Source organism: Kitasatospora sp. NPDC029367, assembly GCF_055569135.1.
Map to the genome: position 1 here is coordinate 1 of NZ_JBVHYH010000036.1, position 56,143 is coordinate 56,143.

Genomic DNA, 56,143 nt, shown 5'->3' on the forward strand with positions numbered 1-56,143 from the left:
TGGGGAGGAATTCGTGGAGGAGGGTGGTCGTGTTCGGGTGGTGGTTGTGACGGGGGAGGGGGGTGGCGTGCCGGGCCCGGGGAGGACAAGGCACCCGCGGCGGGCTCAGCCCGTGAGGGAGGGGAAGGCGGGGACCAGGCCGCCGTCGATGACGAGGTCCTGGCCGGTGATGTAGGAGGAGCGGTCGGAGAGCAGGAAGGCGACGGTCTCGGCGACGTCCTCGGGGCGGCCCAGGCGGCCGAGCGGGACGTGGGCGCGGATCGGCTCGTGGTCGGCGGGGTCGGGGACGGCCGCGTGGAACATCTCGGTGACGATGTAGCCGGGGCTGACGGAGTTGACCCGGATGCCGCGCCCTGCGAGTTCGGTGCCGAGGGTGCGGGCGAGGCTGAGGACGCCCGCCTTGGCGGCGGCGTAGACGGCGGCGCCGGGGAGGCCGCGGTGCGGGGTCCAGGAGGCGTTGAGGACGACGGAGCCGCCGCCGGCCGCGTCCAGCAGCGGCAGGGCGTGCTGGACGGTGTACAGCACACCCTTGAGGTTGGTGCCGATGACCTGGTCGACCTCGGCCTCGGTGAGTTCGGCGGCGGGCCGGAAGATGCCGACGCCCGCGTTGGCAAAGACGCCGTCGAGCCTGCCGAAGCGGGCCCGGACGGTGTCGGCGAGGCGGGCCAGGTCGGCCGGGACGGAGACGTCGGCGCGGACGGTGAGCAGGCGGTCGCCGCCGTCGAGCCGTTCGGCGGCGCGGGCGAGGCGGCCGTCGTCGCGGCCGGTGACCACGACCCGGGCGCCGGTGCTGAGGAGGTGGCGGGCGGTGGCGAGGCCCATGCCGCTGGTGCCGCCGGTGACGAGGACGGTGGTGTCGTTCATGGGCCCCACCTTCACGGCGTGCGGCCGGGCGGTACCAGACCCGCGTCAACCCGGGGTTCCGGAGGACCACCCTGGGGTGGGGAACAGATCCGATCACCGCCTGGTTGGGGCAGGACGACGGCCAAGTACGGCACTCACGAAGGGGCTTACCCATGAAGATCGGCATCATCGGCGCGGGCAACATCGGCGGCAACCTGACGCGCCGTCTGACGGCGCTCGGGCACGAGGTCTCGGTGGCGAACTCGCGCGGGCCGGAGTCGTTGAAGGCCCTGGTCGAGGAGACGGGCGCGAAGGCGGTGACGGCCACGGAGGCGGCGAACGGCGCCCAGGTCGTGGTGGTGACGGTGCCGTTGAAGAACGTTCCGGACCTCCCCGCGGGCCTGTTCGACGGCGCCGCCGAGGGGGTGGCGGTGATCGACACCGGCAACTACTACCCGAAGGAGCGCGACGGCCGGATCGACGCGATCGAGGACGGCGGGCTGACGGAGAGCCGCTGGACGGAGCAGCACCTGGGCCACCGGGTGGTGAAGGTGTTCAACGGCACCTACGCGCAGGACCTGCTGGACCGCCCCCGCCCGGCGGGCGACCCGGAGCGCCTCGCCGTGCCGGTCGCGTCGGACGACGAGGCGGCGAAGGCCGTGGTGCGGGCGCTGGTCGACGAGTTGGGCTTCGACACCGTGGACGCGGGCGGCATCGACGACTCCTGGCGCCAGCAGCCGGCCGCGCCGGTGTACGGGCTGCGCGCCGGGGTGGAGGCGGTCACCCGGGCGCTCGCGGAGGCGTCCCCGGAGCGCCCGGAGGCGCACCGGGCCTGAGTCACCGCGGCGGGGCCGCCGGTCAGGCCGAACTCGCCCGCACGACCAGCTCGGTGGGCAGTTCCAGGCCGCCCGTCGGCGCGGCCTCGCCGTGCACCTGGTCCAGCAGCCGGACGACCAGCCCGGCCGCCAGGGCCCGCAGCGGCAGCCGGACCGAGGTCAGCGGCGGGTGCAGGTGCCGGCACAGCGGCGAGTCGTAGAACCCGGTGACGGCCACCCCGGCGGGCCCGACCGCCAGCCCCTCGGCCCGGATCGCCTCGTACGCGTCCAGCGCCAGCAGGTCGCTGCCCGCGGCGACGGCCGTCGGCCGGTCGGGCCCGCGCAGCAGCTCCCGCACGGCCGCCACCGGGCCGTCGGCCGGGGCCGAACCAGCCCTGGCCCCGGCCCCGGCCGACGGAGCGGCCGACGGAGCGGCCGACGGCCCGGTCGTCGTCACCGACCGGGCCGTCGTCACCGCCGACAGGCCCAGCCGGCGCGTCTCGGCGAGGAAGCCCGCCCGCCGGGCCGCCATCCAGGGCAGCTCCTCGGCGGCGCCGAGGTAGCCGATCCGGCGGTGGCCCTGCGCCGCGAGGTGCCGCACCACGGCGGCCATCGCCGTGTCGTTGGCGATGTCCGCCCAGTGCTGCGGTTCGCCCGGTCCGGTCCGGCCGAAGCTGACGAAGGGGACACCCAGCCCGGCGACGTGGGCGATCCGCCGGTCCTCGGTCAGCACGTCCGCCAGCACCAGCCCGTCGACCTGCCGGGCCGCCACCAGTTCGTCGATGGCCGCCACCGGGTCCGCCTCGGGCGGGGCGGGCCGGAACAGCAGCACCCGCTGCCCGCGTTCCCCGGCCGCGTCGACCAGGGCCTCCAGGAAGCCGGCCATCAGCGGGTTGGGGTCGAGCGGGTCGTCCACCGGCGCGAGGTAGCCGATGGTGCGCCGGGCGCCGCTGCGCAGCGACCGGGCCGACTGGTCGGGCTGGTAGCCGAGTTCGCGGATCGCCGTGCTGACCCGGGCCAGCGTCTCGGCACGGACCCGGTGCGGGGCGTTGAGCACGTTGGAGACGGTCTGCCGGGAGACCCCGGCCGCGCGGGCGACCTCCTCGATGGTGCTGGCGCCACGGCGCGGTCGGTGCGCTCCCTCGGGCATGCGGGGTCCTCCGGTCGTGGGTCAGGGGCGGCGCAGCGACAGCAGCCCGCCGCGCGGCACCGCCAGGGTGTCCGTCCAGTCGAGGTCGATCTCGTCCTGCCGGACGATACGCCCCCGGGCGTCCTGGACGGTGGCGGTGGCCCTCCCGCTGCCGCCGATCAGCCGGACGTCCGGGTCGGCGTCGGCATTGGCCACCAGCAGGGTGTGCCAGTCGTCCGCCGAGACGTCCACCGGCAGCGCCGCGTACCGGGCGACCACGACCGTCCCCTCGCCGCGGGCGGTGACCAGCGGGTATCCGAGGTCGGGCCGGCTGGGGAGCAGTTCACCGCGTTGCAGGGTGTCGAGGTGCTCGCGGAACACCCCCAGCCAGAAGGCGATCGCCTCGCGCTGCCCGGGGCCCTGGGCGGCGAGGTCGACGGAGATCTGGGGCACCGCGAAGAGCACGTTGACCAGGTGGCAGGCGATCTGCTCGGGCGGCTCGGCCGGGTGCCACATCAGCATGTCGGCGTGCACGGGCACCGGCCCGGCGGCCAGCCGCACGTCCAGGGTGCGCTGCCGGTTCTCCTGCGGGCTGAGCGGGCAGTCGGTGGCCCGGATCATGGTGACGTACGGCCACAGGGCGGGGCTGACGTACGGCTGCCGGTGCTCGATCATCGCCTCCGGGTGGACGGCGGTGGTCCGGGCCCGGATCGCGGCGAGCAGCTTCGCCACGCCCTCGGCCACCTCGGCGCAGTCCGCCTCGGGGCCGGGCACTGGGGCGTCGGGGCGCTCGGCGGCGCGGGCGAAGGAGTCGACGAAGTCGACCTTGAGCCCGTCCATGCCCCACTCCTCGACGGCCCGGGCCAGCCGGTCGGTGAGGAACTCGCGGACCTCGGGGTAGCGCGGGTCGGCGACCACCGCGCCCAGGTGGGGGACGTCGGCGAGGGCGTGCCGGCCGATCTTCCGGTAGGCGGCGCTGTCCTTGCCGATGAACGGCAGCGCGTACCAGAGCAGGTACCGCACGCCGAGGTCGTGGACGCGCCGGACGTGCTCGGCGGTGTCGGGCAGCGAGACGGGCTCCCAGTCGCCGCAGTGGGCGTAGCCGCGGGTGCGGTCGGCGGTCATCCAGCCGTCGTCGACGATGATCACGTCCAGCCCGAGGGCCTTGCCGAGCGCGGCCTGGGTCTCGATGCGCTCGGGCGAGACCTCCTGGTGCATCGAGTACCAGGTGGAGTAGGCGGGGCGGCGGGCGTCCTCGGGGACGACGACGGTGCGGCCCTCGCCCCACCAGGCGGTGAGGTCGGCCAGGCAGCGGGCGAAGTGCCGACGCGAGGTGTCGATCCGGACGGTGATCCGGCCGGTGGCCTGGGCCCAGAAGCGGAAGTCGCCGGTCTCCTCGACCACTCCGGCCCCGGCCAGCACCTCGGTCTGCTCGGCCGCGAAGGCGCAGACCGCGGTGTCCCCGGTGCCGACCAGCGCGGCGATCGGGGCGCCGGCGGCGAGGCCGGTGCGGCGCGGGGCGCTCCAGGCGGCGGGCAGCCAGCCGGTGCCGCGCGGTTCCGGGGTCCAGAAGGAGGTGACGTCCACGCAGGGCACCCGCCACTCGATCCGGACCTCGGCGGGGCCCTCGGCGGTCACCTCGACCACGCCGTCGGCGACCTCCCGGGCGGTGGCGGTGCCGCTCGCCCGCAGGTCCGGGCCCCCGGCGTGGAGCAGCGGGTGGAGCGCTCCGGGGGCGGGGGCGTGCGGCTCCCAGACCTCGGTCGTGGCCTCGGCCACGGTGCCGGTACCAGTGTCGGTCTCGGTGTCGGTGTCGGTCATGCCGATCAGCCCTTCGTCGCGCCGGCCAGCAGGCCGGAGATGAACTGCCGTTGCAGGACCAGGAACAGGACCATCATCGGCAGGGTGGAGAGCGCGGTCCCGGAGAGGATCGCGCCGTAGTCGGTGGTGCTCTGGTTGCCGTACAGGGTCGCCAGGGCGACCGGCAGGGTGTGCATGTCCGGGCTGCGCAGCGCGATCAGCGGCCAGACGAACTGGTTCCAGGAGCCCAGGAAGAGGAAGATCGAGAGCGCGGCGAGCACCGGCCGCATCACCGGGACGACGACGTTCCACAGCACCCGGAACTCGCCCGCGCCGTCGACCCTGGCGGCGTCCAGGAGTTCGTCCGGCAGGCTGCTCAGCGACTGGCGCATCAGGAAGACCGCGAAGGGCACGCACAGCCCGGGCAGGATGATCGCCTGGTAGGAGTCGAGCAGGCCGAAGTCCGTCATCATCTTGAACAGCGGTACCAGCACGACCTGTTCGGGCACCACGAGGGTGGAGAGCAGCAGCGCGAACAGCAGGGTGCGGCCGCGGAAGCGGAACTTGGCGAAAGCGTAGCCGGCCAGCAGGGCGACGACCAGGGCGCCGAGGGTCTGGATCCCGGCCACCAGCAGGGAGTTGCCGAGCACCCGGAGCAGGCCGATCCGCTGGTCCAGCCGGTGGAGGTTGTCGCCGAGGCCCCCGCCGGGCAGCAGGTGCGGCGGCCAGTCGAAGATCTCGGTGTCCTTGCGGGTGACGGAGATCAGCAGCCAGTAGAAGGGGGCGACCGAGAGGCCGGTGAGGCCCGCCAGGAGGAAGGTCAGCGGCCAGCCGCGGAGGTTCTTGGGGTTCATCCGTCCTTCTCCCCCATCAGGCGCATCTGGACCGCGCCGAGCACGGCCACCAGCAGGGTGAGCGCGTAGGCGATGGCGGAGGCGTAGCCGAAGTCGAAGTAGCGGAAGCCGTTCTGGTACAGGTACATGGAGACGGTCAGGCTCGCGTTGTCCGGGCCGCCGCCGGTCAGCACGTACGGCTCGTCGAAGAGCTGGAGGGTGCCGATGGTGGAGAGCACGACGGTGAACAGCAGCACCGGGCGCAGCGCCGGGACGGTGATCGCGGTGAAGCGGCGGACGGCACCGGCGCCGTCGACCATCGCGGCCTCGTACAGCTCCTTCGGGACGGACTGCAGGCCGGCCAGGTAGATGACGGCGTTGTAGCCGGTGTAGTGCCAGGTCAGCACCAGGACGACGGACATCCGGGCCCAGAACGGCTGCCCCAGCCAGTCGACGGAGGGCAGGCCGACGGCGTGCAGCAGCCAGTTGACCGCGCCGTCGTCGCGCTTGAGCAGGAAGGCGAACATCACGCCGGTGGCGACCAGGCCGGTGACGGCGGGCATGAAGACGCCGAGCCGCCAGACGGCCCGCCAGCGCACCAGGGTGGAGTTGATGCCGACGGCCAGCAGCAGGGCCAGCCCGAGCATCAGCGGGACCTGCACCACGAGGATCTCGCCGGTGTTGCGCAGGGCCGTCCAGAACAGTGGATCGTCGAGCAGGCGCCGGTAGTTGGCGAGGCCGGCCGGGCGGGCGGCGGGGCCGGAGCCGGTGGTGAAGGAGAGCAGCAGCGAGTCGACGATCGGGTAGGCCTTGAACACGCCGAAGGTGATCAGGGCGGGGGCGAGCAGCAGGTACGGCAGGGCGGTGCGGCGCAGCCGGGCCCGGCGGTGGGCGCGCGCGGCCGGGCCGGCGGGGCGGGCAGGCCCGGCCGCCCCGCTGACGGCGGGCGCGGTGACGGCGGTGGTGGCGGTCATACGACGGTGCGTCCGGTCTGCTGGGCGAGCTGCTTGGCGGCGTCCTGGAGGACGGCGGCGGGGTCGCCGCCCTTGAGCAGGACCTTGGTCTGGGCGTCGCTGGCGAGCTTGAGGGCACGGGCGTAGTCGCCGGAGTAGTTGGTGGGGTCGCCGCCGTCGGTGGCCAGCTCGGCGAAGGTGCGCAGCGGGGACTGGCCGCCGTAGTAGTCGCTGGGCCTGGCGTACATCGGGTCGCCGTAGGCGTCGAGGAGCGCGGGGAAGACTCCGCCGGCCTCGAACATGGCGTTCACCGAGGCGGGGCGGGTGAGCGCGTACTCGACGAACTTCCAGGCGGCGCGGCGGCGCGGGCTGGAGGCGGCGACGGTGAGGTGGGTGGAGTTCACCAGGGCGGTGCGCCTGCCGCCGGCGGTGACGGCCGGGGGTTTGGCGAGGCGCCAGTTGCCGTGCTGGTCGGCGAACTTGGCCTCCAGGTAGTGCGCGGCCCATGCGGGCATCGGGGCGACGGCGAGCTTGCCGGCCTTCATCAGAGTGGCCCACCCGTGGTCGCCGGGGGCGTCGGCGACCAGCCCGGTGTCGTCCAGGTGCTTGAGGGTGGCCAGGGCGCGGACGTCCGGCTCGGAGCCGAGGGTGATCCGGCCCTGGAGGTCGAAGTAGAAGGCGCCCTGGAGCTGCATCAGGGACTGGACGAAGTCCAGGTCGGGGCTCGGGTTGGCGGCCTTGCTGATGCCGATCAGCGAGATGCCGGGGTTGGCGGCCTTGAAGCGGTCGGCGGCCGCGGTGAGGTCGTCCCAGGTGGCGAAGGTGGTGGGGTCGAGGCCGGCCTTGTCGAAGTAGTCCTTGCGGTAGAAGAAGCCGAGCGGGTTGGCCTCCCAGGGCAGGGCGTAGGCGTGGCCGTCCTTGCCGGTGACGACCGGCCACAGGCCCTTGGCGAACTTCTCCCGGTGCGCGTCGGCGCCGAGGGCCGAGAGGTCGGCGAGGCCGCCGGGGAACTTCTCCAGGTAGCCGGGCAGGTAGTCGCAGCCGATGTGCAGGACGTCGCCGAGGCCCTGGCCGCCGGCCGCCAGGCCGACGGTGATCTTGTCCCAGATGGCGGGGTTGCCGATGTCCTGGACGTCCACCGTGATGCCCGGGTTGTCCTTCTCGAAGGCCGGGACGACGGCGCGCAGCGCGACGGCCGCGGTGGCCCACGACCAGACGGTGACCTTGCCGGTGTCGGCGTCCCCGCCGGAGGCGCTCCCCGAGCCCGGGTCGCCGCAGGCGGCGAGGGCTCCGCCGGCCGCGAGGGCCAGCAGGCCGGCGCCGGAGGCGCGGAGCAGATCGCGGCGGGAAAGGTGTGACATTGCATTCCTCCCGATGGGTGGCTCTGGACGGAGGCGGGGCATGGGGGTGGTGTACGCTCGACGGCTGAGTTTGAACGTTCAAAACAACAAAACAGACCACAACTCAACAGATTCGCACGAGCGGGACACAGCAAACGCCCGCCCTCCCCGCGCCGTCAACCCCTGCGCACCGAAGGACGGGCTCCGCAACCGTTCCGTTATGAGCGTCGGGGGTCAGGGGCGGACCACCGGGGCGCCGGTGAGGTCGACGCCGGCGTGGCGGAGCTCGGCGAGCGCGGCGTCGGTGGTGTCGGGGGCGACGCCGGCCGTGTAGTCGAGCAGGACGCGGGCGTCGAAGCCGGCCCGGCGGGCGTCCAGGGCGGTGGCCTTGACGCAGTGGTCGGTGGCGATGCCGACGACGTCGACGGCGTCCACGCCGCAGTCGTGCAGCCAGTCCGCGAGCGGGGTGCCGTCGGCGGTGAAGCCCTCGAAGCCGCTCTTGGAGGCGGAGCGGGCGCCCTTGTAGAACACCTCGTCGACCGCGCCGGCCTCGACCGCGGGCAGGAAGTCGGGGTGGAACTCGCCGCCCTCGGTGCCGACCACGCAGTGCACCGGGAAGGAGTCCCGGTAGTCGGGGTGCTCGGAGAAGTGACCGCCCGGGTCGACGTGGTGGTCCCGGGTCGCGACCACCCGGGACCAACCCTCCCGCTCCGGGCCCTGGATCAGCGCGGCAATCGCCCGGGCCCGGTCGGCACCGCCGCCGACCGGGACGCTTCCGCCCTCGCAGAAGTCCTTCTGCACATCCACCACGATCAGCGCGCGCGTCATCGAACGGCCTTTCCTCACCTGGTTCTTACGCATCCGCGGCCCAGCTTGGCGGGTCGACGGCCGTGGACGAAGCAACCGGGCGGCCGTTCACTCGAACGGGTTCCACCGGTTCCGGCGGGGGTACGGCGGGGCGCGACGGGCGGCCGCCGTCGACGAAAGGGCGCCGAACCCGCGTCGAACGGGCCATTGAGAGCCCGCCGACGACCCGCCTACACTCGCGCCCGTCCGTGACCCCGCGTCCCGGATTCCGCTCCGTGTTCCACCCCGTGTTCCGCCTCGTGTTCCGCCCTGTATTCCCCCCGTGCCCAGGGCGCTCGATCCGCCCCGGGCCGATCGCCCACGTCCCCCAACCAACCCTCGTGGAGGACTACTTGAAGGCTCGAACGATACGCCGCATGCTCCTGGCCGGGGCGAGCAGCCTGGCCCTCGCGGCCTCCGGCGCGCTCGCCGCACCGGTGGTCGGCAGCACCGTGGCCGGCAGCGCCGTGACCGCCGACTACCCGACGGTGCGCCCCACCGTGGCCGACTACGCCCAGGTGTCGGCGAGCACCACTCCCCCCACCCCGGCGCAGTGCGCCGGTGCGGGCCGCCGCTGCTTCGACCCACAGGCGATCAGGGCCGCCTACCACCTGGGCCCGCTCTACGCGGGCGGCTTCGACGGCCGCGGCCAGACGATCGCGATCGTCGACTCGTACGGCAGCGACACCATGGCGCACGACCTGCACGTCTTCGACCAGGCCTTCGGCGTCGCCGCGATGTGCGGCGAGGAGGCGGTGACCTGCCAGCCCGGGATGCCGTCCTTCAGCGAGCTGCACGTCCAGGGCGATCCGGGCACCACCGCGCCACCGCCCACCAGCCACGGCACCGGCCAGGAGAGCAAGGCCGCGTGGGCGCTGGAGGTCGCGCTCGACGTGGAGACCGCGCACGCGATGGCGCCCGGTGCCAACATCCTGCTGGTCAGCACGCCGACCGCGGAGACGCTCGGCGTCCAGGGCCTGCCCGCGATGATGAACGCCGAGCAGTACGTGGTCGACCACCACCTGGCGAACGTCATCTCGCAGTCCTTCGCCTCCGCCGAGGGCGCCTTCGGCAGCGCCCAGTCCATCGAACCGCTGCGGCACGCCTTCAAGTCGGCGGCCCTGAACGGGGTCACGGTGCTCGGCTCCTCCGGCGACAACGGCACGACCGGTTCGGAGAAGACCCCGGTGAAGTCGGGCGGCTCGACCCTGCCGTACCCGTCGGTGGAGTGGCCGGCCTCGGACCCGCTGGTGACCGGTGTGGGCGGCACCTACCTGTGCACCGACCCCGGGGCGACCGGCGCCCGGACCGTGGACAGCACCGACAACCCGGCCGTCTGCCAGCACGACTCCGGCTCCGCCGAGGTGGGTTGGACCTACTCCGGCGGCGGGTTCAGCCGGGTCTTCGACCGGCCCGACTACCAGTCGGCGCTGCCGGCCGGCTCCACCGCGATCGGCGCCAAGCGCGGCGTGCCGGACATCTCCCTCCAGGCCGCCTCCAGCACCGGCGCACTGGTCTACCTGTCGCTGCCGCCGGACGGCTCCTCGGGCCTCAAGTGCGGTGCCACCCCGTGCAGCACGGGCTGGTACGACATCGGCGGCACCTCGCTGTCCTGCCCGCAGTGGGCCGGCCTGGTCTCGATCGCGGACCAGATCAACGGCGGCGGCCTGGGCCTGATCAACCCGGCCCTGTACAAGCTGGGCACCGACCCGGCGAAGTACGCGGCCGACTTCCACGACGTGACGCTCGGCGACAACACCACCGACCCGACCGTCCCGGGCTACCCGGCCGGTACGGGCTGGGACCCGGTCACCGGCCTGGGCACGCCCGACGCGGCGAACCTGCTGCCGGACCTGGTCAGCGCCGTCCGGGCGGGCTGACGGCGGCACGGTCCCCCGCCCCGTCGAGTCGTCCGGCTCGACGGGGCGGAGCCGTGTGCGGGAAGTCGGCCCGGCCGACTTCCCACGCACTGCGCCCCGCACGGCGGTCGGTCAGCGGGGTGACCGGATGCCGTCGATGATGCGGGTCCAGTTGTCGCCGCCGTGTCCGTCCTCGATGGCGCGCCGGTAGTGGGCCTGGACGGCCAGCGGGAGGGCGAGGTCGAGGCCGAGCGAGGTGTTGGTCTCGACGATGTGGTCGGCGGTCGCCCCCATCATGGTGACCGTGCTGAGGTCACCGGGGTGCTCCCCGGCGTCGAGCGCGGTGCCGGGGCTGGCCTCGCCGGCCCGCAGGATGGCGCCGATCGTGTCGGCGGAGGCCAGCAGCTCGGGCAGTGCCTCCCCGGCCTTCATCCCCGCGGTGCCCAGCATCGCGGTGGCCTGCATCAGGGCGGACAGGGTGGTGAGGAAGACGGCGAGTTGGGCCTGGTACATCATCTGGGCAAGGCCCGGGTCCTCGCCCAGGTACTTCGGCGCTCCGACCAGGGCCAGCGCCGACCGGTGGCGCTCCATCACCTGCGCGGGGCCGCTGTAGTACACCTGGGCCGCCGCCGTGCCGACCATCGGCGCGGGGACCATGACGCCCCCGGTGAGGAAGGCGGCGCCGTGGCCCGCCGCCCAGGCGGCGGCCTCGCGCGAGCGGTCGGGGGTGTCGGAGCTCAGGTTGACCAGGGTCCGCCCGGCGAGCGCCGCGGTGGCGCCGTCGAGGATGTCGTACATCGCCCGGTAGTCGGTGAGGCTGAGGAGCACGAGGTCGCTCGCCCCGACCGCCTCGGCGGGCGTCGCGGCGAGCTTCGCCCCGGCTGCGACAACGCCGTCGGCCCGGGCGGCGGTACGGTTCCAGACGGTGACCGGGTGGCCGGCGGCGAGGAGGGCACGGGTCATCGCCTGCCCCATCGGGCCGAGCCCGATCACGGTGACGGCGCTGTGCTGACTGCTGGTGTGGTTCTGTCGTTCGTTCACCCCTCCATGCTCGGCCAGGGACACTATCCTCGGAAGTACCCACTGTTTTCTGCGGTACTTACCATTTCGTAAGGGGGATCGGTGATGGCCAAGGCACCGAGGAACGGGCCCTACATCTGCGGGATCGACGCCGCGCTCGACGTGGTGAGCGGCAAGTGGAAGGGGCTGATCCTCTGGGAACTCGCCACCCACGGCATGCGCCGCTTCGGCGAACTCCGGCGCGCCCTGCCGGGCGTGAGCGAGAAGATGCTGACGCAGCACCTGCGGGAGATGGAGCAGGACGGCCTTGTCCACCGGGAGGTCTTCGCGGAGGTGCCACCGCGGGTGGAGTACTCCCTGACCGAGGACGGGCGGACGCTCAACGAGGCGCTCCGGCCGCTGGGCGCCTGGGGAGCCGGGCGGGTCCACCGCGAGGGCCTCGACCTCGTCGCCGTGGCCGAGGCCTCGCTCGGGTAGACCGGCTGGGCCGGCTACGCCGGTTGCGGTTCGACGGCCATGGCCGGGATCGGCCACCAGCTCGCCGGGGCGTCGCGCAGCACCAGGGCGCAGTCCACGACGGCGCTCCCCGGCGGGAAGCGGTCCGGGTCGTCGAAGAAGGAGGACGCGGCGGAGCGGACCCGGCAGGCCTCCACCGGCCAGGCGTCGGGCCGCAGTTCCATGCCGTCCAGGCGACTGCCGGAGCCGGTGGCCGAGAAGCCCTTCGCCCCGTTCCGGAAGAACCGGGAGGCCTCGGCGAGGTCGGCGAAGAGCTCGCTGCCCCGCAGTTCGTCGGACAGCTCGACGGTGACGTCCACCCGGGTACCGCCGTCCCTGGCCGCCAGTGCGACGCGCAGCCGGTCGGGCGTCTCGTCCACCTCGAAGTCGGCCCGGCCGTGCTCACCGGGGAAGAGCCGGCCGCCGGCCCAGGCGTTGAGCCGCGAGGCGGTGTCGCGGCGGGGGATGTAGACGCCGGTCTCGACGCCGTCCGGCCCGTCCCACTCGACGGCGAAGCGGTGGGCCGCGTTCTCACTCCGCAGCCCGAACGCCCTGGGCGCCCAGGCGGGCCGCACACTCCCCAGGCGCAGCAGGCAGATGCCCGCGACCGCGTGGCCGTGCACCAGTTGCGGGCGCAGCGGCCCGGGGAGCAGACGCGCCGCGACCTCCGGCGCGACCCGGTAGTTCACCAGCAGCCGTCGTTCGACGACGCTGGACAGTCGTGGCTGCCTCATGACCCCTCGTTCTGCGCCCCGGGGCGCCATTTGGTGTGGCGGAGCACGATCTGCTCGGGGCAGACCGCGCTGAGGAACCGGCCGACGCAGGTGGCCAGGCGTTCCTCGGCCAGCGCGTAGATGATCCGGTTGCCCTCCCGCCGCTCGGTGACGAGCCCGGCTCCCCTGAGCACGCCGAGGTGTCGTGAGATGGAGGGCGCGCTGATCGCGAACCTGGCGGCGATCTCGCCGGCCGCGAGCTCACCGCCCCTGAGGTCCTCGAGGATCTGGCGCCGCGTCGGATCGGCAAGGGCGCGGAAGGCTCCGGCCTCGGCCTGGGCATCGGTCATCCCCAATATTTAGCACCTTGGCTAAATATCTAACAAGGGGTCATGGGAGAACGGCCGCGCGGGCCCGGTGAGTCGTGGGGGAGACTCACCAGACCCGCGCGGGCGCGTGCCGGCTCGGGGCCGTCGGGATCCTGCGTCAGCAGGTGAACCTCGGCGACTGCACCGAGCCCTGGCGGACGTCGTTGTTGGTGATCCAGGTGTCGATCACCAGGGTCCCGCCGAGCGCGCAGTAGAGGTCGTGCCCCATCCACTGCTGCGAGACGTTCACGGTCAGATCGCTGTCGACGGTGTAGAGGACGCTCGGGTAGAAGTCGCTGATGGAACCGTCCGGGTTGACGCGGGCGACCGCCTGCCAGACGCGCAGCTGGGTGTCCGGCGTCCCGTAGACGGTCACCGACGAGGCCACGCTGTTCTGGTAGTTGTCGGGCCGCGCGCACGGCAGCAGCGAGACGCCGTGGCCCACGTACACCGAGTTCGCCCTGATGTCGATGCCCCCGCGGCAGCCGCCGCCTCCGATCGCCTGCGCCGAGGCGCTGCCGGCGGAGCCGGCGACCAGGCCGAGGGTGGCCGCCGCCGCGAGGGCGAGGCTGGTGAGCTTGCGCATGGGTGTGTTTCCTCCGCTGTCGGATTGGCCGTGCACCGCCACCCTCACCGTCGGGGCTCCTCCGGCGACAGCTTTTCGCCGCTGGGCCTCATAGTTGAGAACTCACCCACGGCGGCCCGGCCGCGTGGCACCATCGGCTGTGCTCGAAATCGGCTTCCGGCCGGCCGACCTGGCTCGCGTCCGGTTCGCGGTCTCTCCGCTGGATCACGTGCTGGGCGGCGTGGCCGGCCCGCAGCACCACTGCGCCCGCGACTCGGTGAACCGCGACCGGTGGTGGCGCCGGGTGAAGGGGCATGTCCCGCAGCAGGCCGCGGCTTTCGTCGAGCTGGTCAACGCGAGCCCGCTCGGCGTGCCGATGTTCCTGATCCCCGACCGCACGGCCGCGCGGGCGACCATCGGCGACGAACTCGACGCCCTGCTCGCCCTCCCCGAGGCCGAGGTCCACCAGGAGATGCAGGGCTACGGCACCGGGCCGCACCTCCCCCGCGTCATCGCCGAGTTGTGTGACGACGGCACCCGCCAGCTGCGCCGGATCACCGACGCCGCCTGGGCGCTGTTCCGCAGCTGCCTCGCCCCGGACTGGCCCGACATCCAGCGCGCCCTACGGGCCGACATCGAGCAGCGCTCGCGCGCCGTCGCCGAGACAGGGCTCGGCCCGATGCTGGCGCAGCTCCACCCGGACCTGTCCTGGCACGACGAGGGCCTCCTCCGGTACGCCGGTCCGGAGTGGCAGCTCGCGTACGACCTCGGCGGGCGCGGGCTGGAGTTGCGCCCGAACCTCTTCCTCTCCGGCCTCACCGCACCCCTGGGCGACCACCGGTCGTCGGCCCTGCTCTACCCCGGCCGCGAGCACCCGGCCCGCCGCGCGGACGGCCTGGCCCGCCTGATCGGCGCCGCCCGTACCCGGGCCCTCCGGGCGATCGCCCAAGGCGCCTGCACCACCGGCCAGTTGGCCGAGAGCCTCGGCCTCTCCGCGCCGACCGCCTCCGCCCACGCCACCGTGCTGCGCGACGCCGGGGCCATCACCACCGAACGCCGGGGCCGCGAAGTCCGGCACAGCCTCACCGCCCTCGGCCGCGACCTCCTCGGCTGAACACGGTTACGCGGGAGGTCGGCCGGGCCGACTTCCCGCGCGGTCCGTCGGACCTACCGGGTGGGCATGAGGTCGACGTCGAGGTCCAGGGCCGCCAGGTCGTCATCGTCGACGGTGCAGGCACGGACCTGGAGCTTGAACTTCCCGCGCGGGACGTCCCTGGGGAGGTCGATGACGGCGGTCAGCACCGTGCCGCCCACCGGGACGGGGCCCTTCCCGTCGCTGGTGTCGCAACTCAGCCTCAGGGCCTCCGAGCCGCCTCCGCGCAGCTCCTCGAAGAGGTCGAACCTGCGTTGGAGGAGCTTGACCAGGCCGAGCTTGATGGTCAGGTCGAAGTAGGCGCCGTCCTTGATCTCCCGCTGCACCGTCCCGTCGATCCGGAGCGTGGCGGCGCTCCCCGGCTTCAGCGGATCCGGCGTGACCGAGACGGAGTCGATCCGCAGCGGATCCGACGGCAGACCCTCGTTCGTGTAGCTCCAGCCCGGCATGGCAGACCCCTTCTGTCGCGACGCGCCCCAGCGGCGCGTCGCGACAGTCTTGACCGCGGCCGGCAGTCGCCCCGGACGGAGACACGTCAATCCACCCGAACGGATGAATGAACGGGTGGAGCGAAGGTCTCAGCGCCCCACCTCGCGCAGTCGGAGGTCCTCGACCGTCTCGCGGCGGATCAACAGCCGGGCGCGGCCGTCCTTGACGGCGGCCACGGCGGGGCGGCCGACCAGGTTGTAGCCGGAGGCCATCGAGAGCTGGTAGGCGCCGGCCGCGGGGACGGCGAGCAGGTCGCCGGGGCGCAGGTCGGCGGGCAGGACGGCGTCGCGCACCAGGACGTCCCCGGCCTCGCAGTGGCGGCCGACGACGTCCACCCGGGCCGCACCGGCGTCGGAACGGCGGCCCACCAGGCGGACGCTGTAGGGGGATCCGTACAGGGCGGGGCGCGGGTTGTCGCTCATGCCGCCGTCGACGGCCACGAAGGTGCGGCCGTCCGCCAGGTGCTTGACGGAGAGCACCCGGTAGACGGCCACCGCCGCCGGTCCGACGATGGCGCGACCCGGCTCGACGATCAGCCGGGGCACCTCCAGCCGGGCCTCGGCGCAGCGGACCGCGAGCCGGTCGGTGACCCGGACGGCGAACTCGGCGAGGTCGAACTCGGCTTCCCCCGGCAGGTACTTGATGCCGTGGCCGCCGCCGAGGTCCAGTTCGGCCAGTTCGACGCCGTGCCGCTCCCGCACCTCGGCGAGCAGGCCCACCAGGGCGTCCACGGCCTGGAGGAAGGGTTCCAGCTCGGTGATCTGCGAGCCCAAGTGGCAGTGCAGTCCGGCCAGTTCGAGGCCGGGCTGGTCGAGCACCCGGGCGATGGCGTCGGCCGCGTCGCCGCCCTCGATCGGGAAGCCGAACTTCTGGCCGCCGACGCCGGTCCGCACGGCCGCGTGGTGCCCGGCCGCGATCCCGGGGACGACCCGGACCAGCACCCGCTGCGGGGTGTCGGCGGCGACCAGCGCGGCCAGCCGGGCGATCTCCGCCGGGCCGTCGATCACGATCCGCCCGACCCGCAGCCGCCGGGCCAGCCGCAGTTCCTCCGGGGACTTGGCGTTGCCGTGCAGCAGGATGCGCTGGGCCGGGAAGCCGGCCGAGACGGCCAGCCACAGTTCACCGGAGGAGCAGACGTCCAGGCCGAGGCCCTCCTCGGCGACCCAGTCGGCCATCGCGCTGCACAGGAAGGCCTTGCCCGCGTACAGCACCTCGGCGTGCGGCAGCGCCCGCCGGTAGGCCCGGGCGCGGCCGCGCACCTCGCCCTCGTCCAGGACGTACAACGGGGTGCCGAACCGTTCGGCCGCCTCCGCCAGTCCGACGCCGCCGACCAGCACCTCACCGCCCGGGCCGGGCCGCGCCGAGGCGGGCCAGGGGCCGCCGAGCGCGTCGGCGGGGGCGGGGGTCGGAACCGGCGGGGCGATCAGCTGGGTCATGGCGGCTACTCCTACGGGTGGTCGGGAAGGGCGGCTCGGCTAGGCCGTGCTGGCCTAGTCCTCGTAGTGCACGGCGAAGCGGCAGTGCGCCGGGCGGGTGCGCGCCCGGTCGTCGGCGCTCGGCGCGGGTGAGGGCGGCTCGGGCCGGTCCTGCCGGTCCTGGTGGTCCTGGTGGTCGACGGCGGGCACCAGGCGGATGGTGCGCCCCAGCGGCCGGTCGACGTCGATGACGGCGGTGGCGGTGGTCACGGCGGGCTCCTCGGGTCTGCGGCGGGGGCCGTCGTCCGGCGGCCCGCATCCAGTGGAGACCCTCCGGGCACCGTTCGCACCCGGCCTTGACGCACGGCCTACGCATCGGGGGCGTACCTTGACGACTCCCTGACGTGCCCGGGATTCCCGTCTTCCGAACGGCTGTTCGCGCAGGTCAGGGGCCAGGCGCAGGCCGGGCGCTCACAATGTCAGGGAAGCGTCAAGGACGGCCGCTTCGCCGCCAAGCCTGCGTCAAGGCCCGCATGGCGCGGCGGACTCCGATGGTGGGCTGTGGCCCGTCCCCGTCGCCCCCGAGCACGCCGCCCCGCAGCTTCGGGGCGCCCCGGAAGGTCCCCCGAGACGATGCGCCGTTCGGCCCTCACCCCACCGGACACCACACCCGGCACCACACCCGGCACCACCACCGGCACCACGCCCGGCACCACCCCGGGCACCGGCCCGGACACCGGCCCCGGGCGGCAGAACTGGTTCCGCCGCCCGGAGCCCGCCGCACCGCAGCCCGCCGCGCCGGAGCCCCCGCACCCGAGCCACCGCCCGTCGACCGCCAAGGGCCGACGGCAGCTGATCACCCGGCAGCAACTGGCCGAGGCACTGCCCGCCGCCGTACGCAAGCTGCATCCGCGCACCATGCTGCGCAACCCGGTGATGCTCGTGGTCGAGACCGGCTCGGCGCTCACCACCATCAGCGCCGTCATCCACCCGAGCGTCTTCGCCTGGCTGATCTCCTTCTGGCTGTGGCTGACCGTGCTGTTCGCCAACCTCGCCGAGGCCGTGGCCGAGAGCCGGGGCAAGGCCCAGGCCGCCTACCTGCGCCGCGCCCAGGCGGCCACCACCGCCCGACGGCTGCTGCACTGGCGGGTCGGCATCCGCGACCACCGCCACGAGGTGCTCCCCGCCGAGGAGTTGATGCTGCACGACATCGTGCTGGTGCCGGCCGGGGAGGTGATCCCGCAGGACGGCGAGGTGGTCGAGGGCGTCGCCACGGTGGACGAGTCCGCGATCACCGGCGAGTCCGCGCCCGTCATCCGGGAGTCCGGCGGCGACCGCACGGCCGTCACCGGCGGGACGAAGGTGCTCTCCGACCACCTGGTCGTCCGGGTCACCTCGCGCCCCGGGCAGAGCTTCGTGGACCGGATGATCGCCCTGGTCGAGGGCGCGAACCGGCAGAAGACGCCGAACGAGATCGCCCTCAACATCCTGCTGGCCTCGCTCACCATCGTCTTCGTGCTGTCCGTGGTCTCGCTCCAGCCGATGGCCATCTACGCCCACGCCCCGCAGACCACCGTCGTGCTGGTGGCGCTGATGGTCGCGCTGATCCCGACCACCATCGGCGCCCTGCTGTCCGCGATCGGCATCGCCGGAATGGACCGGCTCGTCCAGCGCAACGTGATCGCCCTGTCCGGCCGCGCCGTCGAGGCCGCGGGCGACGTGGACGTGCTGCTGCTCGACAAGACCGGCACCATCACCCACGGCAACCGCCGGGCCGTCGCCCTGCACCCGCTGCCCGGCGCGACCACCGAACAGCTCGCCGAGGCGGCCCAGTTGGCCTCCGTCGCGGACGAGACCCCGGAGGGCCGCTCCCTGGTGGAACTGACGAATCGTCAGTACTGGGTGCCGCCGCGGACCCCCGGCGAACTGGGCGAGCAGCGGCCCGTCCCGTTCACCGCGCACAGCAGGATGAGCGGCGTCGACCTCAGCTGGCCGGACGGCTCCGGCTGCCTGATCCGCAAGGGCGCGGCCGCGGCCGTCGCCCGCTGGGTGGTGGACTCCGGCGGACGGATGCCGATGGAGGCGAAGCCCCTGGTCGACCGGATCGCCGCGGCCGGCGGCACCCCGCTGCTGGTCGCCGTGCACGACCGGCACGGCGCCCGGGCGCTCGGCGTGGTCGAGCTCAAGGACGTGATCAAGGAGGGCATCGCCGAGCGCTTCGCCGAACTGCGCCGGATGGGCATCCGCACCGTCATGGTCACCGGCGACAACCCGCTGACCGCCCGGGCGATCGCCGAGGAGGCCGGGGTGGACGACTTCCTCGCCGAGGCCACCCCCGAGGACAAGCTCGCCCACCTCAAGCGCGAACAGGCCGCCGGGAACATGGTCGCGATGACCGGCGACGGCACCAACGACGCCCCCGCCCTCGCCCAGGCCGACGTCGGTGTCGCGATGAACTCCGGCACCCCGGCCGCCAAGGAGGCCGGCAACATGGTCGACCTCGACTCCAACCCGGCGAAGCTGATCGACATCGTCCGGGTCGGCAAGCAACTCCTCATCACCCGGGGCGCGTTGACCACCTTCTCGATCACCAACGACGTGGCCAAGTTCTTCGCGATCATCCCCGCGATGTTCGCCCACGCCTACCCCGGGCTGCACCACCTCAACATCATGGGCCTGCACAGCCCGCAGTCGGCGATCACCTCCGCGATCATCTTCAACGCGCTGATCATCGTCGCCCTGATCCCGCTCGCCCTGCGCGGCGTGCGCTACCAGCCCGCCTCCGCGACCGACCTGCTCCGGCGCAACCTGCGGGTGTACGGACTGGGCGGGCTGGTGCTGCCGTTCCTCGGCATCAAGGCGATCGACCTGCTGATCGAGTTCGTCCCGGGCCTGGGCTGAACCCCACGGCTGTCAGGAGGCCGTCAAGATGTGTGCGACCGGCGTCATGGCGGTGTCAGCGCCGGGCCGGACGGCACGGTTCCGGGGTTCACTGGAGGCATCCGAAGCAAGGAGCACCTCACCGGCACAACCCGACCGGAGTGCACTACCGGAGAGACGGAGGCGAACCGCCATGACCGGCACCACGACCGACACCACCACCGGCACCATCACCGGCACCACGACCGGCACCACCCGGGTGATCGTCGGCCTGAGCGGATCGCTGAGCAGTCTGGCCGCCCTCTACCACGCCGTCGGGGAGGCGGCCCGGCACGAGGCCGTGCTGGTGCCCGTCGCCGCCTGGACGGTCGGCGACCGGGACGGGCTGCGCCCGCTGTCCGAACTGGAACACGCCGCCCGCCGGCGGCTGGACGTCGCCTTCGAGCAGGCCTACGGCGGCTACCCGTCCGGCCTGGTGATCCACCCGGTGGTGGTGAACGCCGAACCGGGGCCCGCCCTGGCCGCCGCCGTCAGCGGACCGGACGACCTGCTCGTCCTCGGTGCCGCCACCCGGCGCCGCTTCGACCTGCTGCGCGGCACCTCTGTCGCCCGGTACTGCCGGCACCGGGCGGGCTGCCGGGTGGTCGAGGTCTCGCCGTCGGCGCTGCTGACCCGGCTGGAGCTGACCGCCCGCACCGGGGCGCCGCTGCCGCTGCTGGCGCGGTAGCGGGCCGGGCGGGGGCCTCGGGCCCGGCCTGGCCCAGCCGTCGAGCCGCCGACGCGCCGCCGAGGAACCCGCTGCGGAACCCGAGGGACCCGAGAACGCCCCGCCGCCCCGGCGCACCCCGCCGGGGCGGCGGGTGCCAGCCGTCCTCTCCACGCCCTCAGGACGGGTCCGGCAGGCGCGCGCTGAGCCAGCCGAGCGCGGGCGGGATCAGCCGGTCCCAGGTGGTGAAGTTGTGCCCGCCGCTGTCGACCGTCTCCTGGGCCACCACCAGCGGGGGACGGGCCGCCGCCGCGAAGGCGCTGGAGTCGGCGTAGGTGCTGCCGTCCTCCTTGCTGTCGGCGAGCAGCACCGACAGCGCGGGCGCCGGCAGGTGGGCGAGGCGCCAGTTCAGGTCGGCCTCGTTGCGGCGCTGCTGGCTGCCGCCGAAGAGGTCGCCGGTGGTGATGTCCTCCGCCGCCTTGAAGTAGCCGGAGAGCGAGACCGCCGCCGGGAAGGTGCCCGGGTGCACCATACCGAGCTTGACGGCGCAGTAGCCGCCGGTGGAGTCGCCCATCACGCCCAGGCCGCCCGAGCTCCCGCCCCCACTCCCGCTCCCGCCCCCGGCCTCGCCCCCGAGCACCCGGTAGCTCGCCCGCAGGTCGGCGGGCACGTCGGTGGTGAAGTAGGTCTGCGCCTGCGGGCCCTGCGGGACGTCCTCGCACTCGCTGTCCCGGGGCATGCTCGGCGAGGGGCGCATCAGCACCAGGACGGTCGGCTTCATGGCGCCCTTGCCGAGCAGGTCGAGTTCGGTGGCCGGGTAGCGGAGCTTGGTGACCAGGTTGGTGGCGTCCCCGGGGAAACCGGTCATCACCAGGACCGCCGGGAAGTGCCGGCCCTCGTTGCCGGGCTGGAAGTACTGGGGCGGCAGGTAGACGTAGCCGTCGGTGCTCAGCCCGGTGGTGCCGCCGGGCAGCCGGACCTTGTCCAGGCGCCCGATCCGGGCCGGGTCGTGGCTGCCCGGGCCCGCGCCGGTGATCTCCGCCGTGCCGAGCACCTGCACCCCGGCTGGCCCGCCACCCGGGGTGACGGTGGCGCCCGGGGTGCCCGGGGAGGCGGGCGCTCCCGGGGAGGCGCCCTGGATGACGCCGGCGCCGTGCTCTCGCCCCAGCAGGTCGGACCAGCTGCTGTAGAAGACGAAGTAGTCGTTGACGGCGAGCCCGAGCGTGGCGAGCAGCGCCACCTGGGTGACGGCGATGGTGCCGAGCCGCAGGAACATCGCGGGCCAGCTGCGGACGGCGAGCCTGGGCCAGACCCAGAGCGTGCCGAGCACCGTGGCCACCGCGAGCAGCGCGGCCAGCGCCAGCAGTTTGTGACTGGTGAGTCCCATCCGTCCCGGCCTCCCCCACCACTGTGGACCACCGGGCGGGGAACGCGCCCCCGTCACTCGGCCCCATCACTCGCAGTAGTGGCTCCCCCGCCGCTCGGCCAGCGCCTGCCAGACCTGGTCACGCAGGAACGGCGGGTCGGTGAAGCGGATGCCGGTGGCGTCGCGCAGCGCGTTGGCGAAGGCCGGGGCGACCGGGTTGAACGGGCTCTCGCTCATCGACTTGGCGCCGAGCGGGCCGATCGCGTCCGAGGTGGTGCTGAAGTGCACCTCGGTGCGCGGCACGTCGGCGTACGCCGGGAGCCGGTAGCGGCGGAAGGCCGCGGTGGTGACCTCGCCGTGCTCGTCCAGCAGCACCCGTTCGAACAGGGTCGCGCCGAGCGCCTGGGCGACCCCGCCCTCGACCTGGCCGCGGCACTGCATCGGGTTCATCACCCGCCCGGCGTCGGCGCCGTGCACGCTGCGCAGGATCCGGATCTCCCCGGTGTCCGGGTCGACGGCGATCCGGAACCACTGCGAGTTGAAGGCGATGGAGCGCGGCGAGCCGCCGAAGTGGCCGTCGGCGGCGAGCTCGACGCCCTTGCCCCGGGCGGCCTCGAAGACCTCCTTGAGGGTGATCGTCCGCCCGTCGCACTCGACCGCGTCGGCGCCGAGCCGCAGCAGGCTGCGCGGGGTGCGGGCGTACTCGGCGGTGAAGGTGAGGAGGCGCTCGGCGAGGGCGTTGGCGGCCTGCATCACCGCCTTGCCCGCGACCACCGTGCCGGCCGAGCCGAAGGCGCCGGTGTCGTGCCGGACCACGTCGGTGTCGGACTGCCGGACGGTGATCCGGTCCACGGTGGTGCCCAGGGCCCCGGCGGCGATCTGCCGGTGCACGGTGGTGGTGCCGTTGCCGAACTCGGCGGTGCCCACGGCAATGTCGTACCCGCCGTCCTCCAGCAGCCGCACCGTGGCGTCGGCGATGTGCCCGCCGGGCGGGCCGCAGGCGATGGCCGCCATCGCGAAGCCCTGGCCCACCAGCCAGCCCTCGGGGGCGAGTTCGGCGCTGGTGTCGTTCGCGAGGGTCTCCCGGACGACGCCGAGGCACTGGTCGAGGCCGTAGCTGGCGATGTGGAGGTCCTCCTCCTCGCCGAGCGGGCCCTCCATGTGCTCGCCGGGGCCGATGATGTTCTTCTCGCGCAGGACGAGCGGGTCGATGCCGAGGCGCCGGGCGAGCTCGTCCATCGCGGACTCCACGGCGAAGGTGACCTGCCCGAGGCCGTAGCCGCGGAAGGCCCCGGCCGGCACGCCGTTGGTGTAGACGGAGTACGCCTCCACCTTCTTGTTCGGCGCCCGGTAGACGCCCATCGACTCACCGACGCTGTGGAACATCACCGCCGGACCGTGGTTGCCGTACGCGCCGGTGTTGGACACCACCCGGAACCGGATCGCCGTCAGGGTGCCGTCCCGCTTGGCGCCGAGCTTGACGGTGATCAGGAACGGGTGCCGGGTGGTGGCGCCGTGGAACTGCTCGGCGCGGGTGAACTCCAGCTTCACCGGCCGGTGCAGCCGCATCGCCGCGAGCACCGCGATGTCCTCGGTGAGCATCTCCTGCTTGCCGCCGAAGCCCCCGCCGACCCGGCCGGCCACCACCCGGACCTTCTCCATCGGCAGGTCGTACAGGGCGCACAGGGCGCGCCGGGTGAGAAAGGGCACCTGGGTGGAGGAACGGACCACGATCCGCTCCTCCCCCGCACCCCCTCCGGCCTCGCCTGCTTCCCCGGGTTGCCCGGCTTCCCCGGGTTGCCCGGCTTGCCCGGCCGGTTCGAAGGTCACGACGCAGCCGTGGGTCTCCAGGCTGGCGTGCTGGACCCGCTGGGTCCGGAAGGTCTCCTCGTACACCACGTCCGCCTCGGCGAACCCCTGTTCCACGCTGCCGAGTTCGCCGTGGGCCTCGCCGCAGACGTTGTTCTCCGGGCGGGCGATCCGGGACTCCGGCCCCTTGGGGTGCAGCACCGGCGCGCCGGGCGCCATCGCCTCCTCCGGGTCGAGCACGTACGGGAGTTGCTGGTACTCGACGACGATCCGGCGGCAGCCCTCCTCGGCGGCCGCCTCGCTGTCCGCGACCACGGCGGCCACCCGCTGGCCGACGAAGCGCACCACGTCGTCCAGCACCCGGGTGTCGTCCGGGTCCTCGGTCGGGTGCTCGTGCCGGGCCGAGGAGTAGAGCCGCTCGGGCGCGTCGTGGTGGGTGAGCACCAGGTGCACGCCGGGCACGCGCAGGGCGGCCGCCGTGTCGATGGCGAGGATCCGGGCGTGCGGGTGCGGGGAACGCAGCAGCTTCATGTGCAGCAGGCCGGGCACCTCGACGTCGAAGGTGTAGCGGGCGGTGCCGGTGACCACCTGCGGGCCGGCCGGGGCGCCGAGGTTGCGGCCGACGGCGTGGCCGGGGTCGGGCTCCTCGGTGTGGCGGACGCCGTTGATCGCGTCCTCGATCGCCCGGTAGCCCGTGCAGCGGCACAGGTTGCCCTTCAACGAGCGCGGCAGGTCGGTGAGTTGTTCCTCGTCCAGGGCGCTGGTGGTCATCAGGAAGCCGGCCGTGCAGAAGCCGCACTGGAAGCCCTGGGCGTCCAGGAAGCGCTGCTGCATCGGGTGCAGTTCGCCGTCCGGTCCGGCCAGCCCCTCCACCGTGGTGACGGACCGGCCGGCGGCCCGGGCCGCCGGGTAGAGGCAGCTGTGCACCGGGTTGCCGTCGACCTGCACGGTGCAGGCGCCGCAGTCACCCGCGTCGCAGCCCTTCTTCACGCCGAACCAGCCGCGCTCGCGCAGGTAGGTGCGCAGGCACTGGCCGGGGCGCGGCTCGACCCCGGTGGGGCGGCCGTTGACGTGCATCGCGAAGCTCATCGCGCTGCCTCCTGGGTGGGGGTCTGGAAGCTCGGTACGGAAGCTCGGTACGGGGGCCGGGGCCGGGGGACGGGGGCCACGGCCGGGGCTGCGGGGCTCAGCTCGGGGAACCCAGCTCGCGCCGGATCTGCTCGGCGAAGTGGAAGGTCAGGTGCCGCCGCCAGGCGGGCAGCCCGTGGATGTCGTCGAAGTAGTCCTCCGGCCGGATGCCGTCCCGGATCGCCTCCTCGACGGCCGCCGCACTGGGTGCGGGCGGGAACCAGAACCGGAACGGGCGGACGGTGGAGGCGGTGACGGTGAGGGTCAGCGAGCCGTCCACCGGGTCCAGGGTGCCGACCAGCAGTGCGGCGGAGCGGCCCAGCCCGTACAGCGAGGCCTGGCGGAAGGCCGTGCGGCTCGCCAGCGCGCGGGCCGGCAGGGTGATCGAGCGCAGCAGTTCGCCGGTCCGCAGGTCCTTGCGGCCGGAGCCGGTGACGAACTCCGCCACCGGGACCTTCCGGTACTCGCCGGAGGGGGCGCGCAGCAGGCAGACGCCGTCCAGCGCGGCGGTGAGCGAGATCATCGGGCCGGCCGGCAGGCCGTTGCAGAGGTTGCCGCCGACGGTGGCCGTGTTCCAGATCTTCCAGGAGGCCAGGAAGGCCCGGCAGCACTGCTCGACCAGCGGCGCGGCCGTCCAGTCCGCCTCCTGGCGGCCGTACCGGGAGAGCCGGGCGACGGTGCAGGTCGCGGCGATCTCCAGGCCGCCGTCCGGGGTGCGGGTGAGCGGCTCCCAGCCCATCCGGCCGAGGTCGATCAGGCGGCGGATGTGCGGCTGCGGCTCGGAGAACAGGTACGTCCCGCCGCCGAGCCAGGCGTCGCCGGTCCGCCAGGGGCCGCCGAGCCGGGCGTCCCGCAGTTCGGCCACCGTGTTCAGATCCATGTCGCCCCTCCGTCCTCGGCCGGTTCCGTTCGTTCGGTAGGGCGATTGAAGCCGTCGGCGGGCGGGCGTCACGAGTGGTCCCGGGCACCATTCCGACCGGCCCGCCGCTGGTCGATCCTCCAAGCCGGGCGCGGCCCGTCCGGCCGTGGACCGGAGGGGAGTTGGCCGCTCCGCATGCCAACTTCGTCTGTCAACCTCGACTGTCAACTTCGACAAGCCTGTCGATGTCGGCATGGCCGGGCTATGCTGTCGGCAGGTCCGAAGGTGGACTCCTGTACCCGTCGACGTCCGCACCGCCCTGGCGCGCCCGACCGGAAGGAGGCGAGACACGCGGACCGCACCCCGGTGGGCCCCCGCCCGCGCGGCACCCGCGCCCGGGCCCACTCCCGGCCCCGTACCCGCGGGTCCGCCTCCGGCAGAACTCCCTTCCAGGGATGAACTGCTGACGCGGCGTCAACTCCGTGCGCAGTCCTTCACCACCTGGCCGTCCGGGCGTACCCCGAGCCGCTCGCCACCGTTGTACGGAAGGTGATCCGCCGCGCCCGCCCCCGCCCTCCGCACCCCCCGCCGAGGAAGAGGTACCCCATGACGACGTCCAGGCTCCTCCCGGACCCCCGTGAGGCGGCCGTCCTGGCCGCCGTCCTCGGGCTGCTCGTCCTGGAGGAGATCGCCCTCGGCCTCGCCGAGGAGGAGGACCGCCCCGTCATCGGCGGCATCCTGATCGGCGCCTCCTGTTCCGGCCTGCTGGTCGTCGGCGCGGTCCTGTTCAGCCGCTGGCTCGAAGCCCGCCGTCCGCTCCCGCTGCCCCCGCCCGGCCCCAACGGGCGCGAGTACAGCGCCCGGGCGCTCGAGGGCTTCCCGATGGAGGCCGTCCGCCCCCTGCTGCTCGCCGAACACGCCCCGCAGCTCGGCCAGTTGTACTCCGCCTGGATGCTCGCCCGGGCCGGCCGCACCGCCCCCTGGATCGCCCGCCGGCTGGCCCTGCCGGTCGAGGCCGTCCAGTTGCTGGTCGACGCCGCCCGCACCCACACCGGACCGCCGCTGCCGGGGGCGTGAGAGCCGGAGGCAGCGGCGGCGTGGTAGCGGCGAAGCCCCGGCACCGCAACACGCGGTACCGGGGCGGACGTTCGGGTACGGGATCAGCTCTCCCGGCCCGAGGCGTCGTCGACCAGGAACGCCGTGGTCGGGCTCGTCCCGGCCTCGTGGGAGACCAGCTTGAGACCGATGGTGGTCCCCCAGCCGACCTGGCCGATCACCGAGGAGAGGTCCACCGACTGGTACTGGTAGCCGTTGGTCGGGTTCCGGCTGCTCCAGGTCTTCACCGTGCCGAGCGGCTGGCCGGTGTACTGGTCGACCGCCACCAGCGACAGGGTGTCGGGCGCGGCGGCGGAGGTGTTGCTCGACTCCACGTCCAGCCAAAAGGAAAAGCTCGCCTGTCCGTAGCCCGGGTAGGTGTTCAGGTAGGTGGTGATGGAGTCGTCCGTCCCGGTGTTCTGGCCCAGCCAGGCGTACCAGGAGCCGGAGTGCGGCGCGTGCAGGCTGGACGGGGTGATGATGTTGTACCCCGACGGGCTCCACGCGTCCGTCATCACGGTGTGGTTGACGTCGGCCGAGCCGTTCTCGAACCCGGCGTCGGTGAGCTGCTCGATCGAGCCGCAGCCGGAACCGCCGGCGGCGCTGATGTTCTCCCAGAAGCCGGTGGACGCCGCCTTGCCCGCCGCGTCCGTCGCCGTCACGTCGATCCGCTGGTAGCCGTTGGTCGCGGCAGCGGTGCCGGCGATCACCCCGCTGTGCGGGTCGATGGCCAGCCCCCGCGGCAGCCCGGTCGCGCTGTAGGTGAGGGCCGAGCCGGTGCCGGAGACGCCCACCGCCGGGATGGACAGCGGCTGGCCGGCCTTGTCCGTACGGTCGCACATGGTGCTCACCGAGACCGGCGGGGAGGCCACGATCGGGTCCGAGGCCATGCACAGGTGGTCGGTGTTGGACCACAGCGTCTGCAACGGGAAGCTGCCCGTCGCCAGGTCCTCGAAGAACAGCCCGCCGTTGGCGCCCTTCGGGATCCAGGCGCACTTGTCACCGATCTCCTGCCCGGTGGCGTCCGTCCAGCCGCCCGGGGTGTTCGGGTCGCTCACCGTCTCCGCGTACTCGTGGCCGCCGATGATCCCGTAGCCGTCCAGCCGGCCCCGCGGGGTGTTCTCGCCGAACCAGTTGGTGCCGCAGCCGGCCACGTCCGTCAGGTACGGCATGTTGGTGTAGGCGAGCTGGCCGTACGGGGAGCGCTGGAAGTCGTGCCAGGCGCAGTAGCCCAGCTCCTTCCACTTGTCCGGGTCGGTGCCCTGCGGCGAGTCGATGATGTACTGCACGTTGCGGTTCTGCGCCTCGGTCAGGTTGCCGAAGTGCTTGGCCGCGGCCAGCGCCTCCGCCCCGAGCTGCGGCTCGGTCGCCGCCTGCGGCGCGGGCGCGGCGTTGTCCACCCAGACGCCCGCCAGCACGCTGCCCTGCTGCGGGTACGGGATGTGCGCGGCCCCGGCCGGGCACTGCACGGAGCCGGCGGCGATGCCCTCGCAGTACTGGGTCAGCACGGCGCTCCAGCCGTCGCCCTGGCTGCCCAGGCCCTTGAAGAAGTCCTGCTGGTAGGGCGCGGCCTGGTCCGGGTCGCCGGTCACGACGGTGTCGCCGGTCGCGTTCGTCGACGGGGTGCCCCACTGGGAACCCCACAGCACCAGGTACACCTTGGGCGCGCCGATCACCACACCGGTCGACTCCTGGCCGCCCTTGTAGGTGACCTGGAGGTCGTACTCGTTGGCAACGCTGCCGTCGCCGTCCTTGCCGCCGGTGCCCGGGTCGGCACCGTCCACCAGCTGCGGCGCCTTCGTCGTGGCGCCCACCGGGCCGGCCTTCGCGGCCCCGACCCGGCGCGGGCCGGACTTCTTCGGGGCGACGGCCTTGTCCGTCCTCGGGGTGCCGGGCTGGGCGACGACGGTGGCGGCCTGCGGCGCGTGGGAGTCGGCCATCGCGGACAGCGGACTGCTGAGCGCGGCACCGGCCATGGCGGCGGCGAGCGCCACCAGGGCGGTCCGCGGGGCGCGGACCGGGCGGCGGGCGCCGCTGGGCATGCGGGATCGGAATCTGAACACGGGTCGGGTTCCGTCTCTCGAGACGTGGGGGGAGGGCGGGACGCACACGCGGTCCGGGCGGACGGGGATCCGGGCCTCACTCCGGGCCGAGCGCTGTGCAATGCGCCATATGATATTTCACTGATGGTCGCGCACAAGGTCCCCCACCCGGGGCCCGGCAGCGACACCCCCGGGGCCGAACAGACCCGCACCGCACCCCACCAGGGCCGATCACCCCATCACCGCCCCGCGGGCAACTCCCCCGGCGGGCGCGGATTTTAACTCCCCCTTACCAGGCCCCGCCAGGACCTTGGCATTCCTCAGACCCGCCGCCCCACATGCGCCTGCGCATACCGCTCATACTCCGGCGCGGCAGCGGCCAGCACGCAGCCCTGCTCAGGGGTGGACTCGGCCGCTACGAGGACTCCGCCATCGGCACCCGGGCCAGCGCAGCACGGACAGTCTCGGCGAGATCGGGGACGTCGACGCCCCACTCCTGCAACCAGGCATGGATCTGCCAGGCCGGTCGTCCGTGCCGATACGCCTCAGTCAACAGCTGCGCCAGAGACGGCGCGCCATCCCGACGCTCAGGTGCAAGCACTCGAAGCAGCTCCATTGCCTCGCCCGGGGTGAGGTCGGACGGGAGGGCCTCGCATGACAACGGAATCCCTCGGGACCTGAGGTGCCCGGCGAGTTCCTCAGGCCGCCGACTCATCTCGCCCGCCGCCCTGATCAGGCTGGCGAACGGCACGACACATCCGAGCCTCAAGTCCTCCCACCTCATCGGTCCGTGGGTGGAGAACAGTAGGAGGTCCAAGGGTGTAAGAAGCTCCGGCACGGACATGGGGATGTTGAATCCATACGCCCGGTATCGATCGATCGCCTCCTGGAGTGAGAACCTGCCGAGCTCCACCAGCTTGAAGAGTCCGGCATAGGAGAGCATTCCGTGCTCCCGAACCGCGAACAGCTCCAGGTCTCGCGCCGCCGCATCGGAGGGGAGAAGCGGGACGGGAACTCCGACAAGAGTCAGTCGATCGACGACCTCGCCAACAGTGATGGCCTCACGCACCGCTGCTCGCAGAACGCGAGCAGCCGACACCTCGACAGAACGGTGGAGCCACGGACCGGAGCCGTCGAGACGAGTGCTGAGGAGCCGCACGTCGCTGTCCGAGGGAAAGTCCGGTAGTCCCGTCCTGTCCGCCGTGAAACCGTACCCAGCCAGGGTCGAGCAAATCTCGGCAACCGGCAGTCCGAGGACCAAACTGGCCTTGGCCAAGTGACCGGGCGCAACCGTACCGTCCTCCTCGAACATCACCACGAACGAACTCCACCCCTCAGGCGTCCCGGCCAAGAACACCGGATCAGCCAGGAGCCGCGACACGGCCTCCAGCCCACCGTCAGCCGTCAGCCTCCCGTCTCGCTCAAGGATGCCGAAAGCCCTGGCGACCCCCGACCCCTGTTCACCCTTCGTCAGCGCATCCGGCTTCTCGGCACGGGCGAACCCGAGCCTGTCGGCCCGTTCACGCACTTCGTCCTGAGAAATTCCCAACTCGACTGCCACCTTGGCATGCCAGTGCTCCTCTCGGACATCCCGCCACATCCGTGGGTAGCCAGAGGTCAGAACCACGAAGTCGGAGGGCATTGCCACCCGAACCTCACCAGCGTCGCGGACCTTCGAATCCGTCACTCCGAGTTGCGCGAGAACCTCATCCCGACCATGTGCCATCAATCGCCACAGCACCACATGATCAGGGGGAAAGGCGTCCAACCTCTTCCCCTCAGCAGCCTCAGCGTCCAGGAAGGCGAGCAGGTTGCGGTCGGCGGCAAAGCACCCGGTTCTGACCAGGTCAAAGGTCACTCCTTCCCAGTCCCGGAAACATCCCTGCCGAATGGCCTCTGCCGCCACGAGGTCTGCGAGTTGAACATTCTGATCGGTGATACGACTGATCCACTCCATACTGAACAGCGCCGAATCAGATCGCACCAACTCCTCGGCAGCTGCGGCCAGAACTGCACCAACCGGCACGGACACGTCGTCGATGACTCGCCGCCGATCCACTGAGAGCTTCCCCGGCGCGAGAGGGCCGAACAGGTTCACGACGGCACCTACCAGCCCTAACGCCGGAAGGACCCCCCGTTGCACCTCCGGTTCCACGAGCAGGCCGTCAACCAGCAGCGCCCCGCCCGTCTCGCACCAGACCACTTGCGCACCGTCCGGCGCCTCGGCCCACGGCACCATCAGGCCGCCGGCATACAGTCCGAAGTCGCCGGCCGAGTGATTCTCCCGGGACCTGAAAACCCCCGCTTCCCACACCGCCTCGCGAGCACCGTCGTTCACGGTCGTACGGAACTCCGCGATACCCAGGAGGCGTTCTAGGACCTCCAGAACGGACCACGAATCGGCGAGCTCGATGTCATCCCGCAGGTACAGGCGGACCGTCGTGCCGGGATCGCGGGGCTTCTCCGGTTTCGTCTCGATACGGAAGAGGTGGCTTGGGCCGTAGATGGAGACGTCGAGGAGTGGGCCGAGTCGGCCGGTGGCGTCCATGCGGCAGGTGGTGACCTGGATTTCCTCGGCGAGCATGAAGTAGCTCAACACACCAATGCCGAAACGGCTGTTGGGGTAGAGCTCGACGGGTGGGTCCGTCTTGCGCCACTCGGCGCGTTCGAGCTTGAAGTCCAGCTGCTCGGCGAACCTTGCGCCTGCGTTGGAGAAGACTCCTCGCAGCTCGGCCTCGCCCATGCCGACGCCGTCGTCCTGGCATTCGAGGTAGGGGCGGCCGTTCTCGTCCACGCCCTGGCGGAACTCGATGCGACCTTCGTAGGTGTAGGTCGCCAACGGGTTGGTGCGGTCCAGAAACTGCGTGCGGGCGCGGCGGTAGCGGCAGGCGTCCAGGGCGTTCTGGTAGAGCTCCCGAACGGCCAGGTCCCGGTCGCGGTAGAGCTCGACGCCCATCAGCAGGCTGCGCACCCGTCGTTCGTCGAGGCGGAATCTCGCCCAGCCGGTGAAGGCGCCGCTCGCCGGGGCGGCTTCGTCGGAGGTGAGGCGGGTGGGTAGGGGGTGGTCCTTGAGAACCCGGCGGACGGTGTGGAGCAACTCGTCGGCCCGGGCGGTGTATTCGCGCAGGCCTTCGACCACGGCCTCGTGGTGGCAGTCCGCCCGCAACACGGGCAGGTCGTAGGAGCCACCCCACACTGCCTCGTCGAGGGTGCGGCGCAGCTTCCCGAGGTCGACCTCGTGCGGGATGCCCAGGTGTTCGGCGACGATCTCGGGCAGCGCCGTCATCTCGATGGCGGTGCCGTATGCCAAGGCCAGCAGCAGCGCCAACCTGGGCTCGCGGACGTGCTGTTCGCCCGGAGCCCTCAGGTGGTCGTCCTCGCGCAGGCCGGCGAGGTAGTCGCGGTTGCCGACGTCGGGGCCTCGGCGGAGGCCGTGCAGAAAGGCGCAGACGCGCTTCAAGGAGAAGGTCTCACCGAGCTGCTCGGCGAACATCGGCAGCTCGTCGAGGAGCGTACGGACGCCGTCCGGGTCGGCAAGGTCCTCGTGTTGGTCGAGCCAGCGGTGGAAGAGCCACCAGCTGAGAGGGGACGCGGAGCCACGGCGGGCACGGTGCACGAGCAGGTCGTGGGATTCGATGAACTGCTCGTAGGCCGCCCGGTCCGCGTCGGGTTCGGCGCACGGCTGGAGGTCGGTCGGGCGGACGGCGGCCCGCGCGGCGGCGAGCTGCAGGGAGCGGACCCGGTAGAGGAACGGCACCACGACCAGAAGTGCCGCCTCGGCCGGGTACAGGTCCAGGGACTCGTCGCCGAGCAGCCAGCCGAGCCGTTCGGCGAAACGGACGGCAATGCCCGGGTCTTGCCAGGGGTCGGCAGCGAGTTGCTCCTCGTCCCGCAGGCCGGCGAGTGCCTCGACGGCCGCGAGGGCGACCCTCCGGTACGGTTCCGCGTCGCGGTCGGGCCTGACGTGTCGCCAGGCCCGGGACTGCGCCGCGCACCGTACCCACGGGTCGTCGGCGTCCGTGGGGCCGGGCGGCGCCGCGCCCAGGTACAGGTTCTGGATGGTGTCGGCCTGCACGGCCGACCCGCCGACGACGACGCCGCTCATCGAGTTCGACGTTTCGCTGACCACTCGTGCCCTCCCTCACGTGCAGGGCAACGAGCGTAGGGCAATCAGCCGACGGCGAGTTTCACCCGGCGGGAGTCGGCGGCGGCGGACGGGGTGGAGCCGATGTTGGAGACGGTGGCGATGAGGACGGCGTCCGCGCCGGGGATCCAGTTGACGGTCTTGGACTGGACGAGCAGTTGCCGCTGCTGGACGGTGCCGTCGCAGACGATGTCGGCCTCCGGGGTGCGGCTGGAGCCGAAGGCCTTGGAGGAGGAGTCCTCCGGGTCCTGCTGTTCGACCGAGACGGTGAGCGAGCGGGCCTCGTCGGCGACCGAGCACAGGTAGCTGACGTCGACCCGGGCCCGGCTGGGGATCTTCGGGTCGATCACGACGTCACCGAGGGTGACGGTGGTCGTGGCCGCGTCCTCGGCCGGGGCCGCCACCGGGGCGGCGGCCTGGGCCGGGGCGATGGCCTGGGCCGGGGCGGCGAGGCCGACGAGGGCCGAGGTCAGTACCGTCAGGACGATCCACCGCTGCACTGCAACCTCCGGGGGTGTGGGGCGTGGTTCGGCCGACGCTAACCGCCGGTCAGCGGGTCCGCGCGCCGGGTCGTCCGATCGTCGTACGAACGACCCGGCGGCGGCGCGGACCCGCCCCCGGCCCCCCACCGCCACCGCAGCCACACCGCCCAGGTCAGCGCCGAGCACAGCAGGTACGCCACCAGGAACCCGAGGTACGCGGCGTCCCCATTGTGGCTGCTCAGGAAGGACTGCCGGAAGGCCAGGTTCACCAGCACCCCGCCGAAGGCCCCGACCGCGCCCGCCAGGCCGATCAGCGCCGCCGTCCGCCGCCGGGAGTCGGCCTCGGCGGCGGCCGGGTCGGCACCGGCCGCGACCGCCGTCCGGGCGACGCCCTGGTAGTGCGCCGGGATCATCTTGTACGTGGAACCGTTGCCGATCCCGCTGAGCACGAAGAGCGCCACGAACCCGCCGAGGAACAGCGGCAGCGAGCCGGCCCGGGAGGCGAACAGCACGACCGCCGTGCCGGCGCCCATGGCGGCGAAGGTCGCCAGCGTGACCCGGGCGCCACCGTACCGGTCGGCGAGGCGCCCGCCGACGGGCCGCAGCAGGGAGCCGAGCAGCGGTCCGAGGAAGGTGAGGGCAGCGGCCTTGACGGGGGTGTCGAAGCGGTCGTGGAACTGGACCTGGAGCACCTGGCCGAAGGCGAAGCCGAAGCCGATGAAGGAGCCGAACGTCCCGATGTACAGGGCGGAGACCGCCCAGCCGTACGGGTCGCGGGCGACCTCCCGCAGCGCCCGGCCCTCGCCGTTCGGCGGCACCGGCAGGTTGTCCATCTTCCACTGGGCCCCCGCCGCCGCGAGCACGATCAGCGGCAGGTAGAGCAGCGGCAGCAGCCGGGGGTGGGCGACGCCCGCGGTGGCCAGCACGAACAGGCCGAGCAACTGGACGGCGGGGACGCCGAGATTGCCGCCGCCCGCGTTGACGCCGAGGGCCCAGCCCTTGAGCCGGTGCGGGTAGAAGGCGTTGATGTTGGCCATCGAGGAGGCGAAGTTGCCGCCGCCGACGCCGGCCGCGCAGGCGACGGCGAGCAGGGTGCCGTAGGAGACGCCGGGTTCCAGCACCAGGGCGGCGAGGGCCGTCGGCACGAGCAGCAGCAGGGCGCTGATCACCGTCCAGGTGCGGCCGCCGAACCGGGCGACGGCGAAGGTGTAGGGCAGCCGGAGCAGGGCGCCCAGCGCGGTGGGCAGCGCGGTGAGGGTGAACTTGCCCGCGGTGTCGATGTGGTACTCGGGCCCGAGGAAGAGCACCAGCACGGACCACAGGCTCCACACCGAGAAGCCGATGTGCTCGGAGAGGACGGAGAAGACCAGGTTGCGCCGGGCGATCCGGGCGCCGCCACGGGCCCAGAGCTCCTCGTCCTCCGGGTCCCAACCGGCCAGCGGGGCACGGGTTCCGGGCTCCAGGACGGTGGTCATGCCGCGGCCTCCACGGGGAGCACCCGGACCGGCCAGCGGCGCAGCACGGCGGGGGTGCCGTCGGGCGCGGTGTCCTCGTCCAGGCAGCGGCCGTCGGTGAGGTCGTACACCTGCTTGTACATCGGCGAGGTGAGGGTGGGCCGGTCGCCGCGGCTGCCGAGCAGGCCGCGGGAGAGGACGGGGGCGCCGCTGAACGGGTCGAGGTTGTCGACGGCGTAGAGCTCTCCGTCGCGGCCGCGGAAGAGGGCGACCTGGTCGGCGTCGGGGAGCAGTACGGCGACGCCACGGCCGGGTTGGAGGTCGGTGAGAGCGCAGACGGTCTGCCAGTGGCTGCCGTCGTGGATCTGTACGGTCACGGGGTGAGCACCTCCAGTCGGGCCCCGGCGACGAGCACCGGGGAGTTGAGGGTGTGGCCGGCCTCGCCGGGGCGGGCGGGGCGGATCTGGCCGCGTTCGGGGACGAAGGTCACGGCGGGGTCGGGGGTGCCGGGGGCGTTGACGAAGGAGGCGAACCGCCGCAGCCGCTCGGGGTCGGCCAGGGTCTCGGCCCATTCGTCCCGGTAGCCGCTGATGTGACGCATCGTCAGTTCGTCGAGTTCGGTGGCTATCCCGAGTGAGTCGTCCAGGACGACCGCCCGCAGGTGGTCGAGTCCGCCTTCCAGGCGCTCCAGCCAGACCGAGGTGCGTTCGAGGCGGTCGGCGGTGCGGATGTAGAACATCAGGAAGCGGTCGATGGTGCGGACGAGGGTCTCGCGGTCGAGGTCGGCGGCGAGCAGGTCGGCGTGCCGGGGGGTGGTGCCGCCGTTGCCGCCGACGTAGAGGTTCCAGCCGGCCGAGGTGGCGATGACGCCGAAGTCCTTGCTCTGCGCCTCCGCGCATTCGCGGGCGCAGCCGGAGACGGCGGCCTTGAGCTTGTGCGGGGAGCGCAACCCCCGGTAGCGGAGCTCCAGTTCGATGGCGAGGGCGGTGGAGTCCTGGACGCCGAAGCGGCACCAGGCCTCGCCGACGCAGGACTTCACGGTACGCAGGGACTTGCCGTAGGCGTGTCCGGACTCGAAGCCGGCGTCGACCAACTTGCGCCAGATGACGGGGAGTTCGTCGACGGTGGCACCGAACATGTCGATCCGCTGGCCGCCGGTGAGCTTGGTGTAGAGGCCGTGGTCGCGGGCGATCTCGCCGATCGCGATCAGGCCCTCGGGGGTGATCTCGCCGCCGGGCACCCGGGGCACGACCGAATAGGAGCCGTTGCGCTGGAGGTTGGCGAGGAAGTGGTCGTTGGAGTCCTGGAGGGCGCCCTGTTCGCCGTCCAGGATGTGGCCGTTGCCGAGGCTGGCCAGGATGGAGGCGACGGTCGGCTTGCAGATCTCGCAGCCCTCGCCGCCGCTGCCGTGCCCGGCGAGCAGCTCGGAGAAGCTGTTCAGCCCGGTGACCCGGACGATCTCGTACAACTCGGCCCGGCTGTGGGCGAAGTGCTCGCACAGGCCCTGGACGGTGGCGACCCCGGCGGCGGCCAGTTCCTCGGTGACGACGGTGCCGAGCTGCTTGAGGCAGCTGCCGCAGCCGGTGCCGGCCCGGGTGCACTTCTTGACGGCGGCGACGCTGTCGGCGCCCTGTTCGCGGACGGCGGCCCGGACGGCGCCCTGGGTGACGTTGTGGCAGGAGCAGAGCACCGCGTCGTCGGGCAGGGTGAGCGGTCCGGCGGGGGCGAACCCGGCGGGCAGCACCAGCTGTTCGGGGGCCACGGTGAGCGGCTTCCCGGCGACGGCGAGTGGGCGCAGCGCGCCGTAGCCCTCGGTGTCGCCGACCAGGACGCCGCCGAGCAGGGCGCCGTCGGCGCCGATCACCAGCTTGCGGTAGACGCCGCTGCGGCTGTCGCTGTAGAGCACGTCGAGGGCGCCCTCGGCGCTGCCGTGCGGGTCGCCGAAGCTGGCGACGTCGACGCCGAGCAGCTTGAGCTTGGTGGAGGTGTCAGCGCCGGTGAAACCCGGACCCGGCTGCTCCGCGATGGTGCGGGCCGCCGTCTCGGCCATCTGGTAGCCGGGGGCGACCAGCCCGTACACCCGGCCGTCGGCGGCCTGGGCGCACTCGCCGATGGCGAGGACGGCCGGGTCCTCGGTGCGGCAGTGGGCGTCGACGACGATGCCGCCGCGCGGGCCGACGGGCAGGGCGCAGTCCCGGGCGAGTTGGTCGCGGGCGCGCACCCCGGCGGAGAAGACCACCAGGTCGGCGGCCAGTTCGCGGCCGTCGGACAGGGCGAGGCCGCGTACCCGGCCGTCCGGGCCGGTGAGCACGGCGGCGGCGCCGGCGCCGGTGTGGACGGTGACGCCCAGGTCCTCGATCCTGCGGCGCAGTGCGGCGCCGCCACCGTCGTCGACCTGGACGGCCATCAGCCGGGGCGCGAACTCCACCACGTGGGTGGCCAGTCCGCCCGCCCGCAGGGCGCCGGCCGCCTCCAGGCCGAGCAGTCCGCCGCCGACCACCACGCCGGTTGCGGCGTCGGCGGCGCCGGCCCGGATCGCGTCGACGTCCTCGACGGTGCGGTAGACGTGGCAGCCGGGCGCGTCGGTGCCGGGGACGGGCGGCACGAAGGGCACCGAGCCGGTGGCCAGCACCAGGACGTCGTACCGGAGTTCGGAGCCGGAGCGGGTGCGGACCAGCCGCGCCGCCCGGTCGATCGCGCTGACCGGGTCGCCGAGCCGCAGGTCGATGCCGTGTTCGGCGAGGAAGCCGGGCGGGCAGAGTGCGAGGTCCTCGGGCGTGCTGCCGGAGAACAGCGAACTGAGGTGGACCCGGTCGTAGGCGGGCCGGGGCTCCTCGGCGAGCACGGTGACCCGCCAGTCGCGGGCGGCAGGCTGCTCGCTCCAGGCCTCCAGGAAGCGCTGGCCGACCATGCCGTGGCCGACCAGCACGAGGTCCCGTACGGCGCGGTCACTTGGGGTGGTCATCACGCGTCTCCAGTCATTGCGGTTCCTCGGGTGAGCAGGTGCAGGGGGTGTCCGGCGAGCGCGCCGCCGTCGGCGAAGGCGCCGGCCAGCGCGTCGACGGTGGCGAGGTCGCCGAGCAGGATGGCGCCGACCAGCCGGTCGTCGCGCAGGACGAGCTTCTTGTAGCTGCCGCGGGTGGCGTCGGTGAGCCGCAGCACGTCGAGGCCGGGGTCGAGGGTCTCGTCGACGGTGCCGAAGGCCGCGTACTCCAGGCCGCCGGTGCTGAGCCGGGCGCGCGGGCCGGTGCCGTGGTAGCGGGCGTCGGGTTCGGCGCCGGAGAGGCGGCGGGCCAGCACGTCGGCCTGGTCCCAGGCGGGGCCGGCCAGGCCGTGGACGGTGCCGCGGTGTTCGGCGCAGTCGCCGATCGCGGACACCTGTGGGGCGACGGCCAGTTGGTCGTCGACCAGGACGCCGGTGCCGACGGGCAGTCCGGCGGCGTGGGCGAGCGCGGTGCGCGGGCGGGTGCCGCAGGCGAGCACGACCAGGTCGCAGTCCAGGCGGTAGCCACTGGCGAGCTCCACCGCGCCGGCCTTCTCCCCGCCGTGCACGGCCCGGGCCCGGTTGCCGGGGTAGCAGTCGACGCCGAGCGTGCGGAGCCGGTCGCGCAGCACGGCGGCCGCCTCCTGGTCCAGTTGACGCTCGATCAAGTGTGGCGCCTGGTGGACTATTTCGGTGCGCACGCCGAGTGCGGCCAGGGCCCGGGCGGCGCTCACTCCCAGCACTCCGCCGCCGATCACCACCGCCCGCTTGGCACCGGCGGCCTCCTCGGCGAGCCGGGTGCAGTCCTCCAGGGTGCGCAGCGTGTGCACGCCCTCGGCCAGTCCGTACCCGTCGGGGCGGCGCAGCCCGCGCACCGGCGGCAGCACCGGGTTGGCGCCGGTGGCGAGGACCAGTTCGTCCCAGGGCTCCTCGGTGCCGTCGGCCAGTCGCAGGGTGCGGCCGGCGGTGTCCAGCGCGACCACCTCGCAGCCGGTCCGGGCCCGGGCCCCGCCGAGCGGCAGGGCGATCGACTCGGCGTCGTAGCGGCCGGTGAGCACCTCGGCGAGCAGCACCCGGCTGTAGGGGGCGCGCGGCTCGGCGCCGTACACGGTGACCGTGCCGGGCCCGCCGAGGGCGGTGTACCGCTCGGCGAAGCGGGCGGCCGCCATGCCGCCGCCGACCACCGCGATCCTGGGACCCGCCGTATCGCCGCCGACCACGGTGGCCCTGGGGCCCGCGGCGTCCCCGCCGACCACGGCGATCCGCTGGTCGGTCATGTCGTCGTCACCTCCACTCGTTCGACCCGCACCGCGCAGAGCTTGAACTCGGGCATCCGGGAGACCGGGTCGAGCGCGGGATTGGTGAGGGTGTTGGCCCGGCCGGCGCCCGCCCAGTGGAAGGGCATGAAGACGGTGTCCGGGCGGATGGCGTCGGTGACCCGCGCGGGGGCGACGGCCCGTCCGCGCCGGCTGGTGACCGCGACCGGGGCGCCGTCGGCGATGCCGAGCCGCTCGGCGAGCCGCGGGTGCAGTTCGACGTACGGGCCGGGCGCGGCCACGTTGAGCGCCCCGACCCGGCGGGTCTGGGCGCCGCTCTGGTACTGGGCGAGCACCCGGCCGGTGGTCAGGTACAGCGGGTACTCCGCGTCCGGCTCCTCGGCGGCCGGGCGGTGGGTGACCGCGGCGAAGCGGGCCCGGCCGTCCGGGGTGGCGAAGCGGTCCAGGAAGAGCCGCGGGGTGCCGGGGTGGTCCTCGGCCGGGCAGGGCCAGAAGACTCCGTCCTCGGCGGCGATCCGGGCGTAGCTGATGCCCGCGTAGTCGGCGTCGCCGCCGGCCGAGGCGCTCCGCAGTTCGTCGAAGGCCCGCTCGGCGTCGGCCGGGAAGCCCTCGGCGGGGAAGCCGTCCGGCACGCCGAGCCGGGCGGCGAGTTCGCGCAGCAGCCACAGTTCGCTGCGGACGCCGTCCGGCGGGTCGACGGCGCGGCGGCGCAGGATCACCCGGCCCTCCAGGTTGGTGGTGGTGCCGTCCTCCTCGGCCCACTGGGTGACCGGCAGCACGACGTCGGCGAGCCGGGCGGTCTCGGAGAGCACCACGTCGGCGACCACCAGCAGGTCCAGTGCGCGCAGCCGTCCGGTGACGTGCCCGGCGTTCGGCGCGGACACCGCCGGGTTGGAGCCGGCCAGCAGCAGAGCCCGGACGCCGCCGGGCCGGCCGAGGTCGTCCAGCAGCTCGTAGGCGGACTTGCCGGGGCCGGGGATCGACGCCGGGTCCACCCCCCAGACGGCGGCGACGTGCGCCCGGGCGGCCGGGTCCTCGATCGAGCGGTAGCCGGGCAGTTGGTCGGCCTTCTGGCCGTGCTCGCGCCCGCCCTGCCCGTTGCCCTGGCCGGTGAGGCAGCCGTAGCCGCTGTACGGGCGGCCGGCCTTGCCGGTGGCGAGGCAGAGGTCGATCCAGGCGCCGACGGTGTCGGTGCCCTTGCTCTGCTGCTCGGGGCCGCGCGCGGTGAGCACGATGCCGGTCCGGGCCTCACCGAACATCCTGGCCGCCTGGTGGAGTTGACGGGCCGGGACGCCGGTGATCCGCTCCACCCGGTCCGGCCAGTGGGCCATCGCCGAGGCGCGGGCCGCCTCGAAGCCGGTGGTTCGGCGCGCGATGAACTCCCGGTCCAGCAGGCCGTCGGCGATCACCAGGTGGAGCAGGCCCAGGGCCAGCGCCAGGTCCCCGCCGGGGCGCGGCTGGAGGTGCAGGTCGGCGAGTTCGGCGGTCCGGGTGCGGCGCGGGTCGACGACGATCAACTTCCCGCCGTTCTCCCGGAGTTCACGCAGATAGCGGACGGCCGGCGGCATCGTCTCGGCCGGGTTGCCGCCGACCAGGATCAGGCAGCCGGTGTGCGGGAGGTCCGCGAGCGGGAAGGGCAGCCCGCGGTCCAGGCCGAAGGCCCTGCGGTGCGCGGCGGCGGCCGAGGACATGCAGAACCGGCCGTTGTAGTCGATGTTGGCGGTGCCCAGCACCACCCGGGCGAACTTGCCCAGCAGGTAGGCCTTCTCGTTGGTCAGACCGCCGCCGCCGAAGACGCCCACCGCGTCCGGGCCGTGCTCGGCCCGCACCCGGGCCAGCCCGGCGGCGACCCGGTCCAGCGCCTCCGGCCAGCTCGCCGAGCGCAGCGGGGCGCCGGGCCGGTCCCGCAGCAGCGGACCGTCCAGCCGTACGCCCCGGGCGAGCAGCGCGGGCGCCGTCCGGCCCTTTCCGCACAACGCGCCCCGGTTCACCGGGAAGGCCGGGCGCTCCAGCACCTCCAGCGGCCCGTCCGCGCCCGGCGCCAGCCGCATGCCGCACTGCAGCGAGCAGTACGGGCAGTGGGTGTCGGTGGCCGCGGCGAGGGCGGCGGGGCTGGTCGGCGTCATGCCGAGAACGGTCGCGGCCCGCTGTTTCGCGTCCGGGTCGCGGATGTTGCGGGCGCGGTACGCCTCGCTCACGGCGCCCGGTCACCGGGGTGCACACCCGGACATCTGCCGTAACCGCAGCGGCACTTCCGCTTACCGGTGGGTGACGGGCAGGCAATGCCCCCGTAACACGTGCCGCGCAGGCTGACCGGCATGGCACCGAACCCCACCCCGCCGGGACCGGCAGGACCGCCCGGACCGGCAGGACCGGCAGGACCGCCCGGAGCGGCAAGACCGGCGGAACAGGCGACCCCGCCCGGCCCGCTCACCGGCCTCACCATCGGCGTCACCGCCGCACGCCGCCGCGAGGAGCTCACCGCCCTGCTCACCCGCCGCGGCGCCCAGGTGGTCGAGGCCCCGGTGCTGCGCATCCTGCCGCTCGCCGACGACCTCGCCCTGCGGGAGGCCACCGACCGCTGCCTCACCGCCCCGCTCGACTACGTGGTCGCCACCACCGGCGTCGGCTGGCGCGGCTGGATGAGCGCCGCCGAGGGCTGGGGCCGGGGCGCCGCCCTCGCCGAGGCCTGCCGGGACGCAGTGGTGCTCAGCCGCGGCCCCAAGGCCACCGGGGCGGTCCGCGCCAGCGGGCTCGACGAGGGCTACTCCCCCGGCACCGAGGCCACCGGCGAACTGCTCACCTGGCTGCTGGCCCGCCCGCTCACCGGGCGCCGGATCGCCGTACAGGAGCACGGCGTCCGGCTGGACGCCTTCGCGGCGGCGCTGCGCGAGCGCGGCGCCGAAGTGATCTCCGTCCCGGTCTACCGCTGGGCGGCGCCCGAGGACCCGGGCGCGGTGCGCCGGCTGCTCGACCAGACCGTGCGCCGCCAGGTGCACGCGCTCACCTTCACCAGCGCCTCCGCGATCACCGCGCTGCTCGCCGTCGCCGAGGCCGAGGGCCTGTACGGGCCGCTGCTGGACGCCCTGCGCGCCGACGTGCTGCCGGTCTGCGTCGGCACCCTGTGCGCCCGGCCGCTCACCGACCTCGGCCTGCCCGCCGTACACCCCGAGCGCGGCCGGCTCGGCGCCCTGGTCCGGCTGCTCGCCGACCTGCTGCCCGGCCGCACCAGCCGTCGGATCGACCTCGCCGGGCGGGTGCTGACCCTCCAGGGCAACGCCGCGCTGGTCGACGGCGAGAGCCACTGGCTCAGCCCGCGCGGCGCCGCCGTGCTCCGGGCCCTGGCCGAACGCCCCGGCCGGGTGCTCAGCCGCGCCGAACTGCTGCGCGCCGCCTGGCCGGACGCGGCCGCCGACGAACACGCCGTCGAGGCGGCGGTCGGCCGGCTGCGGGCCGCGCTCGGGCCGCACGCCGGCCTGATCCGCACCGTCCCCAAGCGGGGCTACCGGCTGGCGGCGGGCTGATGCCACCGGTGCTGCTCGCGGTCGGGCACGGCAGCCGCGACCGGGCGGCCGCCGCCTCGACCCGCGCCCTGCTGCGCCTGGTCCGCTCGCTCCGGCCCGAACTGGCCGTCCACTGCTGCTTCCTGGACCTCGCCCGCCCCTCGCTCGCCGAGGCGCTGTCCCGGCTGCGCGGCACGGAGACCGTCCTGGTCCCGCTGCTGCTCGGCACCGGCTACCACGTCCGGGTCGACCTCCCGGAGGCGCTCGCCGCCGCCCGCCTCCCCCGCACCCGGCTCGCCCCGGCCCTCGGCCCCCACCCGCTGCTCGCCGAGGCCCTCGCCGACCGCCTCGCCGAGGCCGGCGCCCCGCCCGGGGCCCCCGTGGTCCTCGCCGGGGCCGGCTCCTCCGACCCCGCCGCCCTCGCCGACACCGAGCGGATGGCCCGGCTGCTCGCCGGCCGCCTCGGCCGCCCGGTCACCCCCGCACACCTGTCCGCCGCTGCCCCCACCCCGCAGCAGGCCGTCGCCGCCCTCCGCGCCGCCGGACACCCCGGGGTCGCGCTGGCGGGCTACCTGCTCTCGCCCGGCTTCTTCGCCCGCCGCGCGGCCACCACGGCGGCCGCCTGGACGACCGCCCCGCTCGGCACCCACCCGGCCGTCGCCCGGCTGGTGCTGCACCGCTACGACGAAGCGCGCGCGGCGACAGCGCTGCCACGCGCGGCTTGAGACCGGCGAGGCGGCCGCGGGCGGCCCCTGCAGCTACTCCGCGACCGGCTCGGCCGGGTCCTCCCCGGCTGACGCACGCCCTGGTCCCACCCGGCTCCGCCGGCTTCACCCAGGGCAGAATGCCGTCCCCTTCCCCCCGCGCCCGGGATCCCTAGGCTGGAGGGGTGAGCACTCATGCGCCGAACGAAGCCCGCGTCATCCCGCTGCGCCCACCGGCCACGCCGCCCGGCCGCGGTGAGTCCAACCACCGCGAGTCCAACCACCGCGAGCCCAACCGCGGCGAGTCCGGCCGCGCCGCCCGGCCTGAGCCCACCCCGCAGCGGCCCGCGCCGAAGGAGCCCCTGTGGCGCGACCTCGTCGGCGACGCACTGCGGCGCGAACGGATCGCCCAGGAGCGGACGTTGAAGGACGTCGCGGAGGCCGCCCGGATCTCGATGCCGTACCTGTCGGAGCTGGAGCGCGGACGCAAGGAGGCCTCCTCCGAGGTGCTAGCCGCCGCCGCGAAGGCCCTCGGGCTGGGCCTCGGCGACCTGCTCTCGCTGGCCCAGGACGAGCTGGTCCGGCACACCCGGAGCCGGGTCGGCCACGGCCGGGTGAACCACGCCCGGGTGAACCAGGGCCGCACCGCGCCCACGGCGCAGTACGACGGGCTCTGCATGGCGGCCTGACCGCACCGGGGGGGGGGGGCCCCCCCCCGCCCCCGCCCCCCACAAGGGCTGATTTTAAAACAACCGCCCCCTTCACACCCCCTTCCCCCCCCCCTCCACCAACCCCCCCCCCGCGCTTCGCCCCCCTTTCCCCCCCCCCTCCCCCCCCCCCCCCCCCCCCCCCCCCCCCGACGGGGCTCAGTTGAACGCGAGTCGCCGGCTCAGCACCTCGTCCGCCAGCCCGTACGCGACCGCCTCCTCGGCGCTGAGCACCTTGTCCCGGTCCATGTCCGCCCGCAGCGTCGCCACCTCGTGCCCGGTGTGCCGGGACAGCACCTCCTCCACCTGCGCGCGGATGCGCACCATCTCCTTGGCCGCGAGGCTGAGGTCCGAGACCGTCCCGCGCTGCCCGCCGCTGGCCGGCTGGCCGAGCAGCACCCGGGCGTGCTGGAGCACGAACCGCCGCCCGGGATCCCCCCCGGCCAGCAGCACCGCCGCCGTCGACGCCGCCTGCCCGACGCAGAACGTGGAGATCGGCGCCTGCACGAAGGTCATCGTGTCGTAGATCGCCATCAGCGAAGTGAACGACCCTCCGGGCGAGTTGAGGTAGATCGAGATCTCGCGCTCCGGGTTCTCCGACTCCAGGTGCAGGAGCTGCGCGATGACCACGTTCGCGACCCCGTCGTCGATCTCGGTGCCGAGGAAGATGATCCGCTCGTTCAGCAGCCGGCTGAACACGTCGTAGGACCGCTCACCCTGCGCGGTCCGCTCGATCACGTACGGAACCGTGTACGACCCCATGTCACAACCCCATCCGTCGGCGGGACGAGGCCGGGCGGATGTCGGCGACCGACTCCACCACCCGGTCCACGAGCCCGTACTCCTTGGCCTGTTCGGCCGTGAACCAGCGGTCCCGGTCGCTGTCCCGGGCGATGGTCTCCACGCTCTGCCCGGTGTGCTCGGCGGTGATCTGTTCGATGGTGCGCTTGGTGTACTGCAGGTTCTCCGCCTGGATCTCGATGTCCGCGGTCGTACCGCCGATGCCCGCCGACGGCTGGTGCATCATGATCCGCGCGTTCGGCAGCACGAAGCGCTTGCCGCGCGCCCCCGTGGTGAGCAGGAACTGCCCCATGCTCGCCGCGAACCCCATCGCCAGCGTCGAGACGTCGTTGGGGATCAACCGCATGGTGTCGTAGATGGCCAGCCCGGCCGACACCGACCCGCCGGGGCTGTTGATGTACAGGCCGATGTCGCTGCGCGGGTCCTCCGCCGACAGCAACAGCAGCTGGGCGCACACCCGGTTCGCCGACACGTCGTCGACCTGGGTGCCGAGCAACACGATGCGCTGGGCGAGCAGTTGGGCGGCGAGGTGGTCGTCGAACGGGCCGGGCCGGGTATCACCGTCCTCCGCGCGGGGCGCGAGCACGGTGGCGAATGGAGTCATCTGGTCCTCCTGGTCGAGGCGGAGCTGCCGTCCCCTCCACTCTCACCCCCGAACCGGCCCCGGACGCCACTTCTCTGCCCGCCGCAGATTCGCCGAGGGCAGAGCCAGCCCCCACGGCCCGGGCCAGCTGCGGGACACCGCCGTGGGGCCGTCGACGTTCACGAGTCGCCCCGTTCGCCTGCGGTGCCCACCACTCGCTCGTTAGCGTGAGAACCAAGACCGCCACCGGACTTGGGGAGGACTCGGGGTGGGTGGATACATATCGGAGCCGGAGCGGCTCCCGTAGCGGCGGGGAGGAGCACCGAGGTGCCAGGCGTGGGCCGGGTGACCGATGCCGACATCCAGCGGCTCCACCGAACCGGTTTGGCCAGGGAGTTCGACATGGGGGGGCGTCGGCGATGCCAGGACCAGGAAGCTCTGAGGTGGCGTCCGGAGATGTCGATGGCCGACCGTGGAGGCGTCGGCTCCTGGGCGGCCTTCTCGGGTTGTGCGTGCTGATCACCCTGGGGTGTGTCTGGTGGGGGGTGGCCGAGTTCCGTCGGAGCCTCGATCCGACTCTGACCGACGCCGACCGCGCGGAGCAGCTCGCAGGTCTGTACTACGAGCAGCATCCCGGCAAGGGGCGGTACTACGTCCCGGCGGACGCTGTGCTGTCCCGGAGCGCCGACGGGAAGCCTGTCGCCTACCTGCACTATGCGATCGGTGGCGGCGACTCCGCCACCATCGACGACTTCCTCGACACATACGACCTGCCGCAGCCCGGTGCCTCTGGACGGCTGCCGGAGGACCTCAAGGCCGCGCTGCCGGGCGAGGAACCGGCCGAGGGGGTGCTGCTGCCGGAGGCGCGGGCCGGGCGGCAGGTCTTCGTGGTGGCCCACCCCTCCGAGCATCACGGCGCGGCCGACGTGTACGTGCGGGCCACGGGGGCCTGACGGGCCCTGCACGGCGACGAAGCGCGGGCCCGCGTCCGAGGTGACGCGGGCCCACCCTTCTCATGACTGCTGCGCAGGAAGTCGGTCCGGCCGACTTCCTGCGCAGGGGTTCGCACGGTGTGGTCGCCGCTTCGCCCGTGCCGGACGATCTGTCAGCGGCCGGCGGCCACCCGCGCGTTCGTGTCCTCGTCCTCGCCCTGGCCGTCGTCGCCCCAGCCGTCGCTGCGGTCGCGGTAGAGGGTGAAGCGGTCGTACAGGACGGGCGTGGGGAACGGGTTGGCGGCGGTGGCGGGCACCGAGTGGTAGTAGGAGACGGTGATGGTGGTGCGGTCGCCGGGGTACCGGCCCGGGTCGACGTCGAAGACGGCGACGCCGTACGGGTACTGGGTGTCCGGGTCGGTGACGGCCGACCAGTGGGCCTTCTCCTTGGCGTCCGGGTCGGCCTTGAAGGTGAGCCGCTGGGTGCGGACGCTGGCCTGGCGGACGCCGTCCGCGTCGGCGGGCAGGTAGACGTCGTCGTGGCCGGCGGTGCCGCCGCCGCCCAGGATGAGGTGGACGGTGCCCTCGGAGGTGTCGATCCGGCGCAGGTCGTCGTCGACGACGGCCGGGGTGAGCAGCCCGCCCGGCTCGGTGCCGCGGACGGGGTGGGTGCGCTCGTAGTCGTGGTCGTGGCCGGCCAGCACGAGGTCGACGGAGTAGCGGTCGAGCAGCGGCAGCAGGTTCTCCCGGATGCCCATGTCGCCGCCGTGGCTGGCGGCGGAGGAGGACATCGCGAACTGGTGCAGGTTGACGACGATCCAGTCGACCGCGCTGCCGCGCCGGGCGCGCGACAGGACCCGCTCCAGCCAGCGGAGTTGGGCGCCCTCGCTGTAGCCGCTGATGTAGATGGACTGCCCGGTGGCCGGGTCGATGCTGGCGTCGTCCTCGACGGCGATCTCGTTGCCGTCCAGGCTGACGAACAGCACCGAACCGACCTGGAAGCTGTACCAGTTGCCGCAGTGGTCGCGGTTGCCGTTGTCGGGCAGTTCGAAGCGGGTGAGGTAGGAGGCGTACCCGAGGTCGCCGCCGCCCGCCTCGACCTCGTGGTTGCCGGGGGCGGGCATCCAGGGGCGGTTGGCGGCGGACTTGGACAGGTTGTTCATGAACGCGTTCCACGCCTGCGGCTGGCGCTGCGGGTTGTTGTTGGCGTAGGCGAGGTCGCCGTTGAGGAGGTGGAACAGCGGGTTGAACTGTTCGACCTGCCGGACTGCCGCGGCACCGTGGATGGAGGACTTCGCGAACACGTTGTCGCCGGTGCCGAGGTCGCCGAAGCTGGTGAACCGGAAGGCGGCACGCCCGCGGGCGGGGGCGGTGCGGAAGGTGCCGCGGACGGGCTCGGCGCCGTCGTGCAGCACCTCGTACACGTAGGTGGTGTCGGGGCGCAGCCCGTCGAGGCGGGCGTGGTGGGTGAAGGTCTCGACCTTGTTGAGGCCGTCGACGTAGCTGCGGCTGCTCGCGTCGACGCTGCGGCCGGCGCCGCCGCGCGGGGTGCCGATCCGCACCCGGGGGCGCTTCACGGAGGCGCCGGTCGCCCAGGAGACGGTCATCTCGCGGGAGGGCTCGTTGCCCCACTGGAGGTGGATCTGCTCCGGTCCGGGGGTGCCGGCGACGGCCGGCTGGGTCCACAGCAGGGTGGACGCGGGCAGCGCGACGAGCGCGCCGGCCGCCGTACTCGTCCGGAGGAGCGTTCTGCGCGAGGGTTGTGCCGGGGGATGTGCCACTGCCGCCTCCTGGGCTCCGAGAATCGCCGAGGAGGCTCGCAGTCGAAACACACGGTCGCACCACGATCGATCGTGCGTACGGCGAACGGAAGTTGAATGCTGGTCCACACCAATTGACCGGCGTACGGGATCAGCCCGCGTCCACCCCGTCCGGCGGCGCGGTGGCCACCCCTCCCGCAGCGCCTACAGCCCCGCTCCGCCGGTCACTCCCCGCCCGGCCCGCGCGCTGCCCTGATCGACCGTCATCGTCCGTCCACCCCCCTTCGTCGAAGTGGCGTCCCGGGCACTCCGGGAACCGGCTGCCGACCGGGGGTACGGCCGGATGGCCGCGGGCCACGGGGGTGGTGCGGGACGGCCGGGCGGGTGACCTCTCGGACGTGTCGGCGGTGGCACGCCCCATCCGGCGTGCCTGGGTTGGAACGCGCCGCCTCCGGGCGGTGCACGCCCTGTCCCCGGACCTGAGAGCCGCCCATGCCTTCCACCGCCCGCCTCCGCCGCCTCGTCCCCACCGCGCTCTGCGCCCTCGCCGTGGCCCTCACCGCCCCCGCGGCCCACGCCGCACCGCCAGGCGGCGACACCGGGACCGACCCCGGCGGGAGGTCGGACAGCGGCCGGTACGACTGGGAGCGGGTGGCGGACTGCGAGAGCAGCGGCAACTGGCACATCAACAGCGGCAACGGCTACTTCGGCGGCCTCCAGTTCGACCAGTCGACCTGGCGGGAGAACGGCGGCCTGGCCTACGCCCCGCGCGCCGACCTCGCCAGCCGCGAGCAGCAGGTGAAGGTGGCCCAGCACCTGGCCGAGCGGCGCGGCCTCTCCCCCTGGCCGGTCTGCGGCTCCCGCGCCCTGGGCGGCCACGCCCACGGGACCGCCACCCCGGACCGAAACCGCGACCGCGACCGCGACCGGACCCGCGACGAGGAGGCCGCCCAGGCCACCCGCGACCACGGGCGCGACACCGTTCTGCCGCCGCCCGCCCCGGGCACGGCCGGGGACGGCCGGTGGACCGTCCGCGAGGACGACACCCTGGACCAGCTCGCCGCCACCCTGCACGTCCCCGGCGGCTGGCCCGCGCTGTACGCGCTCAACCGCGACACCGTCGGCGAGGACCCGGACCTCATCCAGCCCGGACTGGTCCTGCGGCTCCCCTCCTGAACCGTCTGCGCGAACACCCGCCGCCCACGCCGCGCCCCGGCGTGGGCGGCGCCGTCACAGTGGCGCGGTCACAGTGGCGCCGTCACAGCGGCGTAGCAGTGCGCCCAGCGGTCAACGCCCTCGATCCGTCGACCAGTTCACCTGGTCGACGGATCGCCGGACCGCCGGAAGCGCTACGGCCGGACGGCCGCCAGCACGTGTAGCCCGCGCGCGCCCGTCTCGTCGTGGCTGACCTCCAGGCCCGCCGCGCGCACCTGCGCCGCCACCCATCCGGTGGCCAGCCGCAGCTTGGGGTAGCTGCTGACCTGCTGGGTCCAGCCCTCGCCGGCGCGGGTGTGGATCAGGTCGTGGACCAGGGCGGTCTCCTCGTCCGGGTACTCCAGGAAGCAGGTCATGATCCGGTCCGCGGTGGCGCGCACCGGCAGGAAGCGGTCCGTGCCGGTCAGCGGGCGGGTGAGGTCGCGGAAGGACAGCACCAGCCGCCCGCCCGGGGCGAGTGCGGCGGCGGCGTCGCGCAGCAGCGCCGCGACGTCGGCGCGGGTGGGCAGGTGGGTGAGGGTGTCGCCCATGCAGAGCACGGCCGCCACCGAGCCCGGCCCGGTGTGCCGCGGCAACGAGCCGCGCAGGTCGGCCTCGACGGTGCGGACGGCCCCGGCGTACCCGGCCTTGTCGGCGGACTCGCGCAGTTCGGCGAGCAGCGGGGCGCTGGTGTCCACGGCGAGGACGGGGTCGAAGCCGAGGGCGGCCAGCGCCAGCGTCTGGGTGCCGGGGCCGGCGCCGAGGTCCACGGCGGTGCGGCCGGCGACCCCGGGCTCGACCCCGAGCCCGGCCAGCAGTTCGGCCTGCGCCTCGGCGAGGGCGGGGATGTCGCCGCCCAGCATCCAGGTGTAGTGGGCGGCGAGGAGACGGTCGTAGTGCTCGGGTGCGGTGCTCATGCGGGCCGGGCCCCTTCTCGCGATCCGATGGTCCGTTGGTCAGGTGTTCAGTTGGTCAGTTGGTCCGACCGCACTCTAGAGGGGCCTACGGAACCGCAGAACGGCAGCGGCACCGCCGCACCGGAACGCCGACGGCCCGCCCGGTCCTGGTGGACCGGACGGGCCGGGGCGCTACGGACGGGCCGGGACGCTACGGGCGAGCCGTGGCGCGGCAGGCAGCCCGTGGCGCGGCGGCGGGCGTCAGCCGACGTGGACCCGCGGACGCTTCGTCCGGTCCGGCTCCGCCTCGCGCAGCACCTCGCGGGTGACCGGCGCGACCTCGCCCTGACCGAACAGGATGAAGCGCAGGAACTGGGCGAAGGGGTGCCCCTCGGTCCACTCGAAGTACAGGTGCGGCCGCTGCCCGGTACGGTCCCGCACGGTGAGCGCCAGGGCGGCGATCGCGTTCGGGATGCTGGAGCTCTCCAGGGTGAGCACCCGGTACCGGTTGTGCAGCACCTCGCCGTGGACGGTCAGCTCGGACTCGAAGTCCGAGGCGTCCCGGACGGTCACCTCGACGAAGACCAGGTCGTCCTCGCCGGGGATGTCGTTGTCGGCGCGGATCTGCCGGATCTTGTCGCGGTACTCGGCGACGTCCCGGTTGGTCGGCTCGTTGGCGATCAGGCGCAGCGGGCGGTGGGCGTAGTCGCGGATGAACCGCTCGGCCGTCTCGTCCAGCAGCACGTCCGTGACGCGCAGCTCGAAGGCGCGCTTGAGGCGGGAGAGCAGCGACACCAGGATGATGCCGGCGATGAAGCAGGCACCGATCTTGACACCGTCCGGGCGCTCCATGGTGTTCACCACGGTGGTGTACAGGAACACCGCGGCGATGATCCCGAAGGCGATGGTCCAGCCGCGCTGGCGCTTCTTGTAGGCCGCGATGGTGACGGCGATGGCCGCCGAGCTGATCAGGACCAGTACGCCGGTGGCGTACGCGCCGCCCTGGGCGTCGACGTTGGCGTCGAACAGCCAGGTGATCAGGAAGCCGACGATGGTCAGCACGATCACCATCGGGCGCACGGCGCGGGCCCAGTGCGGGGCCATGCCGTAGCGCGGCAGGTAGCGGGGCAGCAGGTTGAGCATGCCCGCCATGGCGGACGCGCCGGCGAACCACAGGATGGCGATGGTCGACAGGTCGTAGACGCTGCCGAAGGCGCCGCCCAGGTACTCGTGCGCCAGGAAGGCCAGGGCGCGGCCGTTGGCCTGGCCGCCGCTCTCGAACTCCTTGGCCGGGATGAGCAGGGTGCAGATGAAGCTGGTCGCGATCAGGAAGGTGCTCATGATCACGGCGGCGGTGGTGAGCAGCTTGCGGGTGCCGCGGATCCGGCCGACCGGGTTCGCCTCGGTGTCGCCCGCGTCGCCCTTGATGTGCGGCATCACGGCGACGCCGGTCTCGAAGCCGGACATGCCGAGCGCGAGCTTCGGGAAGACGACGAGCGCGACGCCGATCATCACGAAGATGTTGCCGTGCTGGGTGGTGAGCGCGTTGGACCAGTCGGTGACCACGTGCGGCGCCTGGATGATCTTCCAGATGCCGACCGCCACGACCACCACGTTGAGCGCCAGGTAGACCCCGACCAGCCCCACGGCCAGGCCGATCGCCTCGCTGAAACCCTTGAGGAAGACGGCACCGAGCAGGGCGACCAGGATCAGCGTGATCAGCATCTGCTTGCCGCCGAGGGCGCCGGTCAGGTGCGGGTTCTCGACCAGGTGGGCGCTGGCGTCGGCGGCGGAGAGGGTGATCGTGATGATGAAGTCCGTCGCCGCGAAGCCGAGCAGCGCGAGGACGAACAGCTTGCCCTTCCAGAACGACAGCAGCCGCTCCAGCATCGCGATCGAGCCCTCACCGCGCGGGCTCTCCTGGGCCACCCGCCGGTAGACCGGCAGCGCGCCCAGCAGGGTGACCAGCACCAGCACGATCGTGGCGATCGGCGACAGCAGTCCGGCCGCGAGCGCGGCGATGCCCGGCTGGTAGCCGAGCGTCGAGAAGTAGTCCAGACCGGTCAGGCACATCACGCGCCACCACGGCTGGCCCGTGTGCGCAGCGTGACCGGCCTCGGCGGCGGAGTCCCCCGGCTCCGCGCCGTCCGGCTGCGCCTCGGCGGCGTCCTGCTGCGCCTTCGCGGCGGCGTCCTTGGCAGCCTTCTCCGGCGACATGTCCTCCAGGAGCCAACTGCGGAGCCGTATTCGCGCCGACGACGGAGCCTCCGTCGTCGTCTCCGTCGAACCCGACGAAACCACCTTGCACCTCTTGTTTAAAGACCCCGTAAAGCGCCGTCGGGCGACGGCAGTGCGCCAGGCTATGCGACGGCCGTTAAGGAGGCGTCATCGGCCCGCGTTAAGAAAACGTCATGGCTCCGCAGGTCGGCACGCGTGGCGCGGCGGGCCGGGGCCGGCGCCGGGGCGGGGCGGTGGAGCACCCCGCCCCGGCGTCTCACGGACCGGACGGGGTTACGCCCGGTAACCGAGAACCGTCATCATGCCGGTCTCCGCGTGGTACACGTTGTGGCAGTGCACCATCCACAGGCCCGGGTTGTCGGCGTCGAAGTCCACCGCCAGGGTCGTGCCCGGCAGCACGATCGCGGTGTCCTTGCGCGGGCCGCCGGCGCCCAGCGCGAAGCTGTGTCCGTGCAGGTGGACGGGGTGCCACATGGCGGTGCTGTTGCGGAACTCCAGCCGCACCCGCTCCCCGGCCGCGACCGGGTGGCGCTGCGCCGGGTCGTACTTGCGGCCGTTGAACGCCCAGTCGGCCTTCGCCATGCCGCCGGTGAGCTCCAGCGCCACCGTGCGGTCCGGCGCGCGGTCCGGCAGTCGGACGCCCGGGTCGGCCTTCAGCTGCCCGGCGGTCAGCAGCCGGCCGTCCAGTTCGGCGGGGCGGGTCGAGGCGTCCGGTGCGGCGCCGCCGCCGGTGCGCAGCACGGCCAGCGCGGCGGCGTTCTTGCCCTCGGCGAGGGCGGTCAGCGGGAAGGCGCCGTCCTTGGCGGTGACCAGCACGTCGTAGCGCTCGCCCATGCCGAGCAGCAGGGCCTGGGTGGTGGCCGGTTCGACCGGGAAGCCGTCGGTGTGGGTGACGGTCAGCTCGTGGCCGCCGAGGGCGACCCGGTAGGCGGTGTCGCCGCCCGCGTTGATCAGCCGGATCCGGATCCGGTCGCCGGGCTTGGCGGCGAAGGTCTCGGGGGCGGTCGCCAGACGGCCGTTGACCAGGTGGAAGGGGTGGGCGACGTCGCCCGCGTCGCCGCCGAGCAGCGGACTGGTGGCGCCCATCAGCATCCGGGACGGGCCGGTGGCTCCGGTGGGGGTGCTCCCGGCGCCCGGGCCCGTGCCCGTACCCGTCATACCCGGCATGCCCGGCATGCTGTGCCCCGAGTGGTCCATACCGCCCGTGCCGCCCGTGCCGCCCATGGCTCCTGCGTCGCCCATGTCGCCCATGCCCTTGGCGAGTTCGGCGAGGACGGCGTCCGGGGTGCTGCCGTCGACCCCGTCCACCCAGTCGTCCAGGACGACGACCCACTCCTTGTCGTAGCGCAGCGACTCCTTCGGGTCCTCGACGATCAGCGGGGCGTACAGGCCGCGGTCCTGCTGGACACCGGAGTGCGGGTGGAACCAGTAGGTGCCGGGGCGGGAGAGGGCGAAGCGGTAGTCGAAGGAGGCCCCCGCGCGGACCGGCTCCTGGGTCAGGCCAGGCACGCCGTCCATGTCGTTGCGCAGCGCCAGGCCGTGCCAGTGCAGCGAGGTGGGCTGCGGCAGGTGGTTGGCGAGGGTGAGGGCGAGGGTGTCGCCGACGGTGGCGCGCACCTCCTGGCCGGGCAGGCGGTCGCCGTAGGCCCAGCTGCGGACGGTGCGTCCGCCCAGGTCGAGGGTGGTCTCGGTGGCGGTGAGCGCGACCTTGCGCTCAGGACCGGGCTTGCGCCGCGCCTCGGCGGCGGCGACCTCGGGGCCGTTCGGGGCGACGAAGCCGGCGGGGCCGCCCGGCTCGGCGCGGTTCATGGAGGAGTGGTCCATGCCCTTCATCGGGTCGGAGGACCCGGAGGAGCAGGCGGCGATCAGGCCGCTCCCGGCGGCGGCGAGCGCGGCGCCGAGGACGGTACGACGGGTGGTTGTGCGCATGACGGAGTGCACCTCGTGCAGGGGTGGTGTGGACGTACAGGACGGCGCGTCAGCCGTTCCGTGCGCGGGCACGCAGAGGTGCGTGCGGGCACGGGACGACCGGCGCGCGCCTACTGACGCAGCACCGAAAGTCTGCTGAGGAGGATCCGCCCACCCCCAGGCGGCGGCAGCGCCCGCACGGCCCGCAACAGCCGGGCCCGCACCTCGGCGGCGGCGTCACCGCTACGGCGCAGCAGCAGACCGGCGACCAGCAGCACCAGCGTCCAGCCGGCCAGCACGGCCAGACAGACCGCCATCGGGTCCATCCCGTCGGCAGCCGCGGGATCCGCGGTCGCCCGCTCCCCCGCCGGCTGGTGCGCCGCCATCACCTGGACACCGTGGCCCCCGTGGCCACTGTGGCCACCGCCCGGATGCCCGAGCGTGTGCATCGTCACGATGCCGACGAGCAGCGCCCCGAGCAGCACCAGCCGCAGCACCCCGGGCAGCGGGGCACCGTACGACCGCTGCTGCGCCATGCCCCGCCTCCCGTCCACTCCAAACCTGTCCGCTTACCCCCGCAGGGTATCCGAACGGGCGGCTGGAACACCGCCGCACCCCCTCCGTACATCCACCGATTTCCTTCGTACGGAATCCGTTAGCATGCGTCACTGGTTTTCGAACACCGTCGCCTCCTCCACCGTGGACGTCGTCGACCTCGACACCCTGACCCCGGTCACCCGCCTCACTGTCGCCAAGCTCGCCGAGCCCGGCGCCCACGGCCCGGCCTACCTGCCCCGCCCGGCCTGACCCACCCGAGCCCGAACCCACCCGGTTCCGGGCGGCCCGGAGCCTTGCCGCCGCCCGCAGGCGGGCGCATCCTGGGGCCCACCCGTCGTACCGGGAGGGGGAGGGGACACGATGAGACGCCGCCTCGGGGCGCTCTGTTCGACGCTGGCACTGGTGACGGCACTCGGCCCGGCCACCGCCTGCGACCCGGCCCTCGACCCCGGTACCTTCCGCCACCCGGTACCGCTCCCGGAGGCCGCCCCGCCCTCCGCCCAGTGGATCGCGGACCTCGTGGGCGGGCTCAACCTGCCGCCGAAGTGCCCGAAGCCGACCCTGGCGACCATGGTGGTCCTCGACACCGACGGGCAGACCCGGGCCGTGGCCCTCTGGCTGCCGGACAACCTCGACGTCTGCTACGCCGTCATCAACCACGCGGGCGTGACGCCCACCACCGTCTGGTTCGCCGCCGTCGCCGACCTCCTCCCCCGCACCCCGATGCCCGCCGACACCACAGCGGGCGTCGACTCCTACGCCGTCACGGCCTACCGCGGCCAGGTGGGCGAGATCACGGTCTCCGGCGACCCGGACCACCTGGTCAGCCCCGTCCGACGCCGCACCCTCGACCTCGGCGCCGGCGACCTCATCACCTTCGCCGCCTACCACTACCGGATCCCCCCGACCGGCCGCCCGCTCACCCTCACCCTCTGCACTCCCACCGGCGCCTGCCGCGACGCACACTGAGCACCCGTCAGCCCGGTACGTACCGAACCGGGACGGCCCCGTGACCATCCTGTTCCGGAGCCCCCGACGCACCCCCGAAGAACGCCCCCTAAGGGAGTGAACGCGCACGCCAGAGGGCATGGCAGGTCGTGGCAGTCAGTCCGTCGAGCGTGAGAAGGTAACGCGCATGAAGCCCATCAATTTCGTCCTCAACGTCATCTGGCTGCTCTTCTGCGGCATCTGGATGGCCATCGGGTACGTCGTGGCCGGAGTCATCTGCTGCGTGCTGATCGTGACCATCCCGTTCGGCATCGCCTCGTTCCGGATCGCCGGCTTCATACTGTGGCCGTTCGGGCGGACCACCGTCGAGCGGCCGGACGCCGGGGCCGCGTCCTGTGTCGGCAACGTGATCTGGCTGGTCTTCGCCGGCTGGTGGCTGGCTCTCGGGCACCTCATCACCAGCATCCCGCTGTTCCTGTCGATCATCGGGATCCCCTTCGGCTGGGCCAACCTCAAGATGATCCCGATCTCGCTGATGCCGCTCGGCCGC

The 56,143-nt window shown here is 73.4% G+C and carries 47 protein-coding genes (1 of these 47 cut by a window edge); 15 read left to right on the forward strand and 32 right to left on the reverse strand.

Annotated elements, in window-relative coordinates:
* Positions 1–105: 105 nt before the first annotated feature.
* Positions 106–864, reverse strand: coding sequence for an SDR family NAD(P)-dependent oxidoreductase (locus ACZ4W5_RS20375; protein WP_465655954.1), 759 nt, complete (start codon positions 862–864; stop codon positions 106–108).
* 152 nt (positions 865–1,016) lie between these two features.
* Between ACZ4W5_RS20375 and ACZ4W5_RS20380 the strand changes: the two genes are divergently transcribed.
* The gene (locus tag ACZ4W5_RS20380) at positions 1,017–1,679 is read left to right on the forward strand and encodes an NADPH-dependent F420 reductase (RefSeq protein ID WP_465655956.1); all 663 of its coding nucleotides are present in this window, start codon (positions 1,017–1,019) and stop codon (positions 1,677–1,679) included.
* 22 nt (positions 1,680–1,701) lie between these two features.
* On the opposite strand, the gene ACZ4W5_RS20385 is transcribed toward ACZ4W5_RS20380, so the two are convergent.
* The 6 genes from ACZ4W5_RS20385 to ACZ4W5_RS20410 form a co-directional block, all read right to left on the reverse strand.
* Positions 1,702–2,808 carry a LacI family DNA-binding transcriptional regulator gene (locus ACZ4W5_RS20385; RefSeq protein WP_465655957.1) on the reverse strand — a complete coding sequence of 369 codons (1,107 nt, stop codon included), beginning with the start codon at positions 2,806–2,808 and terminating at the stop codon, positions 1,702–1,704.
* 21 nt (positions 2,809–2,829) lie between these two features.
* Complete coding sequence (locus tag ACZ4W5_RS20390; RefSeq protein ID WP_465655958.1) at positions 2,830–4,608, reverse strand: glycoside hydrolase family 36 protein; 1,779 nt, start codon at positions 4,606–4,608, stop codon at positions 2,830–2,832.
* Between the two features lie 5 nt (positions 4,609–4,613).
* Positions 4,614–5,441 carry a carbohydrate ABC transporter permease gene (locus ACZ4W5_RS20395; protein ID WP_465655960.1) on the reverse strand — a complete coding sequence of 276 codons (828 nt, stop codon included), beginning with the start codon at positions 5,439–5,441 and terminating at the stop codon, positions 4,614–4,616.
* Entirely contained in the window at positions 5,438–6,394 is a 957-nt protein-coding gene (locus ACZ4W5_RS20400; protein WP_360238562.1) for a carbohydrate ABC transporter permease, read from the reverse strand. The genes ACZ4W5_RS20395 and ACZ4W5_RS20400 overlap by 4 nt, the downstream gene beginning before the upstream one ends.
* The gene (locus ACZ4W5_RS20405; protein WP_465655962.1) at positions 6,391–7,734 is read right to left on the reverse strand and encodes an ABC transporter substrate-binding protein; all 1,344 of its coding nucleotides are present in this window, start codon (positions 7,732–7,734) and stop codon (positions 6,391–6,393) included. Before ACZ4W5_RS20405 ends, ACZ4W5_RS20400 begins: the two co-directional genes overlap by 4 nt.
* A 213-nt stretch (positions 7,735–7,947) precedes the next feature.
* Entirely contained in the window at positions 7,948–8,541 is a 594-nt protein-coding gene (locus ACZ4W5_RS20410) for an isochorismatase family protein (RefSeq protein ID WP_360238558.1), read from the reverse strand.
* A gap of 395 nt (positions 8,542–8,936) precedes the next feature.
* Between ACZ4W5_RS20410 and ACZ4W5_RS20415 the strand changes: the two genes are divergently transcribed.
* On the forward strand, positions 8,937–10,439 hold the full coding sequence (locus tag ACZ4W5_RS20415) for a S53 family peptidase (RefSeq protein WP_465655963.1): 1,503 nt from the start codon (positions 8,937–8,939) through the stop codon (positions 10,437–10,439).
* A 111-nt stretch (positions 10,440–10,550) separates the two neighbouring features.
* Here the strand turns inward: ACZ4W5_RS20415 and ACZ4W5_RS20420 are convergent, their stop codons facing one another.
* Positions 10,551–11,459 (reverse strand): NAD(P)-dependent oxidoreductase, encoded by a 909-nt coding sequence (locus ACZ4W5_RS20420; RefSeq protein WP_465655964.1) that lies wholly within the window; start codon positions 11,457–11,459, stop codon positions 10,551–10,553.
* 84 nt (positions 11,460–11,543) lie between these two features.
* On the opposite strand from ACZ4W5_RS20420, the gene ACZ4W5_RS20425 reads away from it, so the two are divergent.
* Complete coding sequence (locus tag ACZ4W5_RS20425) at positions 11,544–11,915, forward strand: winged helix-turn-helix transcriptional regulator (RefSeq protein ID WP_465655965.1); 372 nt, start codon at positions 11,544–11,546, stop codon at positions 11,913–11,915.
* Positions 11,916–11,929: 14 nt separating this feature from the next.
* On the opposite strand, the gene ACZ4W5_RS20430 is transcribed toward ACZ4W5_RS20425, so the two are convergent.
* From ACZ4W5_RS20430 to ACZ4W5_RS20440, 3 genes are all read right to left on the reverse strand, one after another.
* Positions 11,930–12,667, reverse strand: coding sequence for a DUF2071 domain-containing protein (locus ACZ4W5_RS20430; RefSeq protein ID WP_465655966.1), 738 nt, complete (start codon positions 12,665–12,667; stop codon positions 11,930–11,932).
* Positions 12,664–12,996: a metalloregulator ArsR/SmtB family transcription factor gene (locus ACZ4W5_RS20435; RefSeq protein ID WP_465655967.1), complete on the reverse strand. Its 333-nt coding sequence runs from the start codon at positions 12,994–12,996 to the stop codon at positions 12,664–12,666. The genes ACZ4W5_RS20430 and ACZ4W5_RS20435 overlap by 4 nt, the downstream gene beginning before the upstream one ends.
* Before the next feature lie 136 nt (positions 12,997–13,132).
* Positions 13,133–13,600, reverse strand: a complete 468-nt coding sequence (locus tag ACZ4W5_RS20440) for a hypothetical protein (RefSeq protein ID WP_465655968.1) — start codon at positions 13,598–13,600, stop codon at positions 13,133–13,135.
* A 208-nt stretch (positions 13,601–13,808) separates the two neighbouring features.
* On the opposite strand from ACZ4W5_RS20440, the gene ACZ4W5_RS20445 reads away from it, so the two are divergent.
* On the forward strand, positions 13,809–14,693 hold the full coding sequence (locus ACZ4W5_RS20445; RefSeq protein WP_465655970.1) for an ArsR/SmtB family transcription factor: 885 nt from the start codon (positions 13,809–13,811) through the stop codon (positions 14,691–14,693).
* A gap of 53 nt (positions 14,694–14,746) precedes the next feature.
* On the opposite strand, the gene ACZ4W5_RS20450 is transcribed toward ACZ4W5_RS20445, so the two are convergent.
* The 3 genes from ACZ4W5_RS20450 to ACZ4W5_RS20460 all read right to left on the reverse strand — a co-directional run bounded on the left by ACZ4W5_RS20450 (position 14,747) and on the right by ACZ4W5_RS20460 (position 16,906).
* Entirely contained in the window at positions 14,747–15,181 is a 435-nt protein-coding gene (locus ACZ4W5_RS20450; protein WP_465655971.1) for an ML domain-containing protein, read from the reverse strand.
* A 129-nt stretch (positions 15,182–15,310) separates the two neighbouring features.
* A complete protein-coding gene (lysA, locus tag ACZ4W5_RS20455; RefSeq protein WP_465655972.1) occupies positions 15,311–16,657 on the reverse strand; it encodes a diaminopimelate decarboxylase in 1,347 nt (448 codons plus the stop codon).
* 54 nt (positions 16,658–16,711) lie between these two features.
* Complete coding sequence (locus ACZ4W5_RS20460; RefSeq protein WP_360238538.1) at positions 16,712–16,906, reverse strand: hypothetical protein; 195 nt, start codon at positions 16,904–16,906, stop codon at positions 16,712–16,714.
* 363 nt (positions 16,907–17,269) lie between these two features.
* On the opposite strand from ACZ4W5_RS20460, the gene kdpB reads away from it, so the two are divergent.
* Together kdpB and ACZ4W5_RS20470 are read left to right on the forward strand one after the other, a co-directional pair.
* Positions 17,270–19,537, forward strand: coding sequence for a potassium-transporting ATPase subunit KdpB (kdpB, locus tag ACZ4W5_RS20465; protein ID WP_465655974.1), 2,268 nt, complete (start codon positions 17,270–17,272; stop codon positions 19,535–19,537).
* 172 nt (positions 19,538–19,709) lie between these two features.
* A complete protein-coding gene (locus tag ACZ4W5_RS20470; protein WP_465655976.1) occupies positions 19,710–20,243 on the forward strand; it encodes a universal stress protein in 534 nt (177 codons plus the stop codon).
* A 157-nt stretch (positions 20,244–20,400) separates the two neighbouring features.
* On the opposite strand, the gene ACZ4W5_RS20475 is transcribed toward ACZ4W5_RS20470, so the two are convergent.
* The 3 genes from ACZ4W5_RS20475 to ACZ4W5_RS20485 all read right to left on the reverse strand — a co-directional run bounded on the left by ACZ4W5_RS20475 (position 20,401) and on the right by ACZ4W5_RS20485 (position 25,405).
* Positions 20,401–21,609, reverse strand: coding sequence for an alpha/beta hydrolase (locus ACZ4W5_RS20475; RefSeq protein WP_465655977.1), 1,209 nt, complete (start codon positions 21,607–21,609; stop codon positions 20,401–20,403).
* A 66-nt stretch (positions 21,610–21,675) separates the two neighbouring features.
* The gene (locus tag ACZ4W5_RS20480; RefSeq protein ID WP_465655978.1) at positions 21,676–24,486 is read right to left on the reverse strand and encodes a molybdopterin-dependent oxidoreductase; all 2,811 of its coding nucleotides are present in this window, start codon (positions 24,484–24,486) and stop codon (positions 21,676–21,678) included.
* A gap of 97 nt (positions 24,487–24,583) precedes the next feature.
* Positions 24,584–25,405 (reverse strand): FAD binding domain-containing protein, encoded by an 822-nt coding sequence (locus ACZ4W5_RS20485; protein WP_360238528.1) that lies wholly within the window; start codon positions 25,403–25,405, stop codon positions 24,584–24,586.
* 585 nt (positions 25,406–25,990) lie between these two features.
* On the opposite strand from ACZ4W5_RS20485, the gene ACZ4W5_RS20490 reads away from it, so the two are divergent.
* Positions 25,991–26,461: a hypothetical protein gene (locus ACZ4W5_RS20490; protein ID WP_465655979.1), complete on the forward strand. Its 471-nt coding sequence runs from the start codon at positions 25,991–25,993 to the stop codon at positions 26,459–26,461.
* 83 nt (positions 26,462–26,544) lie between these two features.
* Here ACZ4W5_RS20490 and ACZ4W5_RS20495 read toward each other — a convergent pair whose 3' ends face one another.
* From ACZ4W5_RS20495 to ACZ4W5_RS20530, 8 genes are all read right to left on the reverse strand, one after another.
* Positions 26,545–28,521, reverse strand: coding sequence for a putative Ig domain-containing protein (locus tag ACZ4W5_RS20495; RefSeq protein ID WP_465655980.1), 1,977 nt, complete (start codon positions 28,519–28,521; stop codon positions 26,545–26,547).
* 415 nt (positions 28,522–28,936) lie between these two features.
* Positions 28,937–32,650: an HD domain-containing protein gene (locus ACZ4W5_RS20500; RefSeq protein WP_465655981.1), complete on the reverse strand. Its 3,714-nt coding sequence runs from the start codon at positions 32,648–32,650 to the stop codon at positions 28,937–28,939.
* A 41-nt stretch (positions 32,651–32,691) separates the two neighbouring features.
* Entirely contained in the window at positions 32,692–33,165 is a 474-nt protein-coding gene (locus ACZ4W5_RS20505; RefSeq protein WP_465655982.1) for a hypothetical protein, read from the reverse strand.
* A gap of 38 nt (positions 33,166–33,203) precedes the next feature.
* Positions 33,204–34,622, reverse strand: coding sequence for a nitrate/nitrite transporter (locus ACZ4W5_RS20510; RefSeq protein WP_465655983.1), 1,419 nt, complete (start codon positions 34,620–34,622; stop codon positions 33,204–33,206).
* The gene (gene nirD / locus ACZ4W5_RS20515) at positions 34,619–34,978 is read right to left on the reverse strand and encodes a nitrite reductase small subunit NirD (RefSeq protein WP_465655985.1); all 360 of its coding nucleotides are present in this window, start codon (positions 34,976–34,978) and stop codon (positions 34,619–34,621) included. Before nirD ends, ACZ4W5_RS20510 begins: the two co-directional genes overlap by 4 nt.
* Positions 34,975–37,566, reverse strand: a complete 2,592-nt coding sequence (nirB, locus tag ACZ4W5_RS20520) for a nitrite reductase large subunit NirB (protein ID WP_465655987.1) — start codon at positions 37,564–37,566, stop codon at positions 34,975–34,977. The genes nirD and nirB overlap by 4 nt, the downstream gene beginning before the upstream one ends.
* Positions 37,566–38,861 (reverse strand): NAD(P)/FAD-dependent oxidoreductase, encoded by a 1,296-nt coding sequence (locus ACZ4W5_RS20525; RefSeq protein ID WP_465655988.1) that lies wholly within the window; start codon positions 38,859–38,861, stop codon positions 37,566–37,568. The genes nirB and ACZ4W5_RS20525 overlap by 1 nt, the downstream gene beginning before the upstream one ends.
* Positions 38,858–40,987: a molybdopterin oxidoreductase family protein gene (locus ACZ4W5_RS20530; RefSeq protein ID WP_465656037.1), complete on the reverse strand. Its 2,130-nt coding sequence runs from the start codon at positions 40,985–40,987 to the stop codon at positions 38,858–38,860. The genes ACZ4W5_RS20525 and ACZ4W5_RS20530 overlap by 4 nt, the downstream gene beginning before the upstream one ends.
* Before the next feature lie 192 nt (positions 40,988–41,179).
* Between ACZ4W5_RS20530 and ACZ4W5_RS20535 the strand changes: the two genes are divergently transcribed.
* The 3 genes from ACZ4W5_RS20535 to ACZ4W5_RS20545 all read left to right on the forward strand — a co-directional run bounded on the left by ACZ4W5_RS20535 (position 41,180) and on the right by ACZ4W5_RS20545 (position 43,757).
* Positions 41,180–42,385, forward strand: coding sequence for a uroporphyrinogen-III synthase (locus ACZ4W5_RS20535; RefSeq protein ID WP_465655990.1), 1,206 nt, complete (start codon positions 41,180–41,182; stop codon positions 42,383–42,385).
* Positions 42,385–43,089 (forward strand): sirohydrochlorin chelatase, encoded by a 705-nt coding sequence (locus ACZ4W5_RS20540; protein WP_465655992.1) that lies wholly within the window; start codon positions 42,385–42,387, stop codon positions 43,087–43,089. Before ACZ4W5_RS20535 ends, ACZ4W5_RS20540 begins: the two co-directional genes overlap by 1 nt.
* Before the next feature lie 164 nt (positions 43,090–43,253).
* Positions 43,254–43,757, forward strand: a complete 504-nt coding sequence (locus ACZ4W5_RS20545) for a helix-turn-helix domain-containing protein (RefSeq protein WP_465655994.1) — start codon at positions 43,254–43,256, stop codon at positions 43,755–43,757.
* Positions 43,758–43,934: 177 nt separating this feature from the next.
* On the opposite strand, the gene ACZ4W5_RS20550 is transcribed toward ACZ4W5_RS20545, so the two are convergent.
* Both ACZ4W5_RS20550 and ACZ4W5_RS20555 read right to left on the reverse strand, forming a co-directional pair.
* Positions 43,935–44,537, reverse strand: a complete 603-nt coding sequence (locus tag ACZ4W5_RS20550; protein WP_360238510.1) for a ClpP family protease — start codon at positions 44,535–44,537, stop codon at positions 43,935–43,937.
* A 1-nt stretch (position 44,538) separates the two neighbouring features.
* Entirely contained in the window at positions 44,539–45,180 is a 642-nt protein-coding gene (locus ACZ4W5_RS20555; protein WP_465655996.1) for a ClpP family protease, read from the reverse strand.
* Between the two features lie 524 nt (positions 45,181–45,704).
* On the opposite strand from ACZ4W5_RS20555, the gene ACZ4W5_RS20560 reads away from it, so the two are divergent.
* Positions 45,705–46,112: a hypothetical protein gene (locus ACZ4W5_RS20560; protein WP_465655997.1), complete on the forward strand. Its 408-nt coding sequence runs from the start codon at positions 45,705–45,707 to the stop codon at positions 46,110–46,112.
* A 152-nt stretch (positions 46,113–46,264) separates the two neighbouring features.
* On the opposite strand, the gene ACZ4W5_RS20565 is transcribed toward ACZ4W5_RS20560, so the two are convergent.
* Positions 46,265–47,872 carry a purple acid phosphatase family protein gene (locus tag ACZ4W5_RS20565; RefSeq protein WP_465655999.1) on the reverse strand — a complete coding sequence of 536 codons (1,608 nt, stop codon included), beginning with the start codon at positions 47,870–47,872 and terminating at the stop codon, positions 46,265–46,267.
* A gap of 471 nt (positions 47,873–48,343) precedes the next feature.
* On the opposite strand from ACZ4W5_RS20565, the gene ACZ4W5_RS20570 reads away from it, so the two are divergent.
* A complete protein-coding gene (locus ACZ4W5_RS20570; RefSeq protein ID WP_465656001.1) occupies positions 48,344–49,027 on the forward strand; it encodes a transglycosylase family protein in 684 nt (227 codons plus the stop codon).
* A gap of 173 nt (positions 49,028–49,200) precedes the next feature.
* On the opposite strand, the gene ACZ4W5_RS20575 is transcribed toward ACZ4W5_RS20570, so the two are convergent.
* From ACZ4W5_RS20575 to ACZ4W5_RS20590, 4 genes are all read right to left on the reverse strand, one after another.
* Positions 49,201–49,962, reverse strand: a complete 762-nt coding sequence (locus ACZ4W5_RS20575) for a class I SAM-dependent methyltransferase (protein ID WP_465656003.1) — start codon at positions 49,960–49,962, stop codon at positions 49,201–49,203.
* A gap of 240 nt (positions 49,963–50,202) precedes the next feature.
* Complete coding sequence (locus ACZ4W5_RS20580) at positions 50,203–52,158, reverse strand: APC family permease (protein WP_360243225.1); 1,956 nt, start codon at positions 52,156–52,158, stop codon at positions 50,203–50,205.
* A 294-nt stretch (positions 52,159–52,452) separates the two neighbouring features.
* Entirely contained in the window at positions 52,453–54,108 is a 1,656-nt protein-coding gene (locus tag ACZ4W5_RS20585) for a multicopper oxidase family protein (RefSeq protein ID WP_465656005.1), read from the reverse strand.
* Positions 54,109–54,218: 110 nt separating this feature from the next.
* Positions 54,219–54,623 carry a DUF6153 family protein gene (locus tag ACZ4W5_RS20590; RefSeq protein ID WP_465656007.1) on the reverse strand — a complete coding sequence of 135 codons (405 nt, stop codon included), beginning with the start codon at positions 54,621–54,623 and terminating at the stop codon, positions 54,219–54,221.
* A 124-nt stretch (positions 54,624–54,747) separates the two neighbouring features.
* Between ACZ4W5_RS20590 and ACZ4W5_RS20595 the strand changes: the two genes are divergently transcribed.
* From ACZ4W5_RS20595 to ACZ4W5_RS20605, 3 genes are all read left to right on the forward strand, one after another.
* Positions 54,748–54,894: a hypothetical protein gene (locus ACZ4W5_RS20595; protein WP_465656009.1), complete on the forward strand. Its 147-nt coding sequence runs from the start codon at positions 54,748–54,750 to the stop codon at positions 54,892–54,894.
* A 111-nt stretch (positions 54,895–55,005) separates the two neighbouring features.
* A complete protein-coding gene (locus tag ACZ4W5_RS20600; RefSeq protein WP_465656011.1) occupies positions 55,006–55,614 on the forward strand; it encodes a hypothetical protein in 609 nt (202 codons plus the stop codon).
* Between the two features lie 166 nt (positions 55,615–55,780).
* A protein-coding gene (locus ACZ4W5_RS20605) for a YccF domain-containing protein (RefSeq protein WP_465656012.1) crosses the window boundary here: on the forward strand, positions 55,781–56,143 show its 5' portion. It continues 42 nt past the right edge of the window; only the first 363 of its 405 coding nucleotides appear in the window; the start codon lies at positions 55,781–55,783; the stop codon falls past the right edge of the window.

What these genes read in the sequence shown, in the direction of transcription:
- ACZ4W5_RS20375 (WP_465655954.1), bottom strand. Translation starts at nt 864, where the DNA reads ATGAACGACACCACCGTCCTCGTCACCGGCGGCACCAGCGGCATGGGC.
- ACZ4W5_RS20380 (WP_465655956.1), top strand. Translation starts at nt 1,017, where the DNA reads ATGAAGATCGGCATCATCGGCGCGGGCAACATCGGCGGCAACCTGACG.
- ACZ4W5_RS20385 (WP_465655957.1), bottom strand. Translation starts at nt 2,808, where the DNA reads ATGCCCGAGGGAGCGCACCGACCGCGCCGTGGCGCCAGCACCATCGAG.
- ACZ4W5_RS20390 (WP_465655958.1), bottom strand. Translation starts at nt 4,608, where the DNA reads ATGACCGACACCGACACCGAGACCGACACTGGTACCGGCACCGTGGCC.
- ACZ4W5_RS20395 (WP_465655960.1), bottom strand. Translation starts at nt 5,441, where the DNA reads ATGAACCCCAAGAACCTCCGCGGCTGGCCGCTGACCTTCCTCCTGGCG.
- ACZ4W5_RS20400 (WP_360238562.1), bottom strand. Translation starts at nt 6,394, where the DNA reads ATGACCGCCACCACCGCCGTCACCGCGCCCGCCGTCAGCGGGGCGGCC.
- ACZ4W5_RS20405 (WP_465655962.1), bottom strand. Translation starts at nt 7,734, where the DNA reads ATGTCACACCTTTCCCGCCGCGATCTGCTCCGCGCCTCCGGCGCCGGC.
- ACZ4W5_RS20410 (WP_360238558.1), bottom strand. Translation starts at nt 8,541, where the DNA reads ATGACGCGCGCGCTGATCGTGGTGGATGTGCAGAAGGACTTCTGCGAG.
- ACZ4W5_RS20415 (WP_465655963.1), top strand. Translation starts at nt 8,937, where the DNA reads ATGCTCCTGGCCGGGGCGAGCAGCCTGGCCCTCGCGGCCTCCGGCGCG.
- ACZ4W5_RS20425 (WP_465655965.1), top strand. Translation starts at nt 11,544, where the DNA reads ATGGCCAAGGCACCGAGGAACGGGCCCTACATCTGCGGGATCGACGCC.
- ACZ4W5_RS20430 (WP_465655966.1), bottom strand. Translation starts at nt 12,667, where the DNA reads ATGAGGCAGCCACGACTGTCCAGCGTCGTCGAACGACGGCTGCTGGTG.
- ACZ4W5_RS20435 (WP_465655967.1), bottom strand. Translation starts at nt 12,996, where the DNA reads ATGACCGATGCCCAGGCCGAGGCCGGAGCCTTCCGCGCCCTTGCCGAT.
- ACZ4W5_RS20440 (WP_465655968.1), bottom strand. Translation starts at nt 13,600, where the DNA reads ATGCGCAAGCTCACCAGCCTCGCCCTCGCGGCGGCGGCCACCCTCGGC.
- ACZ4W5_RS20450 (WP_465655971.1), bottom strand. Translation starts at nt 15,181, where the DNA reads ATGCCGGGCTGGAGCTACACGAACGAGGGTCTGCCGTCGGATCCGCTG.
- lysA (WP_465655972.1), bottom strand. Translation starts at nt 16,657, where the DNA reads ATGACCCAGCTGATCGCCCCGCCGGTTCCGACCCCCGCCCCCGCCGAC.
- kdpB (WP_465655974.1), top strand. Translation starts at nt 17,270, where the DNA reads ATGCGCCGTTCGGCCCTCACCCCACCGGACACCACACCCGGCACCACA.
- ACZ4W5_RS20470 (WP_465655976.1), top strand. Translation starts at nt 19,710, where the DNA reads ATGACCGGCACCACGACCGACACCACCACCGGCACCATCACCGGCACC.
- ACZ4W5_RS20475 (WP_465655977.1), bottom strand. Translation starts at nt 21,609, where the DNA reads ATGGGACTCACCAGTCACAAACTGCTGGCGCTGGCCGCGCTGCTCGCG.
- ACZ4W5_RS20480 (WP_465655978.1), bottom strand. Translation starts at nt 24,486, where the DNA reads ATGAGCTTCGCGATGCACGTCAACGGCCGCCCCACCGGGGTCGAGCCG.
- ACZ4W5_RS20485 (WP_360238528.1), bottom strand. Translation starts at nt 25,405, where the DNA reads ATGGATCTGAACACGGTGGCCGAACTGCGGGACGCCCGGCTCGGCGGC.
- ACZ4W5_RS20490 (WP_465655979.1), top strand. Translation starts at nt 25,991, where the DNA reads ATGACGACGTCCAGGCTCCTCCCGGACCCCCGTGAGGCGGCCGTCCTG.
- ACZ4W5_RS20495 (WP_465655980.1), bottom strand. Translation starts at nt 28,521, where the DNA reads ATGCCCAGCGGCGCCCGCCGCCCGGTCCGCGCCCCGCGGACCGCCCTG.
- ACZ4W5_RS20510 (WP_465655983.1), bottom strand. Translation starts at nt 34,622, where the DNA reads ATGACCACCGTCCTGGAGCCCGGAACCCGTGCCCCGCTGGCCGGTTGG.
- nirB (WP_465655987.1), bottom strand. Translation starts at nt 37,566, where the DNA reads ATGACCACCCCAAGTGACCGCGCCGTACGGGACCTCGTGCTGGTCGGC.
- ACZ4W5_RS20525 (WP_465655988.1), bottom strand. Translation starts at nt 38,861, where the DNA reads ATGACCGACCAGCGGATCGCCGTGGTCGGCGGGGACGCCGCGGGCCCC.
- ACZ4W5_RS20530 (WP_465656037.1), bottom strand. Translation starts at nt 40,987, where the DNA reads ATGACGCCGACCAGCCCCGCCGCCCTCGCCGCGGCCACCGACACCCAC.
- ACZ4W5_RS20535 (WP_465655990.1), top strand. Translation starts at nt 41,180, where the DNA reads ATGGCACCGAACCCCACCCCGCCGGGACCGGCAGGACCGCCCGGACCG.
- ACZ4W5_RS20540 (WP_465655992.1), top strand. Translation starts at nt 42,385, where the DNA reads ATGCCACCGGTGCTGCTCGCGGTCGGGCACGGCAGCCGCGACCGGGCG.
- ACZ4W5_RS20550 (WP_360238510.1), bottom strand. Translation starts at nt 44,537, where the DNA reads ATGGGGTCGTACACGGTTCCGTACGTGATCGAGCGGACCGCGCAGGGT.
- ACZ4W5_RS20555 (WP_465655996.1), bottom strand. Translation starts at nt 45,180, where the DNA reads ATGACTCCATTCGCCACCGTGCTCGCGCCCCGCGCGGAGGACGGTGAT.
- ACZ4W5_RS20570 (WP_465656001.1), top strand. Translation starts at nt 48,344, where the DNA reads ATGCCTTCCACCGCCCGCCTCCGCCGCCTCGTCCCCACCGCGCTCTGC.
- ACZ4W5_RS20575 (WP_465656003.1), bottom strand. Translation starts at nt 49,962, where the DNA reads ATGAGCACCGCACCCGAGCACTACGACCGTCTCCTCGCCGCCCACTAC.
- ACZ4W5_RS20580 (WP_360243225.1), bottom strand. Translation starts at nt 52,158, where the DNA reads ATGTCGCCGGAGAAGGCTGCCAAGGACGCCGCCGCGAAGGCGCAGCAG.
- ACZ4W5_RS20585 (WP_465656005.1), bottom strand. Translation starts at nt 54,108, where the DNA reads ATGCGCACAACCACCCGTCGTACCGTCCTCGGCGCCGCGCTCGCCGCC.
- ACZ4W5_RS20590 (WP_465656007.1), bottom strand. Translation starts at nt 54,623, where the DNA reads ATGGCGCAGCAGCGGTCGTACGGTGCCCCGCTGCCCGGGGTGCTGCGG.
- ACZ4W5_RS20595 (WP_465656009.1), top strand. Translation starts at nt 54,748, where the DNA reads ATGCGTCACTGGTTTTCGAACACCGTCGCCTCCTCCACCGTGGACGTC.
- ACZ4W5_RS20600 (WP_465656011.1), top strand. Translation starts at nt 55,006, where the DNA reads ATGAGACGCCGCCTCGGGGCGCTCTGTTCGACGCTGGCACTGGTGACG.